General features: G+C 71.1%; 58 protein-coding genes, 3 tRNA genes and 1 pseudogene. 29 read left to right on the top strand and 33 right to left on the bottom strand.

Translation table 11 applies throughout. The features are described 5' to 3' along the window. On the top strand, positions 1 to 315 hold a 315-nt coding region (locus tag BJF77_RS07895; RefSeq protein ID WP_222844979.1), incomplete at its 5' end, for a hypothetical protein. A gap of 58 nt (positions 316 to 373) precedes the next feature. Here BJF77_RS07895 and BJF77_RS07890 read toward each other — a convergent pair. From BJF77_RS07890 to BJF77_RS07850, 9 genes are all read right to left on the bottom strand, one after another. Beyond that, entirely contained in the window at positions 374 to 640 is a 267-nt protein-coding gene (locus BJF77_RS07890; RefSeq protein ID WP_075871804.1) for a DUF732 domain-containing protein, read from the bottom strand. A 988-nt stretch (positions 641 to 1,628) separates the two neighbouring features. Beyond that, positions 1,629 to 2,852: a hypothetical protein gene (locus tag BJF77_RS07880; protein WP_075871802.1), complete on the bottom strand. Its 1,224-nt coding sequence runs from the start codon at positions 2,850 to 2,852 to the stop codon at positions 1,629 to 1,631. Further along, positions 2,845 to 3,828 carry a tape measure protein gene (locus tag BJF77_RS07875; RefSeq protein ID WP_075871801.1) on the bottom strand — a complete coding sequence of 328 codons (984 nt, stop codon included), beginning with the start codon at positions 3,826 to 3,828 and terminating at the stop codon, positions 2,845 to 2,847. The genes BJF77_RS07880 and BJF77_RS07875 overlap by 8 nt, the downstream gene beginning before the upstream one ends. Next, entirely contained in the window at positions 3,825 to 4,292 is a 468-nt protein-coding gene (locus BJF77_RS07870) for a phage virion morphogenesis protein (protein ID WP_158041206.1), read from the bottom strand. The genes BJF77_RS07875 and BJF77_RS07870 overlap by 4 nt, the downstream gene beginning before the upstream one ends. Before the next feature lie 155 nt (positions 4,293 to 4,447). Continuing rightward, positions 4,448 to 4,660, bottom strand: a complete 213-nt coding sequence (locus BJF77_RS07865) for a hypothetical protein (protein ID WP_075871799.1) — start codon at positions 4,658 to 4,660, stop codon at positions 4,448 to 4,450. Beyond that, the gene (locus tag BJF77_RS07860) at positions 4,657 to 4,926 is read right to left on the bottom strand and encodes a hypothetical protein (RefSeq protein WP_075871798.1); all 270 of its coding nucleotides are present in this window, start codon (positions 4,924 to 4,926) and stop codon (positions 4,657 to 4,659) included. Before BJF77_RS07860 ends, BJF77_RS07865 begins: the two co-directional genes overlap by 4 nt. A 136-nt stretch (positions 4,927 to 5,062) precedes the next feature. After that, the gene (locus BJF77_RS07855) at positions 5,063 to 5,725 is read right to left on the bottom strand and encodes a hypothetical protein (RefSeq protein ID WP_139318482.1); all 663 of its coding nucleotides are present in this window, start codon (positions 5,723 to 5,725) and stop codon (positions 5,063 to 5,065) included. Positions 5,726 to 5,914: 189 nt separating this feature from the next. After that, the gene (locus BJF77_RS20495; RefSeq protein ID WP_158041204.1) at positions 5,915 to 6,085 is read right to left on the bottom strand and encodes a hypothetical protein; all 171 of its coding nucleotides are present in this window, start codon (positions 6,083 to 6,085) and stop codon (positions 5,915 to 5,917) included. Then, entirely contained in the window at positions 6,082 to 6,483 is a 402-nt protein-coding gene (locus BJF77_RS07850) for a hypothetical protein (protein WP_075871796.1), read from the bottom strand. Before BJF77_RS07850 ends, BJF77_RS20495 begins: the two co-directional genes overlap by 4 nt. Before the next feature lie 238 nt (positions 6,484 to 6,721). On the opposite strand from BJF77_RS07850, the gene BJF77_RS07845 reads away from it, so the two are divergent. Both BJF77_RS07845 and BJF77_RS07840 read left to right on the top strand, forming a co-directional pair. Continuing rightward, positions 6,722 to 7,660, top strand: a complete 939-nt coding sequence (locus BJF77_RS07845; RefSeq protein ID WP_075871795.1) for a hypothetical protein — start codon at positions 6,722 to 6,724, stop codon at positions 7,658 to 7,660. A 433-nt stretch (positions 7,661 to 8,093) separates the two neighbouring features. Continuing rightward, the gene (locus BJF77_RS07840; protein ID WP_139318481.1) at positions 8,094 to 8,708 is read left to right on the top strand and encodes a hypothetical protein; all 615 of its coding nucleotides are present in this window, start codon (positions 8,094 to 8,096) and stop codon (positions 8,706 to 8,708) included. Positions 8,709 to 8,997: 289 nt separating this feature from the next. Here the strand turns inward: BJF77_RS07840 and BJF77_RS07835 are convergent, their stop codons facing one another. The 8 genes from BJF77_RS07835 to BJF77_RS07805 form a co-directional block, all read right to left on the bottom strand. Continuing rightward, positions 8,998 to 9,699: a hypothetical protein gene (locus tag BJF77_RS07835; protein WP_075871793.1), complete on the bottom strand. Its 702-nt coding sequence runs from the start codon at positions 9,697 to 9,699 to the stop codon at positions 8,998 to 9,000. Between the two features lie 121 nt (positions 9,700 to 9,820). After that, the gene (locus BJF77_RS19975; RefSeq protein WP_139318480.1) at positions 9,821 to 10,108 is read right to left on the bottom strand and encodes a hypothetical protein; all 288 of its coding nucleotides are present in this window, start codon (positions 10,106 to 10,108) and stop codon (positions 9,821 to 9,823) included. Positions 10,109 to 10,533: 425 nt separating this feature from the next. After that, on the bottom strand, positions 10,534 to 11,694 hold the full coding sequence (locus tag BJF77_RS07830; RefSeq protein WP_075871792.1) for an AAA family ATPase: 1,161 nt from the start codon (positions 11,692 to 11,694) through the stop codon (positions 10,534 to 10,536). Continuing rightward, entirely contained in the window at positions 11,691 to 12,197 is a 507-nt protein-coding gene (locus tag BJF77_RS07825) for a hypothetical protein (protein WP_139318479.1), read from the bottom strand. The genes BJF77_RS07830 and BJF77_RS07825 overlap by 4 nt, the downstream gene beginning before the upstream one ends. Continuing rightward, complete coding sequence (locus BJF77_RS07820; protein ID WP_075871790.1) at positions 12,190 to 12,417, bottom strand: hypothetical protein; 228 nt, start codon at positions 12,415 to 12,417, stop codon at positions 12,190 to 12,192. Before BJF77_RS07820 ends, BJF77_RS07825 begins: the two co-directional genes overlap by 8 nt. Positions 12,418 to 12,821: 404 nt before the next feature. After that, complete coding sequence (locus BJF77_RS07815) at positions 12,822 to 13,346, bottom strand: hypothetical protein (RefSeq protein ID WP_075871789.1); 525 nt, start codon at positions 13,344 to 13,346, stop codon at positions 12,822 to 12,824. Positions 13,347 to 13,369: 23 nt separating this feature from the next. After that, positions 13,370 to 13,654, bottom strand: coding sequence for a hypothetical protein (locus BJF77_RS07810; RefSeq protein ID WP_075871788.1), 285 nt, complete (start codon positions 13,652 to 13,654; stop codon positions 13,370 to 13,372). 40 nt (positions 13,655 to 13,694) lie between these two features. Next, positions 13,695 to 13,883 carry an AlpA family transcriptional regulator gene (locus BJF77_RS07805; RefSeq protein WP_075871787.1) on the bottom strand — a complete coding sequence of 63 codons (189 nt, stop codon included), beginning with the start codon at positions 13,881 to 13,883 and terminating at the stop codon, positions 13,695 to 13,697. A gap of 101 nt (positions 13,884 to 13,984) precedes the next feature. Between BJF77_RS07805 and BJF77_RS07800 the strand changes: the two genes are divergently transcribed. Both BJF77_RS07800 and BJF77_RS07795 read left to right on the top strand, forming a co-directional pair. Beyond that, positions 13,985 to 14,548, top strand: a complete 564-nt coding sequence (locus BJF77_RS07800; protein ID WP_139318478.1) for a helix-turn-helix domain-containing protein — start codon at positions 13,985 to 13,987, stop codon at positions 14,546 to 14,548. After that, positions 14,548 to 15,660 carry a site-specific integrase gene (locus BJF77_RS07795; protein WP_075871785.1) on the top strand — a complete coding sequence of 371 codons (1,113 nt, stop codon included), beginning with the start codon at positions 14,548 to 14,550 and terminating at the stop codon, positions 15,658 to 15,660. The genes BJF77_RS07800 and BJF77_RS07795 overlap by 1 nt, the downstream gene beginning before the upstream one ends. A gap of 15 nt (positions 15,661 to 15,675) precedes the next feature. Here the strand turns inward: BJF77_RS07795 and BJF77_RS07790 are convergent, their stop codons facing one another. Continuing rightward, positions 15,676 to 16,167 carry a YajQ family cyclic di-GMP-binding protein gene (locus BJF77_RS07790; protein ID WP_075871784.1) on the bottom strand — a complete coding sequence of 164 codons (492 nt, stop codon included), beginning with the start codon at positions 16,165 to 16,167 and terminating at the stop codon, positions 15,676 to 15,678. A 139-nt stretch (positions 16,168 to 16,306) separates the two neighbouring features. Between BJF77_RS07790 and BJF77_RS20490 the strand changes: the two genes are divergently transcribed. The 4 genes from BJF77_RS20490 to BJF77_RS07770 all read left to right on the top strand — a co-directional run bounded on the left by BJF77_RS20490 (position 16,307) and on the right by BJF77_RS07770 (position 18,808). Then, positions 16,307 to 16,618, top strand: coding sequence for a hypothetical protein (locus BJF77_RS20490; protein WP_075871783.1), 312 nt, complete (start codon positions 16,307 to 16,309; stop codon positions 16,616 to 16,618). Positions 16,619 to 16,704: 86 nt separating this feature from the next. Continuing rightward, positions 16,705 to 16,786 (top strand) — tRNA-Tyr (locus BJF77_RS07780). Positions 16,787 to 17,348: 562 nt separating this feature from the next. Next, on the top strand, positions 17,349 to 18,041 hold the full coding sequence (locus BJF77_RS07775; RefSeq protein WP_139318477.1) for a hypothetical protein: 693 nt from the start codon (positions 17,349 to 17,351) through the stop codon (positions 18,039 to 18,041). Positions 18,042 to 18,127: 86 nt separating this feature from the next. Further along, entirely contained in the window at positions 18,128 to 18,808 is a 681-nt protein-coding gene (locus tag BJF77_RS07770) for a class F sortase (RefSeq protein ID WP_075871781.1), read from the top strand. A 15-nt stretch (positions 18,809 to 18,823) separates the two neighbouring features. Here the strand turns inward: BJF77_RS07770 and BJF77_RS07765 are convergent, their stop codons facing one another. Further along, positions 18,824 to 19,861, bottom strand: coding sequence for an LLM class flavin-dependent oxidoreductase (locus BJF77_RS07765; protein ID WP_075871780.1), 1,038 nt, complete (start codon positions 19,859 to 19,861; stop codon positions 18,824 to 18,826). A gap of 116 nt (positions 19,862 to 19,977) precedes the next feature. Between BJF77_RS07765 and BJF77_RS07760 the strand changes: the two genes are divergently transcribed. Further along, positions 19,978 to 20,355 carry a co-chaperone YbbN gene (locus tag BJF77_RS07760; RefSeq protein ID WP_075871779.1) on the top strand — a complete coding sequence of 126 codons (378 nt, stop codon included), beginning with the start codon at positions 19,978 to 19,980 and terminating at the stop codon, positions 20,353 to 20,355. Here the strand turns inward: BJF77_RS07760 and BJF77_RS07755 are convergent. Together BJF77_RS07755 and BJF77_RS22565 are read right to left on the bottom strand one after the other, a co-directional pair. Next, positions 20,285 to 21,094 carry a VIT family protein gene (locus tag BJF77_RS07755; RefSeq protein WP_083665025.1) on the bottom strand — a complete coding sequence of 270 codons (810 nt, stop codon included), beginning with the start codon at positions 21,092 to 21,094 and terminating at the stop codon, positions 20,285 to 20,287. The two genes, BJF77_RS07760 and BJF77_RS07755, sit on opposite strands and share 71 nt — an antisense overlap. Before the next feature lie 62 nt (positions 21,095 to 21,156). Further along, positions 21,157 to 21,564 (bottom strand): hypothetical protein, encoded by a 408-nt coding sequence (locus BJF77_RS22565; protein ID WP_369821375.1) that lies wholly within the window; start codon positions 21,562 to 21,564, stop codon positions 21,157 to 21,159. Between the two features lie 592 nt (positions 21,565 to 22,156). On the opposite strand from BJF77_RS22565, the gene BJF77_RS07745 reads away from it, so the two are divergent. The 15 genes from BJF77_RS07745 to BJF77_RS07685 all read left to right on the top strand — a co-directional run bounded on the left by BJF77_RS07745 (position 22,157) and on the right by BJF77_RS07685 (position 34,114). Further along, the gene (locus BJF77_RS07745; RefSeq protein WP_255396179.1) at positions 22,157 to 23,668 is read left to right on the top strand and encodes a DUF2079 domain-containing protein; all 1,512 of its coding nucleotides are present in this window, start codon (positions 22,157 to 22,159) and stop codon (positions 23,666 to 23,668) included. A 237-nt stretch (positions 23,669 to 23,905) separates the two neighbouring features. After that, on the top strand, positions 23,906 to 25,948 hold the full coding sequence (locus BJF77_RS07740; protein WP_139318476.1) for a DEAD/DEAH box helicase: 2,043 nt from the start codon (positions 23,906 to 23,908) through the stop codon (positions 25,946 to 25,948). After that, on the top strand, positions 25,864 to 27,462 hold the full coding sequence (locus BJF77_RS07735; RefSeq protein WP_075871778.1) for a cell wall metabolism sensor histidine kinase WalK: 1,599 nt from the start codon (positions 25,864 to 25,866) through the stop codon (positions 27,460 to 27,462). The genes BJF77_RS07740 and BJF77_RS07735 overlap by 85 nt, the downstream gene beginning before the upstream one ends. 9 nt (positions 27,463 to 27,471) lie before the next feature. Further along, positions 27,472 to 28,140 (top strand): response regulator transcription factor, encoded by a 669-nt coding sequence (locus tag BJF77_RS07730; RefSeq protein ID WP_075871777.1) that lies wholly within the window; start codon positions 27,472 to 27,474, stop codon positions 28,138 to 28,140. A 144-nt stretch (positions 28,141 to 28,284) separates the two neighbouring features. Further along, positions 28,285 to 28,887, top strand: a complete 603-nt coding sequence (locus BJF77_RS19960; RefSeq protein WP_139318475.1) for a hypothetical protein — start codon at positions 28,285 to 28,287, stop codon at positions 28,885 to 28,887. Beyond that, a complete protein-coding gene (locus tag BJF77_RS19955) occupies positions 28,815 to 29,321 on the top strand; it encodes a hypothetical protein (protein ID WP_139318474.1) in 507 nt (168 codons plus the stop codon). Before BJF77_RS19960 ends, BJF77_RS19955 begins: the two co-directional genes overlap by 73 nt. A gap of 47 nt (positions 29,322 to 29,368) precedes the next feature. Next, a complete protein-coding gene (locus BJF77_RS20485) occupies positions 29,369 to 29,506 on the top strand; it encodes a hypothetical protein (protein ID WP_158041202.1) in 138 nt (45 codons plus the stop codon). Between the two features lie 102 nt (positions 29,507 to 29,608). Then, on the top strand, positions 29,609 to 29,872 hold the full coding sequence (locus BJF77_RS07720) for a hypothetical protein (RefSeq protein ID WP_139318473.1): 264 nt from the start codon (positions 29,609 to 29,611) through the stop codon (positions 29,870 to 29,872). Positions 29,873 to 29,971: 99 nt separating this feature from the next. Continuing rightward, a tRNA-Thr gene (locus BJF77_RS07715) sits at positions 29,972 to 30,043 on the top strand. Between the two features lie 61 nt (positions 30,044 to 30,104). Then, positions 30,105 to 30,178 (top strand) — tRNA-Met (locus tag BJF77_RS07710). A 225-nt stretch (positions 30,179 to 30,403) separates the two neighbouring features. Further along, positions 30,404 to 30,859, top strand: coding sequence for a MaoC family dehydratase N-terminal domain-containing protein (locus tag BJF77_RS07705; RefSeq protein WP_047803692.1), 456 nt, complete (start codon positions 30,404 to 30,406; stop codon positions 30,857 to 30,859). Beyond that, the gene (locus tag BJF77_RS07700) at positions 30,856 to 31,335 is read left to right on the top strand and encodes a MaoC family dehydratase (RefSeq protein ID WP_075871775.1); all 480 of its coding nucleotides are present in this window, start codon (positions 30,856 to 30,858) and stop codon (positions 31,333 to 31,335) included. Before BJF77_RS07705 ends, BJF77_RS07700 begins: the two co-directional genes overlap by 4 nt. Next, positions 31,332 to 32,582, top strand: a complete 1,251-nt coding sequence (locus BJF77_RS07695) for an MFS transporter (protein WP_075871774.1) — start codon at positions 31,332 to 31,334, stop codon at positions 32,580 to 32,582. The genes BJF77_RS07700 and BJF77_RS07695 overlap by 4 nt, the downstream gene beginning before the upstream one ends. A gap of 10 nt (positions 32,583 to 32,592) precedes the next feature. Beyond that, the gene (locus tag BJF77_RS07690) at positions 32,593 to 33,708 is read left to right on the top strand and encodes a UDP-N-acetylmuramate dehydrogenase (protein WP_075871773.1); all 1,116 of its coding nucleotides are present in this window, start codon (positions 32,593 to 32,595) and stop codon (positions 33,706 to 33,708) included. Positions 33,709 to 33,718: 10 nt separating this feature from the next. Continuing rightward, positions 33,719 to 34,114, top strand: a complete 396-nt coding sequence (locus tag BJF77_RS07685; protein ID WP_047803688.1) for a PGPGW domain-containing protein — start codon at positions 33,719 to 33,721, stop codon at positions 34,112 to 34,114. A gap of 13 nt (positions 34,115 to 34,127) precedes the next feature. On the opposite strand, the gene BJF77_RS22560 is transcribed toward BJF77_RS07685, so the two are convergent. The 11 genes from BJF77_RS22560 to BJF77_RS07640 all read right to left on the bottom strand — a co-directional run bounded on the left by BJF77_RS22560 (position 34,128) and on the right by BJF77_RS07640 (position 42,771). Beyond that, positions 34,128 to 34,295: a hypothetical protein gene (locus BJF77_RS22560; RefSeq protein WP_369821374.1), complete on the bottom strand. Its 168-nt coding sequence runs from the start codon at positions 34,293 to 34,295 to the stop codon at positions 34,128 to 34,130. Then, positions 34,292 to 34,507, bottom strand: a complete 216-nt coding sequence (locus tag BJF77_RS22555; RefSeq protein ID WP_369821373.1) for a GntR family transcriptional regulator — start codon at positions 34,505 to 34,507, stop codon at positions 34,292 to 34,294. The genes BJF77_RS22560 and BJF77_RS22555 overlap by 4 nt, the downstream gene beginning before the upstream one ends. 2 nt (positions 34,508 to 34,509) lie before the next feature. After that, positions 34,510 to 35,652, bottom strand: a complete 1,143-nt coding sequence (gene asd / locus BJF77_RS07675) for an aspartate-semialdehyde dehydrogenase (RefSeq protein ID WP_075871772.1) — start codon at positions 35,650 to 35,652, stop codon at positions 34,510 to 34,512. A 10-nt stretch (positions 35,653 to 35,662) separates the two neighbouring features. Then, complete coding sequence (locus BJF77_RS07670; RefSeq protein ID WP_047803685.1) at positions 35,663 to 36,055, bottom strand: GNAT family N-acetyltransferase; 393 nt, start codon at positions 36,053 to 36,055, stop codon at positions 35,663 to 35,665. A 69-nt stretch (positions 36,056 to 36,124) separates the two neighbouring features. Continuing rightward, a complete protein-coding gene (locus BJF77_RS07665; protein WP_075871771.1) occupies positions 36,125 to 36,691 on the bottom strand; it encodes a dihydrofolate reductase in 567 nt (188 codons plus the stop codon). Beyond that, a complete protein-coding gene (locus BJF77_RS07660; RefSeq protein WP_047803683.1) occupies positions 36,688 to 37,542 on the bottom strand; it encodes a thymidylate synthase in 855 nt (284 codons plus the stop codon). Before BJF77_RS07660 ends, BJF77_RS07665 begins: the two co-directional genes overlap by 4 nt. Positions 37,543 to 37,573: 31 nt before the next feature. Then, complete coding sequence (locus tag BJF77_RS07655) at positions 37,574 to 38,659, bottom strand: NUDIX hydrolase (protein WP_083665023.1); 1,086 nt, start codon at positions 38,657 to 38,659, stop codon at positions 37,574 to 37,576. Positions 38,660 to 38,745: 86 nt separating this feature from the next. Next, a complete protein-coding gene (locus tag BJF77_RS07650; protein ID WP_139318472.1) occupies positions 38,746 to 41,043 on the bottom strand; it encodes an RNA degradosome polyphosphate kinase in 2,298 nt (765 codons plus the stop codon). Between the two features lie 56 nt (positions 41,044 to 41,099). Further along, positions 41,100 to 41,258, bottom strand: a complete 159-nt coding sequence (locus BJF77_RS21545) for a GNAT family N-acetyltransferase (RefSeq protein WP_255396180.1) — start codon at positions 41,256 to 41,258, stop codon at positions 41,100 to 41,102. Continuing rightward, a complete protein-coding gene (mshD, locus tag BJF77_RS07645; RefSeq protein ID WP_255396178.1) occupies positions 41,255 to 42,034 on the bottom strand; it encodes a mycothiol synthase in 780 nt (259 codons plus the stop codon). The genes BJF77_RS21545 and mshD overlap by 4 nt, the downstream gene beginning before the upstream one ends. Before the next feature lie 53 nt (positions 42,035 to 42,087). Next, a complete protein-coding gene (locus BJF77_RS07640; protein WP_139318471.1) occupies positions 42,088 to 42,771 on the bottom strand; it encodes a response regulator transcription factor in 684 nt (227 codons plus the stop codon). Positions 42,772 to 42,973: 202 nt separating this feature from the next. Here BJF77_RS07640 and BJF77_RS07635 point away from each other — a divergent pair, with 202 nt between their 5' ends. The 3 genes from BJF77_RS07635 (at position 42,974) to BJF77_RS07625 (ending at position 45,399) form a co-directional block, all read left to right on the top strand. Beyond that, complete coding sequence (locus BJF77_RS07635; RefSeq protein WP_047803681.1) at positions 42,974 to 43,579, top strand: hypothetical protein; 606 nt, start codon at positions 42,974 to 42,976, stop codon at positions 43,577 to 43,579. A gap of 117 nt (positions 43,580 to 43,696) precedes the next feature. Then, positions 43,697 to 44,296, top strand: coding sequence for an FABP family protein (locus tag BJF77_RS07630; RefSeq protein WP_075871770.1), 600 nt, complete (start codon positions 43,697 to 43,699; stop codon positions 44,294 to 44,296). Positions 44,297 to 44,301: 5 nt separating this feature from the next. After that, positions 44,302 to 45,399, top strand: coding sequence for a folate-binding protein YgfZ (locus tag BJF77_RS07625; protein WP_075871769.1), 1,098 nt, complete (start codon positions 44,302 to 44,304; stop codon positions 45,397 to 45,399). 177 nt (positions 45,400 to 45,576) lie between these two features. On the opposite strand, the gene BJF77_RS07620 is transcribed toward BJF77_RS07625, so the two are convergent. Beyond that, the gene (locus BJF77_RS07620) at positions 45,577 to 46,608 is read right to left on the bottom strand and encodes a 6-phosphofructokinase (RefSeq protein WP_047803678.1); all 1,032 of its coding nucleotides are present in this window, start codon (positions 46,606 to 46,608) and stop codon (positions 45,577 to 45,579) included. Positions 46,609 to 46,801: 193 nt separating this feature from the next. On the opposite strand from BJF77_RS07620, the pseudogene BJF77_RS07615 reads away from it, so the two are divergent. Next, a pseudogene (locus tag BJF77_RS07615) lies at positions 46,802 to 47,385 on the top strand (polyphosphate kinase 2); the annotation flags it as partial.

Genomic DNA, 47,385 nt, shown 5'->3' with positions numbered 1-47,385 from the left:
AACGCCCTCAACAGCAGCCACTTCTCTCAGACCGTGACCACGGGAGACGGGGCATGGGTTCAGCCCATGGATCAGGCGATCACCATGCTCGGAACCATGGAACAAGCGGGCCAGTTTGAAAACGCGGCCACGAAGGCAGAGGTGCAAGCCCTGGTGGATGAAGCAGACGCCGATCGGGAGCGCCTAACCAAGGACCCCCAGCGGGCCCAGAAGTTCCTAGAGCGGCTCAAAGACCTTGCGGGCAAGGGCGCCAATGCGGCTATGACTTCGATAGTCACTGCGTCTGTGACTCAAGCGATGGGGATGATTGCATAAAGATTGCGGAGGCCCCCAGTAATGAGACATTGCCGGGCGCCTCTGCGGCGTCTGCGGGTCACTGGTTGCCCCCGTTCATCCACTCCACGGAGCCCGTGTGCTGCGGGCAGTACACGCGGGTGCCCTGGTACACGATGTCGAGGATGACGTCCCGCTCAGCGTCCGGGGCCTCAAGTAGGCCGAGGGATTCGGTGGCTTCGACGGGTGACTGCCCGGAGTCGAGCTGGGAGCAGAACAGCAGCGCGGCCTGGGGGACGTCACTGATGTCGTCATCGGTGAACCCGTAGGTGTCCGCGTAGTTGTCGCGGATGTAGGACTTGAACACTTCGTCCTTCTCCGCCCGGGGAGCGTCAGGGTCAATGTTGTCGACAGTGGTGGGTCCGCACCCGGTGAGAGCAAGGGTAAGCACCGCCAGGGCGGGGATCGTGGAACGCATCGGGACCCTTTCGCAGAAGATGACCCAAGAGTAACTAATGCAAACGGATGCGTCAGAGTGCCGTCCGCAACAAAAGGGGGGCTTGGGCAACCACCAGTAGGACGTGTTGGCGGATCGTCAGACCAACGGACGCCCCAATCATGTGGGGGCCGCCGTGTGCGCCCACCACCGCGGTGATAAGCAGTGTGCAGGCGAGGACGCCGGCGGTGGTGAGCAACTGCCTATGGTTGGTCGACATGGCTCCTAAGGGAGCCGTTTCTTCGTTACGGACGTGTACCGTCTTGGCGTGAATCCATTTGTAGTGGTACCCATTGTGATCCTCATAGCCATTCCTTTGACGCTCTTGTTGTGGTGGATAGTTGATTTCACTAGCGCGGCCAAGACCCCAGAATTTTGGAGGAAGGAGCTGCCATGGTGGGGGGTTGTTCTTGTGGTCTTTGTGGTCATTGCGGTGCTAATCGTCATTGGGATCGTGAGCAAACTATGGGGCGCTCTCGAATTCGTGGGCGTTGTGGTAGTTGCTATCGGAGGCCTTCTTCAGATGCTGGGTCAAGGGTCTTCGGGTCCATCCGTGGCCCCCACCGCGCCCGGCGGGGCTAAGGGATTGCCCCTACGCGGGCAGGAGGCGAGCAGGACTGTCTCGAAGGCACCCATGAGGCTGAAGCGAGCCAGCGTGATAGGAGCTGCCTTCGTTGGCATAGGCGGGGCCTTAGTGGCTGTGGCAAGTGCCGGTGGTGGTTTTCAGTAAACGCATGCTCCTGTGCATTCCGTGCATTTCGCCGACGCATCCGGATATCGCGCATGTACAAACGTGGCGACTCCCGGGGACAGCTAGTCACCGGGAGTCGCTTGTGTCAATCAAATGAAAGCTTGCGGGCTACCGAACCCCGCGGGAGACCCGGGTTGAGTAAGTGAGGCGCTGCGTGCGCTGCCACCGTTCCATCTGCGCCTGCCACTCGGCGGCGAACTCTCGTGCCGCGTTCCTGTCGACCCCAGCGCCCAGCGTGAAGTGCTGCTCGAACACCACCGGGGCCTGGGCGGTCCCAGAGTTACCGCCGGCGGCCACGGGCACGGTAATAGGGGTGGTGGGGATTCTGCCCTTGCTGATCGCTCCCAGAGCGCCGGGAACGGCAGCGAGCTTCTCCGAGGCGTGGTGGGGGATCACGAACTCCCGGCCTTCCTCACCAAGGACGGCCATGTGGGCGCCAGAGGCAGTGAATCCGCCAGCGGCGTGGTGGGGAACGTCCAGCAGGGAGCTTCGCCGGCCACCGACGTCCGGGAGCCCCGCCCACTCGCCAACACGGGCACCGGAACTCATGACCCAGTCGCCGAGACTGGAGCCGCCTTCGCCCTCTGCCTTGCCCGATCCAAAGTTCAGGGCGGTGGTCGCGGCGGAGTGTAGGCGGGGGAACTTATCCTCGATCAGGTCCGAAATCTTGGCGGCGAGGTCATCGAAGAACCCGAGCACCCCGCGGACCGAATTGCCGAGCCAATCAAAGGAATCCCGGACCCAACCGACGTTCTCGTAGAGCCATTCAAAGGCCTTCGCCGCGGTGTAGATCGCCAACGGAACCCACAGCAGCGGATGCGCCATGAGGACGCGGCCCAGGACACCCAGCGCCTTGCCGGTCGTCCCGATGAGCGGGGCAACGAACTTCAGCACACGCCAGGTCGTGAACCCGGCGCCGAGCCCGAGCACCAGCGGCACCAGGACGGGTAGAGCGGGTGAGATGTAGTCGAGGAGGAACGCCGCGACGTCCGCCAACGGTGCCAGGACACGGGAGAGGACGCTGGCCCAAATCACGAACCCGGCCACCAGGCCCGGGAGCGCCCCGGCCCCAGCCTCGAACAAGTTGAGCAGCGCCCCGCCCAACGGCTCGAGGGCGTTCACGAGGGCGGGCAGGTATTCGACTGCCCCAGAGATACCTGTGGCGAGGGCTTCGCCGGCGCGGGTGAAGCCGGGACCGGCGCTATCGAGGATCGCACCGACCTTCGTCAGCCCGTCCCCGAGGGGACCGAGCACAGGTGCGAGGAACCCCGCACCGCCACGGGCGAGGGCGGCCTTGAAGTTGGACCACCGGCCTATAAACGTCTCACCCATTAGGTCCGCGCCACCGGCGACGCGGGGCCGGCACCGCGGCGAAGAACTCATCCGCCGTGACCTTGCCCTCAGTGATGAGCTTCGGGACGTCGGCCTGTTCCACCCCGAGGTGCTTGGCGAGCGTGCCGTTGACGTTGAACCCGGCTTCCGCGAGCTGGAGCGCTTCGTCGCCCTGGAGTCGGCCCTTGGCCTGCACCTGAGAGAAGACCCGGGCGGTCTGCTCCAGGGGCATGCTGTAGGCGGCTGCGGTGTCCACAACGGTCGTGAGCCGTTCCCCGAGCTGGTCCTGCGTGACACCGGCACCCAAGAGCATGCCGGTGGCCGTGGACGCTTCCCCGAGGCCGAACGGGGTGCCGGTCACGGCCTCAAGGGTGGTTGCTCCGATGCGTTTCTTGCCCGCCTCGTCGTAGCCCATGACTTGCAGCTTTACGTCGAGGGATTCCAGGGCGTTCAGCCGGAATAGGCCGCCGGCGAGGGATGCACCTGTGAGAGCACCACCGGCGAGGCCCACGCCCTTCGTGATCCGGCCCATTGCCGACTCGATACGCCGCGCCGCACCTTCCGCCCCGTTGGCCATAGTCGTCATCCCAGACAGGAACCGCGAAGGGCCAGTGCTTCTCCCCAAGCGGTCCTGCGCCCGTCCTACAACGCCGACGGCGCGATCCATCCGAGAGCCAGAGCCTTCCGTGACTCCGATGAGGCGGCGGAGCCCGGATTCGGTCTTGGACGTCGCCCCGATAAGACGGTTCAGCCCCTTGGACTGCCGTTCGGTGCTTTCCTTCGCCTTGGCGGAAGCGGACACGAACCGGCCGTTGGCTTCCCGCATGCGGCCCTGCGCGTCCGTATACCGGCCTGCAGCGCCGGCGGCTTTGTCCGTGGCCTTCTCAAGGTCCTCGACAGCCTTGGCGGCCTGCTTCGCGGGCCCGGTGAGGTAATCCCGCAGTCGTGCGACGAAGGTGATGTCGTTGCTGCTCACTGGGCACCCCTAACGCCCTTGATGAGGTGCTGGTGGAGGATCTTGGTGAGCGCCTTCTGATCGGCCCGGGTGGGGCGGCCCATGATCGGGCGGGGCCGCATGTTCACCGTGCCGTCCTGATGAAACTTGGCATGAGGGGTCATGGCGTCGGAGACACCCACCTCCATCCGGCGGTTGTTGATCCGGTAGATGTCGAACCCGCGGGCGCTCGTAGGAGCAGCGGCGGCCATGAGGTCGCCGTCGAACACCAGGATCTGTCGGCCTGGTCGACGCTTGGCCTTCCACCGCTGGTACCCCGGGGACAGGGCGGCCCACCCGGGGCCGTAGTGCTTTCCCTCGGTGTTGAACTGATGGCGTTGCATGTTGGCCACGTGCTCGGCCATGCCCTCGAACGCAGGCTTGGCGCGGGTGATGTTCTGCCGGAACCTGGTCAGGTCGTGCACGACTTCATTCGTGCCGGTCACGCTGAAACTGATAGAAGCCACTTGGGGCCCTTTCTCTCGTCGGTGGCGCCTCTGGTTAAAGACCGGGCCCCCGCCCCGTGTATCGGGTGCGGGGGCCAGGGACCGACGAAGGTGCCACCGCAAATTCTCCCGGAGAAACCGTGTGGAGTTGGGGATCAGGCGGGCCCTCTCCAGTCCACTGCGAGTATGTCGAGGCCAGCGCCGATGAAGCAGCCGGACAGGAACTCCGAGGGCGTCATGTCCTCATCTGCGGCCGCGGTGGTGACCTCCTCGAGGCGGTTCAGGGGCAGGGCCACGGTGAGGGGCTGCGTCTCGATGTCCCCGGTCTCGGCCCACCGGAGGGTGTAGGTGCCCCAGGTGCCGCTCACAGGTCGTCTCCGTACTCGCGGGCCTGCCGGTCCATGGCTTCCTCGTACTTGAGGAGGCCGGCGAGCTCAGCGTCGAAGTCCGGTGCTACGGCAACGCACCCATCCATCGAGAGGGAGGGGACGTCCTGGTCAATCGTGGCGAGGAAGTTCCGCATCACCTCAGCCACGGGCACCCCAGACCGGTGTGCTTCGTAGCGAACGTCCAGCATGAAATCCCGGTCGAGGGGAATGGAGTCTTTCTTGGGTTCGGGCTCTCGCTTGGGCACCGGGGCTCCTCCCGTAGTGGTTTGACGGGGTGGTGCCCCGCCCCATCGGCTTCCACTTCCGGTGGGGCGGGGCGATTGCGGGCCGAAAGGCGACCCGCGGCCGGGCGTGAAAGGCCCGCCCGGCCAGTCTGTGGGGTCAGTAGCGGGGGCGTCCCCGATAACCGTGGGACTGCCCGAGCTTCCCGATCTCGTCGGAGAGGCTCCCCAGGTGCGTGCCGACGACCGGGGCGGCGACGCGCTTGCCCTCCACGATCAGCCAACCGAGCTTGTTGAACTTGTTGAGGGTGATGACGCCGTGAAGGTTGGTGCCGGCGGTCGTCGCCCACCCGGTGCCCTGGGGGTCGGTGTGATCCACAAGGGGCAGGTCCTTCGCGGCCTTGTGCACGGCGGCCACGGCCTCAGCCTCCGCTTTGAGCGCGGTCGCGTAGTCCTGGGCGGCCTTGATCGCCTTCTGGCGGGCCTTCTCCGCGGACGGGACAGCGGCGGCAAGGGTGCGGATGTTCGCGGCGTCCACGGCCTGCTGGGCCTCAGACACGGCCCTGTCCGCCTCAGCCGCACGACCGGCGAGCGCTGCGGTGCGTCGGGAACGAATGCCCAGGGTGGACTTCACCCGGCCGTACTCGTCGGCGTCCACGTCCTCGCCACGGTCAGCGGCGGCTTCCAGTTCAACCAGGGCGGCACGAACCTTGTCGGACTCCTCCCGCGCCTGATGGTGGGCGGTGGTGGCTTCCTGTAGGCGCTCGCGGGCCTTGGCCAGGGCCTCGTCGGGGGTCATGCTTGCAGTGGTGGTCTCAGTCATCGTTGCGGGTCTCTTGGGAAGTAGCGGGGTGAGCGTCGATTGCTCGGGATACAGGCTCGATACCGGCGGCTACGGACAGCAGCACGGCACCGGAGCGGGTTAGGCCGGCGTTAGTGGCGAGCTCGTCTACCCGAGCCAACAGGGAAGCGGGGAATCGGACGCCGACCGTCGTGGTCTCACGGGATGCGGTCAACGGGTCACCTCCCGCAGAGAGCGGATGGCGTTGCGGAAGAGCAGGCGGACCATGGCTTCACGGTTGGCGCCGCGGGCCTCCGCTGCCGCGTCGATCAACGCGAGGTCCTTGGTGCTGATCGGGATGGAACCGAAGTTGACGTCCACGTGGTCGTTGAGGATGTTCACCGTCCAACCCCAATCCGTCGCAGGTACTCGTCGGCGGCGTCCTGTTCGCGGGCTTCCTCGAGGGTTGCCCCGGCGCCGTACCGCGCCTCGAAATCCCGGACCTTCTCGTGGGCAATGATTTCGGCGGCCCGACGCTGCACCGGAGTGGCGCCATTGACGACCTTGACCGTCTGCCGCGAAGCCGCAGGCTTGGTGGCCTCCCATCGGGGTGCTGACAGGGCAACAGTGGGGGCGGGTGTCTTGCATGCGGCGTCGCGGAGGTTGGCGAGCTGGGCCCACGTCGGGGGCTTCGGAGCGTCCTCGGACAGGGCGACGTCACCAATGCCATCGAGGGTCGCGGCGACGAGCTGCCCGAGGGCCTGCGCCTGGTGGGCGGGGAGGGGGTTGAAGGTACTCACGAGGTATCCTGATAGTCGGTTGGGGCTTATATCAAATCAACCCCTCTAGTACCTAATCGTTTCACGAGCTACGGCCACATGGGGTTATCAGGAATGACCCTTACCTGCGCGTATTCCAACGCTTCGGTCTAACTCGGCTCCTCAGTTTTGTCATGGACTGGGCGAAGACAGGAGAAAGCAGGGTACGGGAATCGGTAGGGGCGCAAGGAACCTCGATTATGTCCACTACCCTGGCTTTATGAACGCACACGCCCCCAACGACCCTGAAGACCGGAGCCAGGACCACGAGCCCGAGACTGCCATCGAATCGTTAAGCAGTTCTGCGGAAGACGATGACCCCCAGTTCTCCCTGGACGAACTCATCGACATTGAACGCAGGATCCGACAGGGTGAGCCTGTTTCTGAGGCGGAGAGGAAGGCGTACGAAGGAGCCAAAAGGGATGCGCGTGCTGCGATGGCCAATTTTCGCTTCAGGACATCCGACCTCATCAGTCCCACCACCCTGGGCATGCTTCGGTCGATCAACGACCAGCAGAACTCGATGGCAACGAAGCTGGCCAACTTCGCGAACCCACTGGCTTCGGTTGACTGGTCAGCGCTGACAGCAGTGAACTTCAAAGTGCCCACGGTCAGCTCTTCGGCGCTACTCGGTGTGCAGAACCTGTTCCCTATTACTTCCGAGCTGCAGCGGTTGAGCGACAGCATCACAGATAACGCTCTGCGTAACATCGACTTGTCATTTCGGCGAGTGGAGGGCCCGGATACGCACGGTGATGAGGCCTCGGTCGCTGGGTCGGAAGCCACTGAGATGGAATCGCCACGAGCTGAAATGGAGCAGGCTGAGGCAGAGGCAGAGGTCATCTGGGAACTTAATCCCGCCGCCTACGGGCAGGCTGGCCTCGGCGAGCTGCGAGAGGTGGGGGAAGCCGTCAAAACCCTTTGCACGACCGCCATCATTGGCAACGGGCTCATGCGCGAACAGATAGCCCAGAACGACCAAACCAACCGTCAGTTGTCCGCGTTGCACGACAGCTTCATTGGGGTGTCGTCTGACCTCTCAGCGGTCAAGGGAGATGTGCGGACTTCGGGTCAGACAACCAACCGTATTGCCGTTGCCACACTCATCACTGCCGTTCTGACGCTGATTGTGGCGGTGGTGACGTTAATTGGGTTGTAGATGTCTCGCGGACTCCGGGCGTGCATGGTGCGTCATGCACTCCCGGGCGTGCCGAACCATCGCCGCAACTTGGTGACGAGGCATGTCTTGCATCCCTAAGTTTGGAAGACACCTGAAGAGACACCTTCGATTCGAAACAAAGCCGCAAGTCGGGGTGTGTCGCAACTATGTATTTCGACTGGTGGTGCGTTTCGTTGTCTCCATCGACGGTTGTGAGACAGATGATGCGGTTGATGGCCCATAGGGCAACCAAGGGCTTGGATCGAGTCGCCGAATCTCATCAGATGTTCCCCCAGCCCAGGGGTGAGGCGCCCTGGGCGCCCTTACGGCCCATGTGACGACCTGAGCCATGCGGGCGCGTCATATGTAAACCCCCATGCGAAACCCGCCTATTCTCAGTGAGTCGAATGGGTCAACATGCGGAGGGATCGACATGAAGAAGCGGGTTTTGGCAACGGTGCTGGCTCTGGGGAGCGTTGTTTTGGTCGGCTGCGGCTCCGACGAACCAACCCCCGCGCCCACCGCCCCCGGCGTGGAGGCAGCTACCGAGCCCCCTGCTTCCCCGTCAGCCGCCACGGGCGAGACGTCGGAGAGAGGGAATCTCGTCAAGGAACTTGGCGAGCCAGCGGGATTCTTGGCGGCCGGTAGCGACGAGAGGGTTCTGACGTTCGCGGTTAAGGACATTGAAGTGGACCCGGCATGCACTGGAGAGTTCGCAGGCGAACCTGAGGTGGGGCATTTCGTGGCAGTGGACATCGAAGCTGAAACCGCTGCCCAGCCAACTTTTGACGAGGCGATGCAGGGGCAGGACTACCAGTTCAACCCGTTCTCGTGGAAGTTCATCGACGCGAACGGAACTACTGCCAATTCCGTCACTTCTGATGGCACCTACTCCTGCTTCAGCGAAGCCGAAACTCTGCCGGACATGATCGGAGCAGCCGAAAGGGTCACGGGCAAGCTGGTCTTGGACATTCCCACCACCGAGGGCATTCTGGTCTATGAGGATCCCATTTCAGGTACTGCCTGGGAGTGGAACATTCCCGCATAGAAACTCTGGCGCAGCGAAGTGCCCCCATCAGGCAGACGATGGGGGCACTTCGCCGTCAAGCTGGGCGTCGCTACGGGCGACTACCTGTCATCAATCCCACGATGTAGGGAGCGAACACATCTTGGGAAACCTCGAATACCACTGGGACCGTGACGGGGGCCGTGAGGCCCACTATGAGTAGGGTTGCGATACCGAGCAACTCCTGCCTAGTACTCCGGTGCTTCTTGTGGGGGGACATGGTTGCCTCTCTGTAGCCACTGCCCGAATGGTAACGAAAGCAAACGACAAGCTAATCACCCAGCATAGGCGTCAGCGTGTCTCGGGCGGAGCAGGCTGCGCCAGCTAGGCGCTCCGCCCGTTGCTCCGCCCTCCACGCGAGGAACGGTTCCAGCTCCTCTGGCTCACATCGGAGCAGCGTGTTGCCTCGTTTCAGCTTCCCGTCCCGGCTGAACACCCCGATGCCGGCCGCGTGAAGCTGCCAATCCGGGTCCACGATGATGAGCACTGTGTCCGACGGGATCACGCCCACGGCCTCGAACTGGCGGGGGAGCACCTCGGTGGGAGCGCCGTCCAGCGACACGACGTTGAGGAATCCCGGGCCGGCATCAGGCATCTCGGAGATCTCGGCCTCAGCGGCGGCCTGAGCGCGCTCCAACGCCTTCCCGTAGCCGATGAGCTCCCCACGGTCGGTGAGCACCCGCCGGCGGAGATCCAGGGCCCTGAGTCGGTCCCCGTCAGAGGCGGTGGGGGATTCGAGTATCGCGACGGTCTGCCTGTTTATCTCGTCCAGCTCCTGCCACGCGTAACTGCGATAGGCGCCCACGGCCACTGACCGGTCCTTCTCCAGCGCGCGCCGTAGGGCTTTGGAGACGCCGGACGACGTAGTGATGCTCACGGAGGGGTCTGCTGCGATCTCTTCCACCGATTTGCCCTGGGCGCGGAGTTCTAGGACCCGTGCTTCGGTGGCGAGGGTGTCCTCGCGTCGGCTCACCGGTCTCGTCCTCTCTTGTGTTCCTGCTGGCGGTCCTGAAGGCGCCTGTGCGCCCGTTTCCGGGCCTTGCGGCGGCGAGTGGGCCAGGCGTCGGCGCGGCGGGTGTCAAGGGTCTTGTGGCTCATCTGCGGGGTCCTTTCGTGTCGGGGCGGTGAGGAAGTGCCGCTTGGCGGCGCAGCAGTTCTTCGGGATCGAGTCCGTCAAAGGTGCCGGCGGTCTCGGGGTCAATGCGGGGCACGCGGCGGGCATTGATCAGTTCCCGGTGTGTCCGGGAACTGCGATACGCCAACGCGACGTTGCCCTGGGCGAGGGCCAGGCGGCTGCCCCACAGCGAATGTCCGGTCGATCGCCCGAGGGCGGTGATCGCTTCAGCGAGCTCCACGGGATCGGGAAGTCCGGTGCGGTTCATCGGAGGTCTCCTCGGTTGAGGCGGGCTTGGGCAAGTTGGACACCGAGCTGGTCGCGGACACGTTGAAGGCGGATGTTCCTTGCATCCAGGGCCCGGACGAGTTCCTGCAACTGGTCCTTGGTTTTGGCGGTCTGGAGCAGAAACTCGACGCGCTCACGGTCCGCCGGGTCTGGGGTGCACGCGCAGTCGGTGGCAGTCACGACACCACCCCAACGGCCGCGGCCATGACGGTGAACACCAGGTCGAGCAGTGCGGTCGGCAAGATTGGAACGAGGCTCATCGGTTCCCCCTGTGTCCGCAACAGGGGTGGACGGGCTCCGCCAGTGCAGGGTGCAGGGGGTAACGGCAGGCGGGGCACCATCGGCCGGTGATCGGAATGAGGTGCCCGTCATTGTCGGGTACCCGCTTGTAGGCCTTCAGCACGTTCATGCCGCATCGCCCGCCTGTCGAAGCAGCTCTTCGGACATGCGCTGGAAGCAGTCGCCGTCGGCGAGGCCGTGTACGCAGGTCGAACGAGAGTCGGAGCCCCAAACATCTGTTGTTACATCTGATACATCTGTCACATTGGTGGATGGCTCCCCCGGGATCGTGACACTTGTAACGGTTGTGACAGGGGCGTAGATGCCCCTTCTCGGGTTGGTGATTCGTCCGGCCTCCGTGGCGCGACGCAGGTAGACACCGATACTCCCGGGCTCCATATGCACCAGGGCCTCCAAGTCCTTTCGCTTGATGCCATCGGGATGACGGTTGACGACCCTGACGAGTTCTGCCATCTCGTCCCCGACGCCTTCGGTGGTTCTGCGTTCCTCCACCCGCTGTGCGGCGTCGACCAGGGACGTCCCGTCGAGCGCCCATGTCCCGGTGGTGGAGTCGAACCGGACTGCGTACTCGCCCTCCGCTGCGTCACGGCTGGTGACGTTCAGCGTGGCGTCCTGCTCGTGGCGGGCTCGCCGGAGTACGAGAATCGAGTCAGCGGCGCCGGCGAGCCCCTGAGTGCCCGAGACGCTGTCAAGGAAGTCCGTGGTCTCTGCCTTCTTGGTGTGATGGACGATAATGAGCGACGAGCCTGGTTTGGCGTCCACGAGTTCCTTGAGAACGGACATCTGCTGGTAGTCGCGCTGATACTGGTCGTTGCCGCCGTTGACGGGCCGCACCTTCCCCAGGGTGTCAAGGACGATCAGGGGGTTCTGCTCACCGTGGCGCTCCAGGAACGCCTCGATGGTGGCGATCGGCCCAGCAGGAACGGTTGTCATGAAGGTCAGGTCCGACGGCCCGTCATCCACACCGATCGTGCGCAGGCGGGACTGAAGGCGCCGCTGGCCATCCTCGAGGGCGAGGTAAAGAACCGGGCGTCGACCCACTGGAATGCTGCCGAATGCGTATCCCCCGGTAGCGGCTGCTACTCCCAGTCCCAGGACCAGCCACGACTTACCGATCTTCGGGGCGGCCGTGAGCAAGGTCAGCCCCTCCGGGATGATTCCCGGGACAACGTACTCAACAGCAGGGAAGTCCTGGGCCGTGAGCCACCTGGCGGAGAACGCCAGGTCGAGCGGGTCGGGGACCGTGGCCTCGTTGAAATCGCTCATGCCGCCGCTCCCCGTGTGGTCTCGATGTCGTTCAGCTCCTGTGCCGTGCGGATCGGGTACGGGTCGCTGGTGCGGCCGGCGTTGGCGCGGTCACCGAGGGCGGTGCCGGTATAGCGGCCGACGCCTTTCTGGGCGGCCCGAGCGGTTTGGACGGATTCCTGTCCCAGGGACAGCAGCGCCACGACCTGTTGGGCTATGAGGTCCACGTCTTCGGGGTGAAGGCGCATGGGCCGTGGCTGGGCCCGGGATTCGAGGCCGAGACGGTGGCAGGCAAGCGCCAATGGATCACCGTCGAAGATCCGCCGGATAGCAATGTCCTCGACGGCTTCCCGGGTGATCTCATGACCGGGTGCACGCCCCATGGGGGTGTATTCGGCAGTAGAATGGGTCGTAGAGTTCACGTGTCCCTGTTCGTTGGTAACGGCTGGGGCGGCGGCTCCGGTGCGGTTCTTGGCGGAATAGGCACCGGGGCCGTTTTTCATTTCCTGGCGGGATCTACTCATTGGGGATCTCCTCGTGACCGTCGATGGCGGTAAGAAGGAAGTTGCGCTCGCTGGCGTTGAACCCGTTGATTTCTTCCCGGACGGAACCGATCTGTATGGCGAGGCGGATGGTGCGGTAGGCGCGGCGTGCGGCGAACGCTTCGGGGGAATGCGCCCCATGAAGGCGGGTGGCAACCCCGAGCGCGGAGTGGGCCTGTCTGGCGGTGGCGTCTTTTACCACTTTGGTCTCCCAGTTTCAAAGGCACTGAGGGCTTTCCTCGTGCAGATTTCCAGTATCCCGGACCCATCCCGCTTGTTGGGTGATCAGCCGTCAAATAGGCCATTGGGTGCGGAATTCCGCGGTTCCTGCGATCGTCAGCGTTGAGAACAAATCACCATCTTTTGGATGCATATGGCCGCACAAGGGGGCGGGTTGGGACTATTGGCGGGTCGAAAAAGTTGCCAACGTTACGCCATGTGAAGCTATTTTGAGGCCTCTCTGCGCCTTGACCGAGCGGAAAAGGCACCGCGTAGGCCGGTCCGCAACGGGAATCTCCAACAAACTTCACAGCCAGGCATTCGTGTCTAACAGGGCAGAGCCCCCACCGCCTGGGGAGCGGCGGCAGGGGCCGCTGTGGAAGCAACTCAGATAGCTCGCCTGGACGACAGCGCCTCCCGACCCAGGACCTGCACTTGCTCTTCCGTCATGCCAGCGTGTCCGCCCAGCAGGGTCGCCTCTGCATCGCCCAAGATGAACAGATGCCACCCGTCCTGGTGGCACACTGCAATCGGCTCCCCGCCCGAGGCTTCGAAATCCAGGCAGTCCGATTCATCCTTTTCCACGTGAATGCCCATCTCGATGGGGCGAAGCTCGGCTTTCTCGTCGGCGTCGCGGAGCCTGGTTGCCAGGGCCCGAAGATCCCCGATCAACGCGTCGATTCCCGCCGCGTCCAGCTCGAGCTCGTCCAGATGCGGGGTGATGACGATGTGCGTCTTCACTGCCGGGGCATCCGTGGACCAGAACAGCTCCGTGTCGAGTTGGTACTTCCCTTCCCGGCGGTCGGCGCGCGGGTCACTGGTGAACAGGGTCGTGCCGTCCGGCTGCGGGAACTCGTTGTCGGCCCATGACGGGGCAGAGGCGGGGCTGGGGGTGTTCTTGTTGGTGGACATGGGGGTGTCTCCTGTCGAGATGGTCATTGCTGGAGGTGGGGGTCAGTGGTTGCCCGGGGCGGTGTAAACCCGCACTTCCACAAGATGTCGCAGCTCTCGCAGAGAACGGTCTTGCCGTCCCCGGATCCGGCGGAGGGTGCCGAACCGGACTGAGGCACGAACTTGAAGCCACAGATTGCGACAGCGGGAATGCCGTAAACCTGGGCGTTGAGGATGTCGACCCGGTCCATCCTGTGGAGGACGACGTCGGGCTCGTCGGTGTTCGTCGTGGTGGCGGCATCAGGGGTGGGGGCGGTGATCGGAGGCATGGGGGTGCCTTTCTCGTGGGGTGTTGAGGGGGAGGGTGGGTCAGGCTGCGTCTGGGGTGTCGAACGCGGCCTCGATCCAGGCGTTCACGTCGGACTCCCGAAACATCCGCCGGCCACCGACCTTGGCTGACTTGGGTGCGGTGCCGATTTGGATCATGTATCGGACGGCGTCGGGAGTGCGGCGGATCATTGCCGCGAACTCATCGACGTACAGCAGTCGTTCTGCCATGTTTCCTCTTCCATCGAGTTTCCCGATGAACTTTCATCGTGTTTTTCACTGTACATACAAAACCGATGACAGGCAACTGGATTTTCCGCTACCCTCGGAGCATGACGAAATCAGATCAAGAGATCGGCGAAGTTGTGGCCGTCCTCCGAGGCGCCGTACCCCAACGCGACATCGCAGAGCGCATGACGAATCGGGGCTTCAAATGGACCCAGGGCACCGTGTCTTCAGTCGAGAAGGGAGAGCGTTCCCTGAAGTTGACGGAAGGCGCCGTGCTCGCGGAGATTTTGGGTACCGACGTGCAGTCGCTGATCGCGGACGAGGAAGCAGCGCGTCTCGAGCGTGACTTTAGGGCCGGTCAGACGGCTTTGACGGACGCGCGTCAGGAGATACAGAGAGCTACGCGAAAGTTCATCGCTGCCCAGGGCTACCTTCGCCGTATCCGGTCATCGCTAAGCGAGGATGAGCTTGCCCTACTCGATGGCGACCTGCGGGCGGATCCCGTGGAAATTGCTGCTCGTGAAAAGGAGCGCAGTCAGGACGCCATTCTTGGTTCTGATCAGATGATCAACGACGGCATGGCTGAGTACATCACCGTCCCGCCTCGTCTAGGCCGGCGTTTGCGGCCCAAGAGCTTAGAAGGCACCCCCGAGCGGCGGTTGCTCTAGTGGCGTCCATCAAGAAGCGTGACAACGGGTCCTGGCGGGCCCGTTACCGGGATCAGGGCGGCAAGGAGCACGCCCGGCACTTCGCCCGCAAGGTAGATGCACAGGCGTGGTTGGACGACGTGACCACGGCTGTCCGCACTGGGCGGTATGTGGACCCCACGCACGATAGGGAGACGCTGGCGAGCTACTACCTGGAGTTCGCAGACTGGCAGGTATGGACCACGAGCACAAGGGCCGCGGCGGACACCGCGATCAAGTCATGTACGTTCGCTGATGTCCCATTCGGGAGGCTGCGCCGGTCCCACGTCGAGGCATGGGTCAAGGCCATGTCGGACACGCTGGCGCCGACCACGGTGCGCACGAGGTTCAACTACTCGAAGATCGTCGTTCGGGCCGCTGTGGCGGACAGGCACCTTGCCGAGGACGTCACCAGGGGAGTGCGGCTGCCGGCCACTCGGAAGCGGGCTCACGCCATGGTGATTCCGACCCCGGTGGAGGTGCGGCGTGTACTCGAGGCCGCGGATGAGCACTACGCCCTGTTGTTCGCCCTGTGCGCCTTCGCGGGGCTCCGCCTGGGGGAGGCGGCTGGGGTGCAGCTCGGAGACGTTGACTTCCTTCGGCGGACCCTGCACGTCGGGCGGCAGGTGCAACGAGCCAAGGCCGGCGAGGTTGAGGTTCGGGCGCCCAAGTACGGGTCGGAGCGAGACGTGTTCCTGCCCGAGGAGCTGGTGAACATGATCGCGGCCCACGTTGGACGGGGCGTCATCGGGGACGAGGAGTGGTTGTTCCGCGGCCCGAACGGCAACCCACCGGACCGTGCCGCGGTGGGGTACTGGTGGCGGAAGGCGATGACCGCGGCAGGAGCGGACTTCGTACTCCACAACCTGCGCCACTTCTACGCGTCCGGTCTGATCGCCGCGGGAGCCGATGTGGTGACTGTGCAGAGGGCCTTGGGGCACTCGTCGGCGGCCATCACTCTCGGCACCTACAGCCACATGTGGCCGACAGCGGAGGACACTACTCGTCGCGCCGCTGCCGGCCTCATGGGGCAGGTTTTCGAGTCTCCTGCGGACTCTGTGCGGACTCCCGGGGAGTCACGCCGCGCTGATTAGGCCCAACGGGGCATATCAGCGGTAGTTGATGAACTGCAGGTCGACCTCGAGGTCCGAGCCCTTGAGCAGGGCGATCACGTCCTGCAGGTCGTCGCGGGACTTGGAGGACACCCGCAGCTCGTCGCCCTGGATGGTGGCCTTCACACCCTTGGGGCCCTCGTCGCGGATGAGCTTGGTGATCTTCTTCGCCTGGTCCTGGGCGATGCCCTCCTTGACGGAGGCCTCGATCCGGTACTCCTTGCCGGAGGCGAAGGGCTCTCCGGCGTCGAGGGACTTCAGGGAGATGCCGCGCTTGACGAGCTTCGACTGGAAGACGTCGAGCACCGCGGTGACCCGCTCCTCCGAGTTGGCCTTCATGAGGATCTTCTCGCCGGAGAAGTCGATCTCCGCCCCCACGCCCTTGAAGTCGTAGCGCTGGGCGATCTCCTTCTGCGCCTGGTTCAGGGCGTTGGACACCTCCTGCTTGTCCACCTTGCTGACGACGTCGAACGAGGATTCGCTGGCCATTGTGCCTCCCGGACTGTGAGCTGTGGGGCGGGCCACGTGCGTCCCGCCGGACTGGGCGCCAGTCTAACGGGCGGTCCCCGTCACCGTTTCGTGATCCGAACCCAAGGATCCGTCCAGGTCGGCCTTCGAGGATGGCGGCATGAGCACCTCCCAGGACCCCGACGACGTGGTGCCCGGTGCGGCTCGGAGCCTGCGCGGGACCGCCGTCGCGGCCACCGCGCTGGCGGCCGCCCTGCTGATGGGCATCGGGATCGGCCCCGCCGCGGCCGACGCGACCGCCGCCGCTGCGGGGAGCGCGGTCGCCACGGCCCCGGCGGCGATCGGACCCGAGGCCGCGGAGCGGCTGGCCGGGATCGCCGAGGACCTCGCGGAGGCCGTCACCCACGGGGAGATCACCACCCAGCAGGCCGAGCGCTTCCTCCTGCAGGTCCACCACCGCATCGTGTCCTGAGCCCGCCGGGCGTGGTCCGGGCAATTTCGCATACCGCCCGATCTTCTGTACTGTTGAACTGCTCCCGCACGCGGGGGCCGCACCCCGGCAGATTACCCGAGCGGCCAAAGGGGGCTGACTGTAAATCAGCTGGCATTGCCTACGGGGGTTCGAATCCCTCATCTGCCACAGGGAGATGTCTCAGGACATCGGAAGCACCCCGGACCACAGGTCCGGGGTGCTTTTTCGTGTCGGGGTGCTGACGGCCCGGTCGCCGCCGAGTGCGTCACCGCGGCGCGCGCCGGCTCCGAGGTCCTCCCGGCGGCGAGGGCCCGCGGCGGTCCCTCGCCGCCGGGACGAGCAGGACCGGTTCCGCACCCGAGTGGTCGCCGGGAAGGCCGGCCACCGGGGTGCCACCGTCCCGGCGCTGCAGGCACGTCGTCCCCGCCGTCCCGCGGGCGGCGCCCCCCGAAGAGGGGATCAGGCGGCGGAGCCGCCGCGCCGATGCGCCATTAACAATTGCTAAAAAGATGCAAATCCTTGTAGCTTGAACCGACAGCATCATCCGGCCGCGTGCCAGCACCTCCCGAGCTGGGCGCAGGGACCCCCCGCACCGGATGAACCAGCAGCACGACGAACCCTGCCGCGATCCCGCCGGTGCACGACCCCGGGACGCAAGGAGAACTGTGCCGCGCGCTGGTACCCCAGGGGCAGGCCCGGGGTCCTGAACGATTTGAGGAGACGTACCGATATGACTGCTGTGAAGAAGTGGGTGGCCGCCGGTTCGTCGGCCGCGGTCCTGGCGGGCGGCCTGTTCCTGGGTGCTCCGGCGGCCCACGCCGACACCTGCGCCGCTCCCGAGATGAGCGCCACCGTGAGCAACCTGGTCACGGCCGCAGACCACCTCCACGACACGAGCGTGCACTTCAACTCCCTCGTGGCCGACCAGGACGTCCTGGCGCAGCTCCAGGCCCAGCAGGCGGTGCTGGAGGATGCCATCGTGAACGACGACACCATCGAGCGCGCCCAGGGTGCGTGGAACGCCATCCTCGGGCTTCAGCAGGGGTACGCGGACGCCACCGAGGACCCGGCGATCGACGCGGCCTACGCGGCCTCCTCCAGCGCGGCGGCGAACTTCGAGTCCACCGCCCGCGAGGCGCGGGCCCAGGGCGAGGTGTTCATGGAGGACGGGGCCGCGCTCGTCGCCCTGTTCCAGGGGAACTGCGGCCCGCTGTTCACCGGCGCCGACGACTGGACCGGCTCGGACGACACCGCCGACTGGACCGGCGCCGAGGGCGACTCTGCCTCCGGCGTGAACCAGGGCATCAACATGCAGACGGCCGAGGAGACCGGACCCGGTGCCGGCGTGCTCGCCGCGCTGCTGGCCTCCGTCGCGGCCGTCGCCGGGGCCGTGGCCTTCCGGATGCGCCGCGCCCGCGCCTGATCCCGCTAGGCTGAGACGCCCTGGTGCCGCGCTCGCGCGGCACCAGGGCGCAGTCGTCTGCCGACCCGAGCACGGAGGCCTCCCGCATGGACCCCACGCAGCAACAGGCACCGCGCCGCAGGTCCGGGGCGCGCTGGGCGGCCGCGGCCGGGGGCCTCGGCGCCGTGGCGGTCCTGTCCACGGTGCTGCTGACGGACCCGCTCGGCGCGGCCCCGCCGGAGCCCGTCCCACCGGCTCCCGCCGCGTCCGCCACCGCGGCGCCCACCCCGGGTCCGACCGCCGTGGCCGCGCAGGAGCCGGGCGACTCCCGCCCGGAGGCCGCTGCGCCCGTCCGGCTGCGGGTCGACGACGCCCGGCTCGACGTGGCGGTGCTGCCCCTGGCCCCCAGCGAGCAGGAGCTGGCCACCGAGATGCTGGTCCCCCCGGACACCCTGGACGGCTACTGGCTCACCCCGTACGGCATGCCGGGGGAGGGCTCGGAGAACACCACGTACATCACGGGGCACAGCTGGGAGGGCCGTGACGCCCCGTTCAACCGGCTGAGCGACCCCGGCCTCGTGGGGAGCGAGATCGAGCTGGAGACGGAGAACGGGACCCTCGAGTACAGGGTGGACTCCGTGGTGACCCACGACAAGAACACCCTCAAGGACAGCGACATCTGGCGGATCGTGCCGGACCGGCTGGTCGTCGTCAGCTGCTACACCGAGGACCTGTGGGGCAAGAACGTCGTGCTCACGGCCTCGCCGGTGCCGTCGGGGCAGACCTGAGGACAGCCGGGGCGCTCAGCACAGCGCGGCTCGCACCCGGGGCACCACCTCGGTGCCGAGCAGCGTGATCGCCTCGAGCGCCAGGTGGTGGGGAACGCCGCCCGCGTCCATCCGCAGCAGCAGCCGCTCGTGGCCCAGCGCCTGCTGCTGGGCCACGATCTTCGCGACGACCTCGTCCACGTCCCCCACCACGAGGGAGCCGTCCGGGGCGCACTGCCGGTCGTACTCCTCGCGGGTCCACCGAGGATCGCGCGCGAGGACGGGGCCGTGGCTGCGGGCCCCCGCCGCGAAGTAGGGATAGCTGAGCTCACGCGCCTGCTCGGCGGTGCGGGCGACGAACCCGGGGACGTTGAGGCCCACCGGGGTGTCCGGGTCCCGGCCGGACTCCTCGAGGGCCTGGCGGTAGGCCGCCACGGCCGGGAGCGCCTCGGCGAGGAGCCCGTGCGTGCGCAGCAGGGCCAGGGGAAGGCCCAGCACCCCCGCGCGGATCACCGAGTGCAGGGTCCCGGAGGAGCCCACCCACACCGGGAGCCGCGCCTGCAGCGGGCGCGGCTGGAGGTCGAGCTCGGCCTCCCGGCCGGCGAGCCGGCCGTCGAAGGTCGAGGGGTTCGTCTCCAGCAGCTCCAGCAGCTGGAGGAGCTTCTGCTCGAACAGGGCGTCGTGGTCCGCGTCCTCCAGCCCCAGGGCGCGCAGCACGCGTGCGGACGCGCCGCGGCCCACGACCATCTCGGCGCGCCCGCCCGAGATGTTGTCCAGCATCGCGATCTGCTCGTAGATCTGCACGGGGTTGCCGGCGGCGAGCACGGACACGGCGGTGGTGAGGCGCAGCAGGCTGGTGCGGCCGGCGATCGCGGACAGCAGCACCACCGGTGAGGCAGCCACCACGTCCGTGCCGTGGTTCTCCCCGACGCCCATGACCGTCAGGCCGGCGCGCTCGGCGGCCTCGGCCTGCTCGATCATGTCCCCGAGCCGCTGCCGGGTGTCGGGCCGGGCGCCGGTGACGGGGTCCTGGACGACCTCGCCGAGGGAGAAGATGCCGATCTCGAATGCCATGGTGCGCCTCCGCCCGTCCCGCTCGTGGCCCCCAGTGTAGGAGCAGCGCGGGCCCGTCTTGAGCCACGAGTGAAATCCGGTGCCGCCCGGGTGGCCCGGCCCCTACGCTGGATCCCATGGCTACCGTTGACATCACCCAGGACACCCTGGGCCAGACCATCGCCGAGAACGACATCGTCCTGCTCGACTGGTGGGCCGAGTGGTGCGGACCGTGCAAGCAGTTCGCGCCCACCTACGAGGCCGCCTCCGAGAAGCACGAGGACATCGTCTTCGGGAAGGTCGACACCGAGGACCAGCAGATGCTCGCCGCCTCGGCGCAGATCTCCTCGATCCCCACGCTCATGGCCTTCCGCGAGGGCATCCTCGTGTTCTCCCAGCCCGGCGCGCTGCCCTCCTCCGCTCTCGACCAGGTGATCGACGCCGTCAAGGGCCTCGACATGGAGGAGGTCCGCGCGGAGGTCGCCAAGCAGTCCCAGGACGCGACCGACGCCTGAGCGTCGCTCCGCTCCCGCCCACGACGACGCCGGCGACGCCGAACAGCGAGCCGAGCGCGAAGGTGGCCACCAGGGCCAGCGCCCCGCCGACCACCACGCGCACCACCGCGCGGCCGCGCTGCGGCGTGCCGCCGAGCTGGGCGCCCAGCCAGCCGGTGACGGCCAGGGCGGCGAGCACGGCGACGAAGGTGACCGGGATCCGCCAGGCCTCCGGCGGCAGGAGGATCGCCAGCATGGGCAGCATCGCCCCCACGAGGAAGGACAGCGCCGAGGCGACCGCCGCGCCCCACGGGCTGACGATGTCCTCCTGGTCGATGTTGAGCTCCGCGTCCAGGTGCGCGGCCAGGGCGTCGTGCTCGGTGAGCTCCTGCGCCACCTGCCGGGCCGTGCCGACGGACAGGCCCTTGGCCCGGTAGATCTCGGCGAGCTCGCGGAGCTCGGCCTCGGGCATGTCGAGCAGCTCCTGCTTCTCCTTCTCGATGAGGGCCCGGTGGGAGTCCGCCTGGCTGGACACGGACACGTACTCGCCCTGGGCCATGGACAGGGCACCGCCGACCAGGGCGGCGCCCCCGGCCAGGACGATCGCGCTGGTGCTCGTCGTGGCGCCGGCCACGCCCACTACGACCGCGGCCACCGAGACGATGCCGTCGTTGGCGCCCAGCACCCCGGCCCGCAGCTTGTTCATCCGCTCGGTGTAGCCCGCGCCGTGCGGCTCCTCGATCACGTGTTCGGTCGTCATGGCTCCATTGAACGCCCGGCGGCGCCGTCCTGCCAGGAAGGACAGGATGTCCTCACCGGGCGTCACCGCTGCCGGTGGTCCTCCGGGTGCAGCCGCGGGGCGAACGAGGGCTTGCGGAAGCCCGAGGCCCGCAGCAGGCGCACGACCCGCTGCCGGTCTCCCCGCCACGGCTCGAGCAGCTCGAGCATCCGCCGGTCGTCACCGGGACGGCGGTCGAAGAACCAGCACACGGTGTCCGCGAGGTGGAAGTCGAAGACGCTGACCGAGTCGGGGTCCCCGTGCGTGCACTGAAGGATCTCCGCGGCCGTCCACGGGCCCAGGCCCGGGATCGAGCGCAGGGCCCGGTGCAGGCCGGCGTCCAGCGGGCCGCGGCCCAGGCGCTCCAGGGCCGGGGCCCGCTCGGCCACGCGCCGGACGGTGGCGGCCCGCGCGCCGTCGACCCCGGCCCGGTGCCACTCCCACGAGGGCACCGACCGCCACGCCTCGGCGGCCGGGGGGGATGCGCATCCCCTCGGGGGCCGGCCCCGGAGGGGGCTCGCCGTGGCGGCGGACGAGCCGGCGGTGCGCGGTCACGGCCTCGCGCACGGTCACGCGCTGCTCCAGCACCGACAGCACCGCCCGGTCCAGCAGCCGCCCGGTCGAGGGCAGCCGCAGGCCCGGGTGGTGGTGACGCGCCGCGGCCAGCCGGTGCGGCAGGGCGCGGAAGGCCTCCGAGGCCTCGAACTCCGCCCAGGAGTCCTCCGCCCCGGCCCACCGCGGGGCCTCCGCGAGGAACTCCGCCGCCCCGGGACCCCAGGCGCGCACCAGCACGGGCCGCTGCAGCGGCCGGCCCGCCCCGGCGCGGGAGAACCGCGCCGCCACGGGTCCCGCCGCCGTGCGGGCGGTGACCCACACGCAGTCGGGCGCCGTCACCCGGACCAGCGGATCGCCGGCCCCGCGCGAGAGCACCCCGAGGGTCTGCCCCAGGTGCAGGGCGCCCTCGGGGTCCCACACCAGCTCGGCGTCCGCGGGCCGGGCCGGGCGGGGGCCGGCGGACGGGGGAGCGGTGGCGGTCATGAGACCATGATGGCAGTCCTGTCCGACGGCGCCGCGCCGGTCCGGGCGGGCCGCCCAGCCACCGAGGAGGCCATGCCCGCCACCGCGCTCCGGCGCCCCGCAGCTACGGCCCCGCCGCCCGCACCCCTCACCGGGCGGGCGCGGCTGGTGCCCCTGGGCGTGGGGGCGCTGGTGCTCGTCCTGTACGTGTGGTGGTCCCTGCTGCAGTGGCACCGCTGGGAGGTCCCGTCCTGGGACCTGGGGATCTTCACCCAGCTGGCCAAGTCCTACGCGGGCGGGCACGGGCCGGTCGTGCACCTCAAGGGGCACGGCGCCAACCTGCTGGGCGACCACTTCCACCCGATCCTCGTCCTGCTGGGCCCGCTCTACGCCCTGTTCCCCTCCGCGCTGACCCTGCTGGTGCTCCAGGACGTGCTCGTGGCCGTCTCCGCCGCGGCGCTGACCGGCTTCGCGGTCCGCGGTCTCGGTCCGGCGCCGGGTGCGGCCCTGGGGCTGGCCTACGGGCTGAGCTTCGGGCTGCAGGCCGCCGTGGCGGTGCAGTTCCACGAGGTCGCCTTCGCCCTCCCGCTGCTCGTGCTCGCCCTGGGCTGCCTGGTGGAGCGGCGCTGGACGCCGGCCGTGCTGTGGGCCGCGCCCGTCGCCCTCGTCAAGGAGGACCTCGGCGTCACCGTGGCGGTGCTCGGCCTCGTGCTCGCCTGGCGGGCACACCGGGAGGCGGACGGGGACCGCGGCCCGGTGCTGCTCGGTCTGGGCCTCGCCGTGTGGGGGCTCGCCTGCTCCGTCCTGGCGATCGCCGTGGTGCTGCCCGCGCTCAGCCCGGACGGCCGGTTCGCCTACGCCGACCGGCTGGACCTCGCCGCCGCGGCGGCCGACCCCGTGGCGGCGCTGGTCTCCCTCGTGGTGCCGGGGCAGAAGGCGCTGACCTGGCTGGCGCTGCTGGCCACCGGGGTGGTGCTCGCGCTGCGCTCGCCGCTGGCGCTCGTGGCCCTGCCCACGCTGGCGTGGCGGATGCTCTCCCCGAACCACGGCTACTGGGGCACGGGGTGGCACTACAGCGCGGTGCTCATGCCCGTGGTCCTGCTCGCCCTGCTCGACGCCGTGCTGCGCCTGCGGCACGGGCGGCTGCACCGGCTCGCCCGCGCCGCACCGGCCCTGGCCCTGGCGGTGGCGCTGCTGCTGCTTCCCGGCCGGCCGCTGGCCGATCTCGCCGACCCGGCCGCGTACCGGCCGGACCCCCGCGCACCCGCCAAGGAGGCGGTCCTCGCCGCCGTCCCCCGTGGGGCGAGCGTGGCCACGGACCTGACGCTGATCCACCACCTCGTCCCCCGCGCCGAGGTGCACTGGCTGGGCACCGAGGGCGACCCCGCCCCGGAGTACGTGGTGGTCGACCGGCTCGGCGCCACGTGGGGCGGGAGCCCGCCCGGGGACGTCGCCGGCTACGCCCGGGAGCGCTACGGGTCCCAGTACACGGTGGTGCGTGACGAGGACCACCTGGTGCTCGTGCGGCGCCGGGACTGAACGGGCCGCCGGGTGCGATAGAGTGGTCGGACCGAATCCGGTCACTCCCTCACTTTCTCGTGCAACGCGATGCCATGACGCGCATCGTGTTCGGCCGCGGCCCGTCCGCGCCGAGTCCGACGCTCCCGCCCGCGCGGGCTCCAAGTGGTTGGCAGGGACGTCCGGACACCACGACCGTGGCCGACGCCCCTGGGAACGCTCCCGGGCCGCCACCCGCACAGAACGAGGCACCGCCCCATGACCACCGACACCTCCACCGCGCCCGGCACCGCCGAGGAGCGCACCACCACCTTCGCCGAGCTGGGCATCGACCCCCGCGTGCTCGCCACCCTCGACGAGGTCGGCTACGAGAACCCCACCCCCATCCAGGCCGCGACCATCCCGGCGCTGCTGGCGGGCAAGGACGTCGTGGGCCTCGCCCAGACCGGCACCGGCAAGACCGCGGCCTTCGCGGTGCCCGCCCTGTCCCGGCTCGCCGAGCTCTCCGACGTCAACGGCGTCTCCCGCGACACCCAGGTGCTCGTGCTCGCCCCGACCCGCGAGCTCGCCCTCCAGGTCGGCGAGGCGTTCTCCTCCTACGCCGGCCACCTCGAGGACTTCACCGTCCTGCCGGTCTACGGCGGCTCCCCCTACGGCCCGCAGCTGGCCGGTCTGCGCCGCGGCGCCCAGGTGGTCGTCGGCACGCCCGGCCGCGTGATCGACCACCTCAAGAAGGGCTCCCTGGACCTGTCCCACCTGCAGTACGTGGTCCTCGACGAGGCCGACGAGATGCTGCGGATGGGCTTCGCGGAGGACGTCGAGGAGATCCTGTCCCAGACGCCGGTCGAGAAGCAGGTCGCGCTGTTCTCCGCGACCATGCCCCCGGCCATCCGCAAGATCGCCAAGCAGTACCTGCGCGACCCGCAGGAGATCGCGGTCAAGGGCAAGACCACCACGGGCACCAACACCCGGCAGCGCTACCTGCAGGTCATGGGCTCGCACAAGATGGAGGCCATGACCCGCATCCTCGAGGTCGGGGACTACGACGGCGTCATCGTCTTCGTGCGCACCAAGGCCGCCACCGAGGAGGTCGCCGACCGGCTCAAGGCCCGCGGCTACGCCGCCGCCGCCATCAACGGCGACATCCCGCAGAACATGCGCGAGCGCACCGTGGAAGCCCTGCGCGAGGGCAAGATCGACATCCTCGTGGCCACGGACGTCGCCGCCCGCGGCCTCGACGTCGAGCGCATCTCCCTCGTGGTCAACTACGACATCCCCCACGACACCGAGTCCTACGTGCACCGGATCGGCCGCACCGGCCGCGCCGGGCGCTCCGGCGAGGCGATCCTGTTCATGACCCCGCGGGAGAAGTACCTGCTGCGGGCCATCGAGAAGGCCACCCGCCAGCCGGTGGAGCTCATGCGCATGCCCTCCACCGAGGACGTCAACCGCACCCGCAAGGACAAGTTCGCCCAGCAGATCACTGACACCATGGAGTCCGAGGACCTCGGCCAGTTCCGCGAGCTCGTCGAGCAGTACCAGGCCGAGCACGACGTCGACGCCGTGGAGATCGCCGCCGCGATCGCCGTGATGGCCCAGGACGGGCGGCCCTTCTTCGTGGAGGAGCTGCCCGAGCCGCCGCAGCGCAGCCGGGACCGCGAGCGCCCGGGCCGCGACGGCGACGACCGGCCGCGGCGCGAGCCGCGCACCGAGAAGGGCATGGCCACGTACCGGCTGGCCGTGGGCCACCGCCACCGCGTGTCCCCGGGCTCCGTGGTGGGCGCGCTCACCAACGAGGGCGGCCTGAGCGGCGAGCAGATCGGGGCGATCGACATCCGCTCCACGCACACCCTCGTGGGCCTGCCCGAGAACCTGTCCGCCTCCACCCTGGACCGGCTCTCCCGCACCCGCATCAACGGCGAGCTCATCCAGCTCGAGGCCGACCGCGGCCCGGGCGCCGGCGGCCGGGCCCGGCCGCGGAGCACCTCCTCCTACCAGGACCGCCCCCGCCGCGGCGGCCCCCGGGGCGGGGAGTCCCGCGGCAGCTACCAGGGGCGCAAGCCGGGTACTCGGCCGGGGAGCGCGACGGCGACCGGCCGCACCGCAAGCCGCGCCACAAGAACTACTGAGCCGGACGGCGGCACCCCGGTGCCGCCGGGTGAGGGTGGGCCGGACGGCCCACCCTCTTCCCAGCTCCCGGGGCTAGACTTCCGCGCATGGCGGTCGCGCGCTGGGGGAGGCTGCGGACGGAGCTGCGTTCCGTCCGCACCAGGGTGCTCGCCACGACCCTGGCCGTCCTGACCGTGGCGCTGCTCGCGGTGGGCGGCCTGACCCACTACCTGCGGCTCGTGGACCTCGACGAGTCGGTGCAGCGCGAGCTGGTCCAGGAGGCCGGGGAGCTGCAGAGGCTGGCCGAGCGCGGCCCCCTGCGACCGGGGGCGCCCCTCTCCGACGACCTGGACGCCCGCTCCGAGGAACGGTTCACCGACCTCCGCCGGCTCTTCTACTCCTTCATGACCACCACGGTCCCGGGCCAGTACGAGAGCGTGCTGGCGGTGATCGACGGGGAGCCGGTCTTCGAGCACGCGGACCGGTCCCGGTTCGAGCTCGACGACCCCGGCACGCTCGCCGCGGTTGCCGACCACGCCCTCCCGGGGCAGACCGTGGTCTTCGACGTCGAGCAGAACGGGCGGCAGCTGCGCCTGGGCGTCATCTCGGTGCTCCTCGACGCGGACCCCCGCCAGGGCTACCTCGTGGTGGGCGTCGACATGGGGGCCCAGCGGGCGATCATCCTCGACTCGCTGTGGCGCTACCTCGGCGTCTCCGCCCTCACCGTGGGCGTCACCGGCCTGGTGGCCTACGTCCTGGTCGGGCGGGTCACCGCCCCGATCACCCGGCTGCGCCGGGCCACCGCGCAGATCAGCCCCGACGACCTCGGACAGCGCGTGCCCGTGGCGCAGAACGACTCGGACGTGGGCCGGCTCGCCGAGAACTTCAACGGCATGCTCGACCGGATCGAGGCGGCCTTCGTCCAGCAGCGCCAGTTCCTCGACGACGCCGCCCACGAGCTGCGCACCCCGCTGACGATCCTGCACGGCAACCTCGAGCTGATGGACGAGCAGGACCCGGCGGACGTGGAGGAGACCCGGGCGCTCCTGCTGGACGAGATCGAGCGGATGAACCGGCTCGTGGAGGACCTGCTCCTGCTGGCCACGGCCCAGCGGACGGACTTCATCCGCCCCGGCACCCTCGACGTGCCCGTGTGGCTGGAGCGGACCCTCGAGCGGCTGCGCGCACTGGGCGACCGGCGGTGGATCCTGGAGTCCCGGGCCGAGGGGCGGATCCTGGCCGACGGGCAGCGGCTGACCCAGGCCGTGGTCCAGCTCGCGGCCAACGCGGTCAAGTTCACCGGCCCGGGGGAGTCCGTGGCCCTCGGAGCGGCCTGGGCGCCGGAACCGGCCGGCCCCGGCACCGGCACACCGGGGCGGCATCTCGAGGTGTGGGTCCGGGACACCGGCGTGGGCGTGGCGCCGGAGGACCAGCAGCGGATCTTCGAGCGCTTCGGCCGCGCCGAGTCCGGGCGCACCGTGGAGGGCTCCGGGCTCGGCCTCGCCATCGTCGCGGCCATCGCCCAGGGCCACGGCGGGACCGTGACCCTGCGCTCGAGCCCCGGGCAGGGAGCCACCTTCACCCTCCGGCTGCCCGACTCCCGGCCCGCCGCCCCTGCCGCCCCTGCGGCCCCCGCCGGGGGCTCCTCCACGGGCGCCCCCTCCGCGGACACCTCCCCGCCGGCGCGAACCGGCCTCAGGGCCTAGGGGCACCCGGTGGTGAGCATCCTCATCGCCGAGGACGAGGAACGGATCTCCCGCTTCGTCCAGAAGGGCCTGCGCGCCGCCGGCTACACCACCACCGTGGTGGAGGACGGGCGCAGCGCCCTCGACTACGCCAGCACGGGGGAGTTCGACCTGCTCGTCCTCGACGTCGGCCTGCCCGGCATGGACGGGTTCACCGTGCTCTCGGCGCTGCGCGCCATGGGCAGCTCGTTGCCGGTGATCATGTGCACGGCCCGCGACTCCGTGGCGGACACGGTGGCGGGCCTGGACCGGGGGGCCGACGACTACCTCGCCAAACCGTTCCGCTTCCAGGAGCTGCTCGCCCGCGTCCGGGCCCGGCTGCGGGACCGTCCCGCGGACCGGCCCGCCCCGGAGCGGCTGAGCTACGGGGGCCTGGCCCTGGACCTGGACACGCGGTGCGCGGTGGTCGAGGGCCGGGAGATCGAGCTCTCCGCCCGTGAGTTCGCCATGGCCCGGGCCTTCCTCGAGAACCCGGGCCGGGTGCTCACCCGCGACCAGCTGCTGACCAAGGTCTGGGGCTACGACTTCGCCGGATCGTCCAACGTGGTCGACGTCTACGTCCGGCACCTGCGCACCAAGCTCGGCGCGGAGCGCATCGTGACCGTGCGCGGGGCCGGTTACCGCCTGGCCCTCCTCTGAGCGGGCCCGGGGCCGCCCGGGCCGCACCGGGGCCGTCGATGAAAGCCCTCTCATCGACGCCTCATGTCCCCGTCATGTCCGGGGACCACACTCGACGGCGGAGGAACCACGCCGGACCGTCCGGGCCTCCGCGAGGAGGACGCGATGCGCGACGACGACCTGCGGCTGGTGCTGTACTCGCACGACCGCGGGGGACAGGGCCACGCCCGGCGGAACCTGGCACTGGCCGGGGCCCTCGCCCGGCAGCTGCCGGTGCTGACCGGGCGCCGGGCGGCGGGCGTGCTGCTGACCGGTGCCGACGTCGCCGCCTCCGGCGCCTGGCCCGAGGGGTTCGACCAGGTGGTCCTGCCCGGGGGCGGGCAGGACGCCGACGGGCGCGTCCCCGACGGGCCGGCCGTGTCCGCCGCGCGCGTGCGCTCCGAGATGGTGGACGCCGTGCTCACCGACGTCCGCCCGCACCTGGTCGTGGTGGACGGCCGGCCCTGGGGACCGGACCGGGAGCTGCTGGAGCCGCTGCTGAGGCTGCGCGCCGGCTCTCCCGGAACGGTCGTCGTCCTGGGCCTGCCGGAGGTGCTCGGCGAGTCCTGGGCCGCGGCCCCGAGTGGGTCGCCCCCGAGGACGTCGGCCTGCTGCAGGAGGCGTACGACCAGATCTGGGTCTACGGCGACCCCGCCGTGCACGACCCCCTGTCCACCGGCGAGATCCCCGCCGCGCTCGCCGGCCTGGTCCGCTGCACCGGCTACCTGACGGCGGGCGCCGCCCCCGGACGGCGCACCGCCGGCGGCGGCGCGCCCCACGTCCTGACCCTGGCGGGCACCGGGCCCGAGGGCTCCCGGCTGGCTCTCGCGGCTGCCCGCACCCGGGTCCCGCACGGTCACCGCCACGTGCTGGTCACCGGGCCGGGGATGCCCGCGGAGCACGCCGACCGGGTGCGCGCGGCCGCCGTGCCCGGCACGCTCGTCCTGACCGGCCTGACCGGCCTGACCGGCCTGCCCGGCCTGCCGGACGCGCTCGCCGAGGTCGCGGACGCGGCCGCCGTCGTGTCCTCGGGCGGCTACGGCCCGGTCGCGGAGATCCTCGGCACGGACGCCCCCGCGCTCGTGGTGCCCCAGGCAGGCGCCGGGCCGGAGCAGCTGGCCCGGGCCCGGGCTTTCCAGGGCACGGCGCGGTCGACGTCCTGACCCCGGACTCCCTGACCGGCGCCGCGCTCGGCGGATGGCTGCACCGCGTGGTCGGCACGGTGCGGCCGCGCGGGCACCTCGCCCTCGACGGGCTGCGCGTGGCGCCCGCCCTCGCCGCGTGCCTGCTGCCCGGGCCGTGCCCCGAGGACAGCTCCGAGCTCGTGCTCGCCGGGCTGAACGCCTGACGGCGGCCTCCGGTGCCCGACCCCGTCCCGCCCGGGTCCCCGGCACGGGGCGGGACACGGGCGCTCCGGGCGGCGGTGTCGCTCGGGCTCGTCGGAGGGACGGTGCTGCTGCTGTGGCACGTGCTCAGCGGTCCGGACGGGACGGAGGTCGTGCGGGACGGCGTCTCCGTCGGCGGCACCCCCACGCCGTCGTCCCTGTCCGTGCCGGTCGACCCCGCACCGCCGGCGCAGCTGCCCCTGCCGGTCCGGCCCGCGCCGCCCGGTCCCGGCCGGGACGACGGCGGCGGCGTGGGCCCCGGCACGTTCCGCGCCCCGCCGCAGGGCTCCCCGGCGCCGCCGGAGGACGGTGCGGGACCACCCCCGTAGGGGGCCGCGGGCCGGGGAAGCAGCTGCCGGCCGAGCGCCCGGCGGGGGCCTGCGGCGATTTTTGTTTTGCCGAAACGTGCTGGTAGAGTCTTCGTCGTTGCCCCGATAGCTCAGTGGTAGAGCGCCATCTTGGTAAGATGGAGGTCCCGGGATCGATTCCCGGTCGGGGCTCTCGTGATGAGATCCCGTGGGCACGGCCACCAGGCCGTGCGCCACGGTTTCCCATCTACCTGGCGGTGTAGCTCAGCTGGTTAGAGCGCACGACTCATAATCGTGAGGTCGACGGATCGAGCCCGTCCACCGCTACGGCGAAAAGCCCGTGACCCTTCCCGGTCACGGGCTTTTGTCGTGCCGCACCGGCGGATTCCCGCCCGGGCCCCCCGGCGCCGGCCCGGCGCCGGGCCGGCCCTCCGCCGGGGAGCCCACCGGCCGGAACGCGCCCGGACGGTGGGCCACGACGGCGAGGAGCCCCGCCGTAGACTGGGCGGGTTCCTGCCGCTCCAGCGCGGCGCCGTCCAGCGAGGAGCTGCCATGCCCCTGAACCCCGATCTGGTCGGGCGGACCTATCCGCCGACCGAGACCTACAGCGTCGGCCGCGAGGCGATCCGCGAGTTCGCCCGCGCCGTCCAGGCCGGCCACCCCGCCCACCACGACGTCGAGGCCGCCCGGTCGCTCGGGCACGCCGATCTCGTGGCGCCCCCCACGTTCGCGATCGTCGTCGCCCAGCGCGCCGACGCCGCGCTCATCGCCGACCCCGAGGCCGGCATCGACTTCTCGCGCGTGGTCCACGCCGACCAGCGCTTCACCCACCACCGCCCGATCGTCGCCGGCGACGAGCTCGTGGCCGAGCTGCACGTGGACCAGGTCCGGGCCATGGGCGCGGGCGCCATGGTGACGTCCCGGGCCGAGATCCGCACCGCGGACGGCGAGCAGGTCGCCACCACCGTGTCGTCCCTGCTGGTGCGCGGAGAGGAGCAGGACGCATGAGCATCGCCTTCGACGACCTCGAGAAGGGCCAGGAGATCGGGCAGCGCCGCATCGAGCTCTCCCGCGCGGACCTGGTCCGCTACGCCGGCGCCTCCGGGGACCTCAACCCCATCCACTGGAACGAGCAGTTCGCCCGGGCCGTGGACCTGCCCGACGTCATCGCCCACGGGATGCTCACCATGGGGGCGGCCGTGCAGCTCGTCACCGACTGGGCCGGCGACCCCGGCGCCGTCGTCGACTACCAGACCCGCTTCACCAAGCCGGTCGTGGTGCCCAACCGCTTCGGGACCGCGGTCGAGGCCTCCACCGCGCTCACGGTCAGCGGGCGGATCGGGGCGCTCGACGCCGCCGCCCGCACCGCGCGCGTCGACCTCACCGTGACCGCCCCCGACCTCGCCGCGCCGGACGCCGACCCGGCGACCGCCGCGCAGCTCAAGGTGCTGGTGAAGGCCCAAGCCGTGGTGCAGCTGGCATGAGGTCCTGGCGGGACGCGGTCCTCGCCGTCTACCTCGCCTCGGGGCTGGCGCTCTCGGCCTGGCTGACCCGCCTGCCCGCCATCGCCGACGGACTCGGGCTCTCGCCCGCCGGGCTGGGGGCGCTGCTGCTCACCCAGACGGTGGCGGCCTTCGTGTCCGTGTCGCTGTCCGGGGTCACGGTGGCGCGGCTGGGCCCGGCCCGCGCCCTGCGCCTCACCTCCGCCCTCGTCGCGGCCGGGCTCGTGCTCATCGGCGCCGGCGCCTCCGCGGCCGGGTCCCTGCCCGTGGCCACGGCCGGCTTCCTGCTCTTCGGCACCGGCCTGGCCACCTGGAACGTGGCCGCCAACGTCGAGGGCGTGGCCTGCGAGAGCGCGCTCGGCCGCACGATCATGCCGGTCATGCACGCGTTCTTCTCGGTCGGCACCGTGCTCGGCGCGGGGATCGGCGCCGGCGCCGCGGCCCTCGGGGTGCCGGTGGCCTGGCACACGGGGGTCATGGCCGTGGTGGTCCTGGCGCTCGTCCGCACGGCGGTGCGCTCCTTCCAGGGGGAGGACCCCCGCGCCCGGCCGGAGCCGCGCACCGACACCGGGTCCCTGGACCTCGAGGCCGTCGCCGCCGCGTCCCCGCGCACGCACGGGGTGCGCGGCGCGTGGCGCACCCCGCGCAACCTCGTGGTCGGGCTCTTCGTGCTGGGCGTGGCCCTCGCCGAGGGCGCGGCCAACGACTGGGTGGCGCTCGCCCTGACCCAGGGCTACGGCACCTCCGAGGCGCTCGGCGCCCTGGGCTACGGGATCTTCGTGACCGCGATGACCGCCGGCCGGCTCGCCGGGACCCCGCTGCTCGACCGGTTCGGGCGGGTGACGATCCTCCGGGCGGCGGGCACCCTGGCCGCGGCGGGCCTCGGCGTGTTCGTGCTCTCCCCGTGGCTGGGGCTCGGGCTGGCGGGACTGTTCGTGTGGGGCCTGGGGGTCTCCCTCGGCTTCCCGGTCGGCATGTCCGCCGCCGCGGACGACACCGAGAACGCGGCCGCCAACGTCTCGGTCGTCTCGACCATCGGCTACGGCGCCTTCCTCGGCGGCCCGCCGCTGCTGGGCCTGCTCGGCGACGCGGTCGGGGTGCGCCCGGCGCTGGGCGCCGTGGCGCTGTTCGTCGTCGTCTCCCTGCTCCTGGTCCCCGCCCTGCGCCCGGCGACCCCCTCCGCGCCGCCGCGGGCCGTCGGCGCCGGCTCGCCCCGGGACGGCCGATAAACTGGGTGCCATGACGACCCCTCACCTCGCAGACCTCACCACCGCCGCCGTCGGCGGTCCCGCCCGGCACTACGTGCGGGCGGAGACCGAGCGGGCGGTCGTGGAGGCCGTGGCGGAGGCCGACGCCGCCGGGCGGGCCGTGCTCGTGGTCGGCGGCGGCTCCAACCTCATCACGGCCGACGCCGGGTACGCGGGCACCGTGGTGCACGTGGCCTCCCGGGGCGTGCAGGTCGTGGCGGAGGACGCCGCCAGCGTGCTCCTGGAGGTCCAGGCCGGGCACTCCTGGGACGAGTTCGTGGCGCAGGCCGTGGCCGAGGAGCTGGTGGGCGTCGAGGCGCTCTCCGGCATCCCGGGCACCACCGGCGCCACCCCGGTGCAGAACGTGGGCGCCTACGGCCAGGAGGTCGCCCAGACCGTGGAGCTCGTGCGCGCCTGGGACCGGCACGAGCGCCGGGTGCGGGAGTTCGGCCCGGCCGAGCTGGCGTTCGCCTACCGCGACTCGGCGCTCAAGCGCAGCACCGTGGACGGCTCGCCCCGCCACGTGGTCCTCGCCGTGCGCTTCCGGCTCGCGCGCGGGACGGACAGCGCCCCCGTCCGCTACGGCGAGCTCGCCCGCCGGCTGGGCGTCGAGGTGGGGGAGCGGGCCCCGCTGGCGCGGGTCCGCGAGACGGTCCTGGCCCTGCGGGCCGGCAAGGGCATGGTGCTCGACCCCGCCGACCGGGACACGTACAGCACCGGCTCGTTCTTCACCAACCCGATCCTCCCCGCGGCCGCGCTCGGGGACCGGCTGCCCGCCGACGCCCCCCGGTTCCCCGTGGTGGACGCCGCCGGGCACCCGCTGGAGGACCGGGTCAAGCTCTCGGCCGCCTGGCTCATCGACCACGCCGGCTTCGGCAAGGGCTTCGGGCTGCCCGGGACGCGCAACGAGGTGCTGGACCTCGACGGCGCCGCGGTCGCCGGGGGCCGGGCCTCGCTCTCCACCAAGCACACGCTCGCGCTGACCAACCGCGGGGACGCCTCCGCGGCCGACCTCATGGCCCTGGCCCGCACCGTGCGCGACGGCGTGGCCTCGGTCTACGGGGTCGACCTGGTCGCGGAGCCCGTCATCGTGGGCACCGGGGTCTGAGGCGGCCGCGGTGAGCAGCCTCGAGGACGAGATCGCCCAGGGGGAGGACTCCGAGGGCCGGGTGCGCCGGACGCTGGGCCGGGTGCGCACCTGGGCCCGGGGCCACCCGCTGATCTTCGTCGCCTACAAGACCGTCGTGACGGTCCTCGGCGGGGTGTTCGTGCTGGCCGGGCTGGTCATGCTCGTCGCCCCGGGACCGGGGTGGCTGGCGATCTTCCTGGGCCTGGGCATCTGGAGCACCGAGTACCACTGGGCGCACCGGCTCAACGTGTGGGCCAAGGGGCAGGTCATGCGCTGGTGGCGGTGGTGGCTGGCCCGCACCGCGGAGGGCCGGCACCGCCGGGCGCTGACCGGCCCGGCCGGGCTGGTGCCGGGGCCGCGTCACCTGCGCAGTCCCGGGGCCTGAGCCCGGCCGGGGCTCAGCCGGACCGGCGCAGCTGCGCGGCGACGAGCTCCAGGGCCCGTGCGGACGGGATCCCGAGCCCGGCGACCGTCTCGGCGTAGCGGCGGGCGGCCTCGACGGCCAGCTCCTCGCCGCGGTCCCCGGCGCGCACGAAGCTGCCCAGGCGGCCGCGGGTCTCGATCACGCCGGCGGACTCCAGCTCCCGGTAGCCTTGGCCACGGTGTTCGTCGCGAGACCGAGCGCCTCGGCGAGCCGGCGCACCGGCGGGAGCCGGGTGCCCGCCGGGAGCGTGCCGTCCTCCCGGCCCCGCAGCACCGCCTGCCGCAGCTGCTCGTAGGGCGGGCGCGGATCGGCCGGATCGACGGCCAGCCCCGCGGGCACCCCGGTCCCGGCCACGGCTAGAGGGTGCCGGTGGCGATGCGCAGCATGCGGCGCAGCGGCTCGGCCGCGCCCCACAGCAGCTGGTCGCCGATCGTGAAGGCGCTGATGTACTCCGGGCCCATGGCGAGCTTGCGGATCCGGCCCACGGGGATCTGCAGCGTCCCGGAGGTCGCCACGGGGGTCAGGGCCCGCATCGTGTCCTCCTTCGTGTTGGGCACCACGGTGGCCCACTCGTTGTCGGCGTCGATGATCCGCTCGATCTCCTCCACCGGCAGGTCCTCCCGCAGCTTGAGCGTCAGGGCCTGGGAGTGCGAGCGCATCGTGGCGATGCGCACGCACAGCCCGTCCATGGGCACCCAGTCCTGGGCGAAGCGGTCCGTGCGGCCGAGGATCTTGTTCGTCTCGGCCGCGGACTTCCACTCCTCACGGGACTGCCCGTTGCCGAGGTCGGCGTCGATCCAGGGGATCAGGGAGCCGGAGAGGGGCGCGCCGAACATCGAGCTGTCCAGGGCGTCGCCGCGCTGGGTCTCGAGAACCCCGCGGTCGATCTCCAGGATCGCGGAGGCGGGGTCGGCGAGCTGGTCGGCCACGGCGCCGTGCAGGGCCCCGAACTGCGTGAGCACCTCGCGCATGTGCCGGGCCCCGCCGCCGGAGGCCGCCTGGTAGGTCATGGACGTGGCCCACTCGACGAGGTCGTTGCGGAACAGCCCGCCCAGGCCCACGAGCAGGCAGGAGACCGTGCAGTTGCCGCCCACGAAGTCCTTCACGCCGGCCTCGAGGCCCCGGTCGATGACGTCGCGGTTGACCGGGTCCAGCACGATGATGGCGTCGTCGTTCATCCGCAGGGTCGAGGCGGCGTCGATCCACAGCCCGTCCCATCCGCCGGCGCGCAGCTCGCCGTGCACGGCCTTGGTGTAGTCCCCGCCCTGGGCGGTGACGATCACCGGGAGCGAGGCCAGGCACTCGAGGTCGTAGGCGTCCTGCAGCACCCCGGCGTCCCCGGCGAACGAGGGAGCGGGCCGGCCGGCGCTCGAGGTGGAGAAGAACACCGGGGTGATGCCGGCGAAGTCACCCTCCTCCTGCATGCGCTGCATGAGCACGGAGCCCACCATGCCCCGCCAGCCGACGAACCCTACCTGATCACCCGAGCGAAAAGTCATGGCCCCCAGTCTAGTGGGAGCGGTGCAGGGCCCAGCGACGCCGCTTCTCCTTGACCGCCGGGGCGGGGGGCAGCGCACTGCCGGCGGCGATGAGGTCCTGGTACTGGGGGAAGCGGTGCAGGTAGTCCTGGACGTAGGTGCACGTCGGGCGCACGGTGGTCCCCTGGGCCCGGAAGCGCTCCAGGAGCAGCGTGACGAGGGTGCGGGCGTAGCCCTGGCGGCCGAACTGCTCGGCGATGATCGTGTGCTGCAGCTCGACCGTGCCGTCCTCGTGCCTCTGGAAGCCCTCGAAGCCGATGAACTGCTCCCCGTTCCACAGCTCGTAGCGGTCGAGGTCCGCGTTCTCCACGACGCGCAGCTGCTCGTCGTCGCGGATCGCCGGGTCGGGGTGCGGTGCGGTCACGGTCGTCCTCCTGGTCGTGGTGCGGTTCACGCTACCGGAGCGCCGGGACGGACGGAACAGGCCCGCGGCTCAGGTACGGGTGCGCCGGTCGATCCGGTAGCCGAGCCCGGTGCGGGAGACGGAGGGTCCCACGACCGGCTCCGTGGTCCACCCGTCGCCGAGCACGGGGGCGTGCGTGTCCCCCTCCACGGCGAGGTCGATGACCGTCACGAGCGCCTCCGTCACGGGGTCCCGGGGGTCGGCCAGGGCCTGCCGGTAGACCTCCCCGCCGCCGATCACCCAGATCCGCTCCGCGCCGGGGCTGCTCCGCGCCAGCGCGACGGCCTCGGGGTAGGACCGCGCGGTGCGCACGGTGCCGTCGCCGCCGCCGGGGACCACCCGCTCCGGGGCGGAGGTGATCACGATGTTGGTGCGCCCGGGCAGGGGACGGAAGCGCTCGGGGAACGACTCCCAGGTGCGCCGGCCCATGATCACGGGGTGGCCGGTGGTCGTGCGCCGGAAGAAGGCCAGGTCCTCCGGCAGGGACCAGGGCATCGTGCCGCCGCGGCCGATGACGCCCTCGGCGGTCTGCGCCCAGATCGCCCCGACGGTCCCCGCGGGGGCCTGCGGCACGTCCGGTCCGGGGCGGGCGCTCATACGGCCACCGGCGCCGGGATCGCAGGGTGGTGGCGGTAGTCGAGGACCTCGAAGTCCTCGTAGGCGTAGTCGAACAGGGAGCCGGGCCGCCGGGTCAGCCGCAGCCTTGGATAGGGGAAGGGCGTGCGGGAGAGCTGCTCGCGGACCTGCTCCACGTGGTTGTCGTAGACGTGGCAGTCCCCGCCGGTCCAGACGAACTCGCCGGGCACCAGGCCGGTCTGCTGGGCCACCATGACGGTGAGGAGGGCGTAGGAGGCGATGTTGAACGGCACGCCCAGGAACATGTCCGCCGAGCGCTGGTAGAGCTGGCACGAGAGCCGCCCCGGCCCGTCCTCGGCGGGCTCCACGTAGAACTGGAAGAGGGCGTGGCACGGCGGCAGCGCCATCTCGTCCACCTCGGCAGGGTTCCACGCCGTCACCACGTGCCGGCGGGAGTCCGGGTTCGTGCGGATCTGCTCCACGACCTTCGCGATCTGGTCGATCGAGCCGCCGCCGGGGGTGGGCCAGGAGCGCCACTGCACCCCGTAGACGGGCCCGAGGTCCCCGTTCTCGTCGGCCCACTCGTCCCAGATGGACACGCCGCGCTCCTGCAGCCAGCGCACGTTCGAGTCCCCGCGCAGGAACCACAGCAGCTCCAGCGCCAGGGAACGGAAGTGCACCCGCTTGGTGGTCAGCAGCGGGAACGAGTCCGCGAGGTCGAAGCGGATCTGGCGGCCGAAGACGCTGCGGGTCCCGGTGCCCGTGCGGTCCGGCTTGTGCACGCCCGTCTCGAGGACCTCGCGCAGGAGGTCCTCGTACGGGGTCGGCACGGGCTCGGACCCGGGCGTGGGCACGGGGGAGGGGGAGGTCATGCGGGGCTCCTCGGGCAGGGAGGCGGAAGGGTCAGTCGTCGAAGGGCTTCACGAGCTCCACGGAGACCACCCGCCGGCGGTGCCGGCGGGAGATCTGGAGCACGATCATCTCGCCCGGGGTCAGGTACGGGTCCTTGGCGGGCAGCTGCCCGGCGAGCTCGGGGGTCATGTGCCGGGCGAGCACCTTGAGGACGGTCGGCAGCACCGGGCGGTGGGTGCACAGCGCGGCGGGGACGTCCTTGTCGAACAGGGTCTGCACCACGGCGGCGGCCTTCTTGGGGTGGCGCTTGTGGGACGCCTCGGTCAGCTGGGGCCGCTCCCGCACGGTGATCCCGGCCTTGCGGGCGTAGGGCACCACGGTGGACAGGCAGCGCAGCCAGGGTGAGGTGACGATCCGCTCGGGTGACCACGCCCGCAGGAGCCGGGTCACGGCCAGCGCCTGCCGCTTCCCGGTCGCGGCCAGCGGCCGGTCGCCCTCCGCCCGGGACCACGACGAGCGCGGCTTGGCCTTGGCGTGGCGCACCACGATCGCCGGACGGGTGGCGAGGTCGCCGCGGGCGTGCAGGTCCACGAGCGCGGCCAGGGGCTCGAGGTCGGAGGGGTTGGTGAGCATCCGGGCCGCCGTCCGGGGGTCCACCCAGCGGACCTCGTCGACCTCGCGCCCGTCGGGCACGGGGCGGGCACCGGGGCCGAACTCCGCCGCCCAGTAGCGCACGTCCTTCACGCCGTCCTTGACGTCGTAGCGGATCGTGGGCAGCGGGACGCCCAGGCGCGGGAGCAGGCCGATCTCCTCGCCCACCTCCCGGTGGGCGGTCTCGGGCAGGGTCTCGCCGGCGTCCTGCTTGCCCTTCGGGAAGGACCAGTCGTCGTAGCGGGGGCGGTGGATGAGGAGGACCTCCACCCCGGTGCCCGCCCGGCGCCAGCACAGGCACCCCGCCGCCAGCACGTCGGCGGGGCGCGCGGACGTCCCGCCGCCCCGCGGAGCGGCCCGCCCGGCGGTCCTCTCGGCGGTCTCCTCCGGGGTCCTCCCGTCGGACGCCCCGGTGGCCTTTTCAGTGGTCTTCCCGGTGACCTTTCCGGTGGTCCTCGGAGCGGTGTTCTCGGCGGTCCTGGGCATGGTCCCTCTCTCGTCCCGTGTCCGTGGTGCACCGCCGCGCCCCGGCCCGGGGTCGTCGGGTGGCACCTCCACGATGGTACCGGTGCTCAGATCGTGGGGCGGCCCAGGGCCCGGCTGCGCAGGAGGTGCTCCTGGACGTCCACCAGCGGGCGCCCCTCGGCGTCCCGGTGGTGACGGGTCCAGACCCCGTCCGCGCCCAGGTGCCAGCTGCTCGTGGCGTCCGAGGCGTACCGGGCGAGCAGCCGCACCAGGGACTCGGCCTGCTGCGGGTCCGTGATCCGCACGAGGGTCTCCACCCGGCGGTCCAGGTTGCGGTGCATCATGTCCGCCGAGCCGATGTAGACCAGCGGCTCCCCCGCGTTGCAGAACGCGAAGACCCGCGAGTGCTCCAGGAACCGGCCCAGCACCGAGCGGACCCGGATGTTCTCGCTCAGCCCCGGCACCCCCGGGCGCAGCGCGCAGATCCCGCGCACCACCACGTCCACGGGCACCCCGGCCTGGGACGCCCGGTAGAGGGCGTCGATGACGGCCTCGTCGACGATCGAGTTGCACTTGACCTGGATCCGGGCCTTCCGCCCGGCCCGGTGGTGGCGGATCTCGGCCTCGACCAGGTCGATGAGCCCGGAGCGCACCGAGCGGGGGGCGACCAGGAGGCGCTGGAAGGTGGTCTTCGGGGCGTAGCCGGAGAGCTGGTTGAACAGCCGTGAGACGTCCTCGCCGACCTCCGGGTCGCAGGTGAGCAGGCCCAGGTCCTCGTAGAAGCGCGCGGTGGAGGGGTGGTAGTTGCCGGTGCCGATGTGCACGTAGCGGCGCAGCCCCTGGTCGTCCTGGCGCACCACGAGGGAGAGCTTGCAGTGGGTCTTCAGGCCCACGATGCCGTAGACCACGTGCACCCCGGCCTGCTCGAGCTTGCGGGCCCAGGAGATGTTCGCCTGCTCGTCGAAGCGGGCCTTGATCTCCACCAGCGCCAGGACCTGCTTGCCGGCCTCGGCGGCGTCGATGAGCGCGTCCACGATCGGGGAGTCCCCGGAGGTGCGGTACAGGGTCTGCTTGATCGCCTGGACCTTCGGGTCCGCGGCGGCCTGCTCCAGGAAGGCCTGCACGCTGGTGGCGAAGGAGTCGTAGGGGTGGTGCAGCAGCACGTCCCGGGACCGGGTCGCGGCGAAGACGTCGGCGGCCTTGGCGGTCTCCGCGGCGTTGAGGTAGCGGGAGGTGTGCGCCACGTGGCGGGGATAGTGCAGCTCCGGGCGGTCCACACCGGCGATGACCCCCAGCCCGCGCAGGTCCAGCGGGGCGGGCAGGCGGTAGATCTCGGACTCGTCGATGCCGAGCTCGGAGACGAGCAGCTCGAGGACCTCCGCGCTGATGCTGTCCGTGACCTCCAGGCGCACCGCCGGGCCGAAGCGGCGGCGCAGCAGCTCCTTCTCCAGGGCCTGCAGCAGGTTCTCGGCGTCGTCCTCCTCGACCTCCAGGTCCTCGTTGCGGGTCACCCGGAACACCTGGTGCTCCTCGACCTCCATCCCGGGGAACAGGTCGTCCAGGTGCTGGGCGATGACGTCCTCGAGCGGGATGAAGCGGGCCTGACCGTGCGGGGTGCGGGCCGCGCCCGGCGCGTCCACCGAGAGCAGCCGGGGCAGCTGGTCCGGGACCTTGACGCGGGCGAACAGCCGCTTGCCCGACTGCGGGTTGCGGACCATCACGGCCAGGTTGAGGCTGAGCCCGGAGATGTAGGGGAACGGGTGGGCCGGGTCCACCGCCAGCGGCGTGAGGATCGGGAAGACCTTGCGGCGGAAGTCCCGGGTGAGCCGCTCCCGGGTGGGGTCGTCGAGGTCCTCCCACCCGATGAGGTGGATGTCCTCCCGGGCCAGCTCGGGGCGGACCAGGTCGTGGAAGGCCCGCGCGTGGCGCTCCTGCAGCTCGTGGGCGCGCACCGCGATGGTGGCCATCTGCTCCGCGGGGGAGTGCCCCGAGGCCGCGGGCCGCGCGATGCCCGTGGCGATGCGCCGCTTGAGACCGGCGACCCGGACCATGAAGAACTCGTCCAGGTTGGAGGCCACGATGGACAGGAAGTGCACCCGCTCCAGCAGGAACAGGTCCGGGTCCTCCGCCAGCTCCAGGACCCGGGTGTTGAAGGCGATCCAGCTCGCCTCCCGGTCGAGGAAGCGCTCGGGCCCGTGCGAGCCCTCCAGCACCTGCCGGGCGGCGGGCACGGGGTCGTCGATCCGGTCGCGGTCCCCGTGCCCGCGGGCGGCGTCGGCCAGCTCGGCGGTGTGGGCCAGCTCGGCGGCGCCGTCCGCGGACGGCGCCGCCGGCTCCGCCTCCGGGGATGCGGCCGGGTGCGGGGCCGGCGCGGGCTGCGGGGCGTCCTGCTGGTGCGTGGTCATGGTGATCCTGTCTGGTGGAGCCGGTGCGGGACCGGGCCGGTGCGCGGGCGGATGGGTCAGGCGGGGGCGTCGCGGGCGTACATCACGTCGAGGTGCCAGGGCCGGAAGCCCAGGCGCTCGTACAGCCGCAGCGCCGCGGTGTTGTCGCCGTCCACGTAGAGCATGACCTCGCCCAGACCCTGCCGGGCGAGGTGGTTGACCCCCGCGGCGGTCAGGGCCCGGCCCAGGCCGGTGCCTGGTGCTCGGGGGCGACGCCCACGGCGTAGACCTCGCCCAGGGCGGGGCGCTCGCCGTCCCCGGGGTGGACCTTGGTCCAGTGGAAGCCGGCCACGGTGCCCGGCTCCCCGGACCGGACCGCCAGCAGGAACCCCGCCGGGTCGAACCAGGGCTCGGCCTCCCGCTGCCGGAGGTCCTCGAGGGTCATCCGGCCCTGCTCGGGGTGGCCGGCGAACGCGGCCGCGTTGACGCGCAGCCACTCGTCCTCGTCCCGGCCGGGCTCGAAGGCCCGCAGCCGGTAGCCGGCGGGCATCGCCTCGGGCAGGGGCAGGTCGGGCGCGCCGCCCAGCGGGCGGAGCAGGCGGTGCAGGTCGCGCACCGGCACCAGTCCGTGCCGGGCGGCCAGCGCCGCCGCGCCGGGGTGGCCGCCGTGGGCCCACGCCCGGACCGCGTCCGCGGTCTCCTCGGCCAGGACCGCGGCCAGCACCGCCCCGATCCCGCCGCGGCGGTGCCCGGGGTCCACCACGAGCTCCACGAGCGCGGCGGCGTCGTCGGGCTCGCGGACACGGACCGCCGCCCCGAGCAGCTCCCCGCCGGAGGCCCGTGCGAGGACCGTGCGCACCCGCCCGCCGGGTGCGCTCCGCAGGTCCACGAGCGTCTGGTCGGAGAACGGCGGGTCGCCGTCCGCGGCCTCGGCCCGGGAGGCGAGGCCCGTGATCTCCTCGACCGGGGCGACGGCCGGGCGGTCGAGCTCGTACGGCACGGACTGGGGCATCTGGACCTCCTGCGGAACGGGGCGGCGGAACGGACCGGCCGGTGGGCCGGTGCTCAGTGCTCCCGGCTCCGGCTCGTGGCGAAGCTGTAGCCCACGTTACGCACCGTGGTGATCAGGTGCTCGTGGTCGGCGCCCAGCTTGGCCCGCAGCCGCCGCACGTGCACGTCCACGGTGCGGGTGCCGCCGTAGTAGTCGTAGCCCCAGACCTCGCTCAGCAGCTGCGCGCGGGTGAAGACCCGTCCGGAGTGCTGGGCCAGGAACTTCAGCAGCTCGAACTCCTTGTAGGTCAGGTTCAGCGGCTGACCGTTGACGTGGGCGGAATAGGCGGCGTCGTCGATGACCACCGAGCCCGCGCGGATCCGGGTGTCGTCCTCGGGCGCCTCGGCCGTGCGGGAGGAGGCCAGGCGCAGCCGGGCCTCGACCTCCGCCGGGCCGGCGGTGTCGAGCACCACGTCGTCGACCATCCAGTTCGCGGCCACCGCGGCCATCCCGCCCTCCGTGAGGACCATCAGCAGCGGTGCCGCCAGGCCCTTCGTGGTGAGCAGCTGGGCGAGGTTGCGCGCGGTGATCAGGTCGGTGCGCCCGTCCAGCAGCACCACGTCGGGGTGGCGGCCGTCGAGGCTGCCCGAGACGGTGCGGGTCGGGGCGACCGTCACCCGGTGGTTGAGCAGGTCGAGGGCCGGCAGCACCGATGCCGAGGGACCGTCCGCGTCGGTCAGCATCAGGATCTGGAACACTCGTGCTTCTCCACTCTGGCGTACGGGCTGAGCTGTCAGTATAAGTCGGCGCCGGTCCCCGCCCGCGCGACCCGGCCCCGACGCGGGGCGCCGCGCGCCCCGGCCCCCTCTCCCGGCCAGCCGCTATCGTTGCTCGTGTCCGCCCGGTCGCGCCGGTCCGGGCGCCGGCCCCGACCCTCGACAGTGCAGGAATCCGATCGCCATGAGATACGCCATGATCGCCGCGTGCAGCGTGCTCAGCCTGGCGGCGGCCCTGGCCGCGGTCGTGGTCGCCGGTCCCGCGCCGCTGCTCCTGGCCGCCGGGATGTCCCTGGTGATCGGCTTCGGCTGGCCCGCCGCCACCGGCATCGCCGCCCGGCACCGGCACAACGTGATCATGAGCGCCGCCGGCGTCGTGGCCGCGCTGCTCGTCCAGACCCTGCCCGGTCAGCAGCTCGTGTGGCTGCCCGCGGTCGTGGGGGTGGCCCTGGTGACCGTGTTCGCGGCGGAGCTGGTGCGCGGCGAGGGCGCCGAGCACCGGCTGGAGTCCACGATCGCCTCCACGGCGGGGGTGCTCGCCACGGTCAGCTCCTCCGGTTGGATCGCCCTGGCCAGCGACTACCGGGCGACCGGCCCGGACCCCGTGCAACTGGTGGTGGTCGGCGCCGTGGTCGCCGCGCTCGTGGCCGTCGTGGGCGCCCGGGTCATCTCGTCTGCCCCGAAGCGCTCGCCGAAGCGGGGGGTGGTGGCCCTCGGCGTGACCCCCGTGGCGTTCCTCGGCGTGGGGGCCCTGTTCACGGCCCGCCTGGTGAGCACCGTGGTAGCTTAGGGACCATGCTTGCACTCGAGATCTTCTACCTGGTCCTGCTGGGCATCTCCGGTCTGTTCATCGCCGGGATCTCCCTCAAGGTGATCCTCGGCCTGTTCAAGGGACAGCACTAGTTCCGTGCCGATCGAGATCCCCTCGGATCTGACTCCCGAGCTCGTCCCGTTCGCCTGGCTGCTGGGCGCCTGGGAGGGCGACGGCTTCATGGGCTACGGCGAGGTCGAGCAGCGGCCCTTCCGGCAGCGCGTGACCTTCGAGCAGAACGGCCTGCCGTTCCTCGAGTACCGGGCCGAGACCACGCTCCTCGACGAGGAGGGGCAGCCCATGCGCCCGGCCACCGTGGAGCAGGGCTTCTGGCAGCTCGACCGCACCCTGGAGGACGGCGACGTCGGCCCCGGGATGCTCCCGCCGGACCTCGTGCCGGTGCTCAAGGGCGCCGAGGACGTCGAACGGCTGCGCAACGGCGACGGCGGCTTCGACGTCCTGGTGACCCTCACGCACCCCGGTGGCATCGCCGAGCTCTACGTGGGCCAGATCAAGGGGCCCCGCATCGACCTCGCCACGGACGCCGTCGTGCGCGCCCGGGGCGCCAAGCAGTACAGCTCCTCGACCCGGATGTACGGTCTGGTCCACGGCGACCTGTTCTGGGCCTGGGACATGGCCGCCTTCGGCGAGCCGCTGGCCACGCACGCCTCCGCCCAGCTCAAGAAGGTCGGCTGATCCCCGTGACCGCCTACCGCTCGCCCCTGCTCGGACGCCCGGGCGCCGTCGAGGCCGAGGGCCTGGACCGTGGGGTCGCCGCCCACTACGGCGACCCGCTGCGCGAGCAGCGCGCCCTGGTGCGCACCCCCGGCACCGTGGTCGACCTCTCCCAGAAGGGCGTCGTCACCGTCACCGGTCCGGACCGCCTCAGCTGGCTGACCACGCTCTCCTCGCAGGTGCTCACCGGGCTCGCCCCGGGCGGCAGCGCCGAGACCCTCTTCCTCTCCGTGCAGGGGCGCGTCGAGACCGCGCCGCACGTCGTGGACGACGGCACCAGCACGTGGCTGATCACCGAGGCCGACGAGACCGCCCCGCTGGTCGCGTGGCTGGAGTCCATGCGCTTCGCGCTGCGCGTGGAGGTGGCCGACCGCTCCGGCGAGTGGGCCGTGCTCGGCGCCTCCGCTCCCGTGCCCGCGCTGGGCGACGGGCCGGCCTGGCGCGACCCCTGGCCCGGGGTCGCCCCGGGCGGATGGAGCTACGCGGCCCTCGACGGTCCGCACCCGGGGGAGGAGCGCACCTGGTGGGAGCACCTGGTGCCCCGCGCCGAGCTGCACGCCCTGACCCGCGAGCTGCCCCTCGCCGGCGCGTGGGCGGCCGAGGCGCTGCGGATCGCCGCCTGGCGCCCGCGCTGGGGGGCCGAGACGGACGAGCGGACGATCCCGCACGAACTCGACCTCCTGCGCACCGCCGTGCACCTGCAGAAGGGCTGCTACAAGGGGCAGGAGACCGTGGCCCGCGTGCACAACCTGGGCCACCCGCCCCGGCGGCTCGTGCTGCTCGACCTCGACGGCTCCGAGCACACGCTGCCCTCCCCGGGCGCCGAGGTCCTCGCGGGCGAGCGGACCGTCGGCCGGGTCACCTCCGTGCAGCTGCACCACGAGCAGGGCCCCATCGCGCTGGCCGTGCTCAAGCGCACCGCCGACCCCGAGGCCCGGCTCCTCGTCACCGACGGCGAGCAGCGCTGGGCCGCCGCCCAGCAGGTCGTGGTCCAGCCCGACGCCGGCCAGGTGGTCGGGCGGCAGTCCGGCTTCCTCCGCGGCCCCCGGGGCGAGCGCCCCTAGCACGGATTCCGCAGGGTGGTGCCGGACGGCCCCCGGCAGGCCCTCCGGAGTCCCGGTGCGCACCGCCGGACCGCGGGGGCGGCGCCGGTGCGTGTCCCGTCCGGGCCCTGGCGGGCCGGAGAACGCCCCGGTCCGCAGGTCCGAGACCCGCAGCGGCGCGCCCTCCGGCCGGCGGCCTCAACGGCCGAAGAGGACCCGGGCCTCGTCCCAGCGGTGCTGGGGCACGGTCTTGAGCCCGGCCAGGGCCTCGCCGAAGGGCACCCGGACCATGTCGGTGCCGCGGATGGCGACCATCTGGCCCCAGCCCTTGTCGGTGACCAGGTCCACGGCGGCCAGCCCGAAGCGGGTGGCCAGGACCCGGTCGAAGCCGGTGGGGGCCCCGCCGCGCTGGATGTGGCCCAGGATCGTGTTGCGGGTCTCGATCCCGGTGGCGGCCTCGATCTGCTCGGTGACGTACTCCCCGACCCCGCCCAGCCGGGGCCGTCCGGAGGCCTCGGTGCCCTTGCCGGCGAGCACGTCGCCGTGGCCCTCGGGGATGAAGCCCTCGGCCACGACCACCAGCGGGGAGCGGCCGCGCTCGTGCACCTCGGTGACCCAGGCGCAGACCTGCTCCATGGACACCGACTGCTCGGGGATCAGCACCGCGTGCGCCCCGGCGGACATCCCCGAGTGCAGGGCGATCCACCCGACGTGGCGGCCCATGACCTCGGCGACCATGCAGCGGTGGTGGGACTCCCCGGTGGTGCGCAGCCGGTCCATCGCGTCGGTGGCGATCTGCACGGCGGTGTCGAAGCCGAAGGTGTAGTCGGTGGCCTGCAGGTCGTTGTCGATGGTCTTGGGCACCCCCACCACCGGCAGCCCGGCCTCGGCCAGACGCTTCGCCCCGGCCAGGGTGCCCTCCCCGCCGATGGCCACGATCGCGTCGATGTGGTGGCGTTCGAGCATCACGGCGATCTTCTCCGGCCCGCCGCCGGGACCGTCGTAGGGGTTGGTGCGGGAGGTGCCCAGGATGGTGCCGCCCTCCCGGGCCAGCCCCCGCACCCGGGTGCGGGGCAGGTCCATGATGTCGCCCTCCACCACCCCGCGCCAGCCGTCGCGGAAGCCCACGAACTCGTGGCCGTGGCTCTTGATCCCGTGCAGCACCGCCGCCCGGATCACCGCGTTGAGCCCGGGGCAGTCCCCGCCGCTGGTCAGCAGTCCGATCTTCATCCGTACAGTCTCCTCCGGGTCGGCGGCGTGCGAGTCGGCCGGACGTGCACCGGCTCGACCAGTCTAGTGAACGGGCTCCGCGGCGGGGCCGCGGCGGGCCGGGCGGTCCGGGCCCCCGGGCTGCGGGACCGGGCCTAGACTGCGGGGAAAGGGGTCGGACGGGCCCGGAAGGAGGTCTGCGGTGAACGAGGACATGGAACCGGTCCGGGAGAACCTGCGGGAGTTCATCGACAAGCTGGTCGATCAGGGCTACACGGTGCGGGACGGGCAGTCGCCGGACCCGGACCTGATCGACCCGGGGGGCTCGGCGGTGCAGACCTGGCGGGAGGACTACCCCTACGAGGAGCGGCTGGACCGGGAGGAGTACGAGCTGGAGAAGTACCGGCTGCAGATCGAGCTGCTGAAGTTCCAGTACTGGGGCCAGGACCACGACCTCAAGCACGTCATCGTGTTCGAGGGCCGCGACGCGGCCGGCAAGGGCGGGACGATCAAGCGCTTCACCGAGCACCTGAACCCGCGCGCGGCCCGGGTGGTGGCCCTCACCAAGCCCTCCGACCGGGAGCGGGGGCAGTGGTACTTCCAGCGCTACATCGGCCACCTGCCCACCGCCGGGGAGATCGTGATGTTCGACCGCTCCTGGTACAACCGGGCCAACGTGGAGCGGGTGATGGGCTTCTGCTCGGACGCGGAGTACGAGGACTTCATGGTCCAGGCCCCGGTGTTCGAGAAGATGCTGGTGGAGTCGGGCATCCACCTGACCAAGTTCTGGTTCTCGGT

It is taken from the genome of Kocuria sp. CNJ-770, from assembly GCF_001942375.1.
Taxonomy (GTDB): Bacteria; Actinomycetota; Actinomycetes; order Actinomycetales; family Micrococcaceae; genus Kocuria; species Kocuria oceani.
This window is presented reverse-complemented; position numbering and strand designations above follow the sequence as displayed.

Excerpts from the sequence above, each read along its gene's own strand:
- BJF77_RS07830 (WP_075871792.1), bottom strand. The coding sequence starts at position 11,694 with ATGAGCGATTTCAACGAGGCCACGGTCCCCGACCCGCTCGACCTGGCG.
- BJF77_RS19960 (WP_139318475.1), top strand. The coding sequence starts at position 28,285 with ATGCGCGACGACGACCTGCGGCTGGTGCTGTACTCGCACGACCGCGGG.
- BJF77_RS07655 (WP_083665023.1), bottom strand. The coding sequence starts at position 38,659 with ATGCCCAGGACCGCCGAGAACACCGCTCCGAGGACCACCGGAAAGGTC.
- BJF77_RS07650 (WP_139318472.1), bottom strand. The coding sequence starts at position 41,043 with ATGACCACGCACCAGCAGGACGCCCCGCAGCCCGCGCCGGCCCCGCAC.
- BJF77_RS07755 (WP_083665025.1), bottom strand. The coding sequence starts at position 21,094 with ATGACGACCGAACACGTGATCGAGGAGCCGCACGGCGCGGGCTACACC.
- BJF77_RS07705 (WP_047803692.1), top strand. The coding sequence starts at position 30,404 with ATGCCCCTGAACCCCGATCTGGTCGGGCGGACCTATCCGCCGACCGAG.
- BJF77_RS07690 (WP_075871773.1), top strand. The coding sequence starts at position 32,593 with ATGACGACCCCTCACCTCGCAGACCTCACCACCGCCGCCGTCGGCGGT.
- BJF77_RS07805 (WP_075871787.1), bottom strand. The coding sequence starts at position 13,883 with ATGGCAGAACGACTGCTGTACGTCGATGAGTTCGCGGCAATGATCCGC.
- BJF77_RS07815 (WP_075871789.1), bottom strand. The coding sequence starts at position 13,346 with ATGTCCACCAACAAGAACACCCCCAGCCCCGCCTCTGCCCCGTCATGG.
- BJF77_RS07825 (WP_139318479.1), bottom strand. The coding sequence starts at position 12,197 with ATGAGTAGATCCCGCCAGGAAATGAAAAACGGCCCCGGTGCCTATTCC.
- BJF77_RS07770 (WP_075871781.1), top strand. The coding sequence starts at position 18,128 with ATGGACCCCACGCAGCAACAGGCACCGCGCCGCAGGTCCGGGGCGCGC.
- BJF77_RS07790 (WP_075871784.1), bottom strand. The coding sequence starts at position 16,167 with ATGGCCAGCGAATCCTCGTTCGACGTCGTCAGCAAGGTGGACAAGCAG.
- BJF77_RS19975 (WP_139318480.1), bottom strand. The coding sequence starts at position 10,108 with ATGAACCGCACCGGACTTCCCGATCCCGTGGAGCTCGCTGAAGCGATC.
- BJF77_RS20490 (WP_075871783.1), top strand. The coding sequence starts at position 16,307 with ATGAGCACCTCCCAGGACCCCGACGACGTGGTGCCCGGTGCGGCTCGG.
- BJF77_RS07660 (WP_047803683.1), bottom strand. The coding sequence starts at position 37,542 with ATGACCTCCCCCTCCCCCGTGCCCACGCCCGGGTCCGAGCCCGTGCCG.
- BJF77_RS07760 (WP_075871779.1), top strand. The coding sequence starts at position 19,978 with ATGGCTACCGTTGACATCACCCAGGACACCCTGGGCCAGACCATCGCC.
- BJF77_RS07840 (WP_139318481.1), top strand. The coding sequence starts at position 8,094 with ATGAAGAAGCGGGTTTTGGCAACGGTGCTGGCTCTGGGGAGCGTTGTT.
- BJF77_RS07880 (WP_075871802.1), bottom strand. The coding sequence starts at position 2,852 with ATGGGTGAGACGTTTATAGGCCGGTGGTCCAACTTCAAGGCCGCCCTC.
- mshD (WP_255396178.1), bottom strand. The coding sequence starts at position 42,034 with ATGCCCCAGTCCGTGCCGTACGAGCTCGACCGCCCGGCCGTCGCCCCG.
- BJF77_RS07635 (WP_047803681.1), top strand. The coding sequence starts at position 42,974 with ATGAGATACGCCATGATCGCCGCGTGCAGCGTGCTCAGCCTGGCGGCG.
- BJF77_RS07800 (WP_139318478.1), top strand. The coding sequence starts at position 13,985 with ATGACGAAATCAGATCAAGAGATCGGCGAAGTTGTGGCCGTCCTCCGA.
- BJF77_RS07695 (WP_075871774.1), top strand. The coding sequence starts at position 31,332 with ATGAGGTCCTGGCGGGACGCGGTCCTCGCCGTCTACCTCGCCTCGGGG.
- BJF77_RS07745 (WP_255396179.1), top strand. The coding sequence starts at position 22,157 with ATGATGGCAGTCCTGTCCGACGGCGCCGCGCCGGTCCGGGCGGGCCGC.
- BJF77_RS07740 (WP_139318476.1), top strand. The coding sequence starts at position 23,906 with ATGACCACCGACACCTCCACCGCGCCCGGCACCGCCGAGGAGCGCACC.
- BJF77_RS07620 (WP_047803678.1), bottom strand. The coding sequence starts at position 46,608 with ATGAAGATCGGACTGCTGACCAGCGGCGGGGACTGCCCCGGGCTCAAC.
- BJF77_RS07845 (WP_075871795.1), top strand. The coding sequence starts at position 6,722 with ATGAACGCACACGCCCCCAACGACCCTGAAGACCGGAGCCAGGACCAC.
- BJF77_RS07665 (WP_075871771.1), bottom strand. The coding sequence starts at position 36,691 with ATGAGCGCCCGCCCCGGACCGGACGTGCCGCAGGCCCCCGCGGGGACC.
- BJF77_RS07775 (WP_139318477.1), top strand. The coding sequence starts at position 17,349 with ATGACTGCTGTGAAGAAGTGGGTGGCCGCCGGTTCGTCGGCCGCGGTC.
- BJF77_RS07700 (WP_075871775.1), top strand. The coding sequence starts at position 30,856 with ATGAGCATCGCCTTCGACGACCTCGAGAAGGGCCAGGAGATCGGGCAG.
- BJF77_RS07855 (WP_139318482.1), bottom strand. The coding sequence starts at position 5,725 with ATGACTGAGACCACCACTGCAAGCATGACCCCCGACGAGGCCCTGGCC.
- BJF77_RS07810 (WP_075871788.1), bottom strand. The coding sequence starts at position 13,654 with ATGCCTCCGATCACCGCCCCCACCCCTGATGCCGCCACCACGACGAAC.
- BJF77_RS07735 (WP_075871778.1), top strand. The coding sequence starts at position 25,864 with ATGGCGGTCGCGCGCTGGGGGAGGCTGCGGACGGAGCTGCGTTCCGTC.
- BJF77_RS07765 (WP_075871780.1), bottom strand. The coding sequence starts at position 19,861 with ATGGCATTCGAGATCGGCATCTTCTCCCTCGGCGAGGTCGTCCAGGAC.
- asd (WP_075871772.1), bottom strand. The coding sequence starts at position 35,652 with ATGACTTTTCGCTCGGGTGATCAGGTAGGGTTCGTCGGCTGGCGGGGC.